The sequence below is a fragment of the Chitinivibrionia bacterium genome (assembly GCA_009779925.1).
GTDB lineage: Bacteria > Fibrobacterota > Chitinivibrionia > Chitinivibrionales > Chitinivibrionaceae > WRFX01.
In genome coordinates this window covers 57,672-115,342 of the sequence record WRAZ01000001.1, presented here as the reverse complement: position 1 = coordinate 115,342, position 57,671 = coordinate 57,672, and the positions used below count along the sequence as shown (strand labels likewise).

Sequence of the window (57,671 nt, the reverse complement as noted above, 5' to 3'; positions counted from 1 at the left end):
TCACGACAAATCGCGCAGAAAATCGTGATTTTTTGCGCGAACGTCTTCGGCAAAATTTATTTTTATGCAAATAAATTTTGATTTTTTGTGTTTTACAGAAAAGAAAGTGTTGTTATAAATGATAAAAAAATTACTGTTCAGTTCTACCGCGACCCAAAAAAGGGTTGCTATTCTTGAAGACGGAAAAGTCGCCGAATATATTGTAGAACAGCCCGACGAATGCCGCATCCTCGGTAATATTTACAGAGGTCGCGTCAGCAGGGTTGTTCCAAGTATTCAGTCGGCTTTTATTGATATAGGACTGGAAAAAAACGCGTTTTTGAACGTCAGCGACATCGAAATGGCGCTTATTCCCGACCTCGAAAAAGAACAAAGCGAAGATGACGACGACGATTACGACTACGACGAACAATTAGCCGCAGAAAGAGCAGACTCCGTAAACAATGACGAAACCGAAAGCGAGACGGACAAAAAGAAAGGCGGAAAATATCTGCCGATAGAAGACCTGCTCGAAGACGGACAAGAAATTATTGTTCAGGTTTGCAAAGAGCCCATCGGCGACAAAAGCCCGAAAGTTATGACAAAAATCTCGCTCGCAGGACGTTTCACCGTTCTTGTTCCCGACAACGAAAACATAGGCATTTCAAAGAAAAGCGCAGGCAAAAAACAACGCAAACGCCTAAGAAAAGTGCTTCGCGAAATGCTTCCCGACGGAATGGGTTGCATAGTTCGCACCATAGGTTTGGAAGTTGACGAAGAGTTAATTTACAACGAACTCAAACAGCTTGTCGCCGAATGGGACGAAGTTCAGAGAAAATCACTTGAAGGCGAAGAGCCGTGCCTGCTTTACAAAGAGCAAAACATAATAACATCGTCAATAAAAAACTTTTTTTCAAACGAAGTAGATGAAGTTCTCGTGGATAACACCGAAGATTACAACGAAATAGTGGTATATCTGAACAATGTCGCCCCCGAAATGCTGAGCAGAGTTTCGCTTTACAAACAAAGTACTCCGCTTTTTGACGCATACGGAATAGAAAAAGATTTGGACAAGTCGCACAGACGAAAAATCTGGCTGAAAAGCGGCGGATATTTGTATTTCGACAAAACGGAAGCGTTGCTCGCAATCGACGTAAATTCGGGGCGAAACAACTCCGAAGACACGCTCGAAGATACAGTTTTCGCAGTAAATATGGAAGCGGCGAAAGAAATAACGCGCCAACTCAGACTTCGCGACGTCGGCGGCATAATTGTTGTGGATTTTATCGATATGAAAAAGGGCGAAAATCGTCATACTTTGGAGCAAACAATGCGCGAATACCTCAAAAACGACTCCACAAATACCGCCTGCACAGACCTTTCGCGCTTCGGACTTATGGAAATGACCCGAAAACGAGTACGCCCCGGCATAAACGAAATGATGACGGACGTCTGCCCATCCTGCAACGGCTTGGGAAGAATTTTCTCCACCAAAACAATCGCCTCAAAATTAGACAGATGGCTTCACAGAGCGGCGGCAGAAGAGGGCGGGCAAATTTCGCGCATAAAAATTCTCACTTCCAAAACTCTTTTTGACTACATCGAAAGAAACAACTTACAGGCGCAATTAGAGAGCAACCACAAGATAAAGTTGTTTTTTGAGATTTCATCGCGCTTAGAACAGGACGAGTTTGAGGTATATACAAAAGAAGACGGCGAAGATATTACAGAAAAACACTTATAGGTCTTGCGTACGCGCTTAACAATATACTATTTTAGTAGGCACTTTTCGGAAAATAAAAAAATTTAATAGATTTGAGGAGAAACTTAAAGATGGTTTCAGTTGTAAAACAAGGCGGTTTTCAGTATAAGGTGAGCGAAGGCGAAACGCTCGAAATTCCGCTTGTAGATGGCGAAGTCGGGCAAGAAATTACTCTTGAATCCGTTCTTCTTTTGAGCGACGGAACAAAAACGACTGTCGGCACACCCGAAATTGCAGGCGCAGTTGTTAAAGCGGAAATTGTGGAACACGGGCGTTCAAAAAAGGTTTTGGTAGTCAAAAAACTCAGAAGAAAAGACTATCAGAGAAGAAACGGTCATCGTCAAGATTTCACAAAAATTAAAATTACTTCGATTAAAGCGGCGTAAGGAAAAGGAGATTTAGATATGGCACACAAGAAAGGTCAAGGCTCGACAAAAAACGGTCGCGACAGCAACGCCAAACGTTTGGGAGTTAAAGAATACGCAGGCGAATTGATTAGCGCGGGAAGCATTATTATCCGTCAGCGCGGCACAAAAATTCACGCGGGTGAAAACGTCGGTATGGGTAAAGACCATACGCTTTTTGCAAAAACCGAAGGCAAAGTAGATTTCTACAAAAAAGCGGGCGACAGAAAATTTGCGAGAATTATCCCCGTTGTAGCATAAGTTTTCTTTAATTTGCAAATCGGCAATGAAAAAGATTAAAATTAAAGCGCAAGAGATTTTATTTCTTGCGCTTTTTTGTTTTGTTGCGACGGCGTTCGCTCTTCCCTCTTTACCTCTGTCGTTTTTTGAGAACGAGAGCGTTTTTGCTTCGGCAGAAGAAAATGCAAACATAGCCGAACTTTCGTTTGAAACGTCTTTTTGGGACAAAGGCGATACGGTCATTGTCGCGATAATTATAGGCATTCCCGAGAACTACCATCTTTATTCCAACCCCAAAGGTCCGGGAGTAGGCAGAGAACTGCGCATAAATTTTGACGACAACGCAGGCGTTCTTTTTGCCAAACAAACCACTCCACAAAAATATTTGCCGCCAAATGAGCCGCCCGAACTTTGGCTTTGGGCGTGGCAAAACGAGGCAATTATTTTTATTGCATTTTCGAGCAAATATTTTTCGCCGCCCGTATATATAGAAATAGAGGGTGGTTATTGCCGAATTTCGTGCATTCCGTTTTCGCGGCGCCTCAAAATTGAACCGAACGGCAATGTTTTTGACAAGGATTTGAAATACATTTTTGAAAAAGCAAAGAAATTTCCTTTGGCTGACGATGATTTGATTGTATTTAACATACATATTTCACCGCAAAACTTCTCATTACTTTCGGCTATATTTATTGCGTTTTTGGCAGGAATAATTCTGAATTTTATGCCTTGCGTTTTGCCTGTTTTGGGAATTAAAATCTTATCGTTCTCACAAAACACAAGCAAAAAAACGGCGTTTCTTAAAAGTTTGGCGTTTTCGGCAGGAATTATTTTTGTTTTTTTGCTTTTGGCAATCGTCGCAATTCAGGCAAAAATCTGGTGGGGACAACAATTCCAAAATCCGATTTTTATCACAGCTCTCGCATTATTTATGGTAGTCGGAGCGTTAGTTTTATTTGACATTTTAACTCTTTCGCCAAATTCAAAAGTCGCCGATTTAGAAAGAAAGCAAGACAAAAGCACATTTTTCGGGAATTTCGTCCGCGGAATTTGCGCCACAATTTTGGCGACCCCCTGTTCGGGACCGCTTTTGGGTGCAATTTTTGCTTGGGTTTTGATAGACAACACACCAAATGCCGTCTTGGCAGTTTTCTTGGCGGTTGGTGCGGGAATGAGCGCGCCGTATATGGTTTTGAGCGTATTCGGCGGCGCAAAAATTTCGCAGAAAATCGGAAAACACTCACATTCGCTCAAAAAAATACTGGGCGTAATTCTGCTTTTATTTGCAGTCTATTTACTTTTCTCCGCGCACTCACACAGAATTCTACCGAACAGTGTTCTGAACACTGTTTCAAACAGTGTTTGGATAGAATTTTCGCAAGAATTATTCGAAGAAGCGCAAAGAAACAGACAGAGCGTAATTGTTCAATTCACTGCAAGATGGTGTTTAAACTGTCAATACAACAAAATTACAGTTTACGAAACGCCTGAAATTCGCCGAATTTTGACAGAAAGAAACATTTTGGCATTAAGCGCCGATTTAACAAACGAAAACATTGAAGCGCAGAATTTAAAGCAAATGTTAAATTCCCGAAGCATACCCTTTATGGCAATTTTCGACGGAAACGATTTTTCAAATCCCATAATTTTTAGAGACATAGTAAGCCGAGGCGCAGTTTTGCAGGCGTTGGAAAGAGTAAGATAAGAGCAGGTTTCGTGTAATTAAACCTGCCCTTGGTGTTTGAATGTTATCTATTCACCCCAATTCTCGCGGAATACGAAAATCTTCTGCCGCTGATACCTGTTGCTTCCACCACAATCAAATACGTGCCGTTGGCGACGTATCTGCCTGCGGCATTGGTCAAATTCCAGATGATGGTGGGTTCGACAGGCTCACCCACCGATAAGCCGAGCGCAAAACTGGTCGCTGAGCCTGTCGAAGCGAACACGACATTGCCCAAATTATCGAATATCGTCAAATTCACCGTTGCGGGCTCAGGAGTTATCACCGAAATTCTTGCCATATCTGAGACGATGGCATTTTCAAGGAATATGCCGTATCGGCTGTCTGCGTTTTGTTTGTTGCGAATTAAAGATGGTGCGCAACCATCTAATTCTGTTAATTGCGGTATTTCTCGTGTTTCGCTGTCTGTTTCGGTGCAAGCGTTGCAAGTTCTTGTTCTTTCTCTGCTTCCATCTGCCGTGCAACTTGCTTCAACTGCAACGTTCCAAATACTCCAACTATTCCAAAGATGACCTAATGCAGGTACAGGCAGTATTTCCCTTCCTACTTCATAGCACAAACTACAGCTTCTAGTTCTCGTTCTGTCGCCTGCTTCCGTGCAAGTTGCAGTAGTATCTCCCCAAGTGCTCCAAGTTCCCCAATTATGTATCAGCGCAGGTATTATGTTGCTTTCACTATGGTCGCAACCACGTCTTGTACAAATTCTTTCTTCTTCTCCAGCTCTTCCGCAAATTGCAGGTAATATCATTTCCCAGTCGCTCCAATCGTGGTCTAATGCCACTATTTCACGATTTTCGCTATGCTCACAATTCCCCCTTGTGCAAGTTCCTGTTTCTTCGCCTGTCGCTTCGCAAGTTGCCGCTGTTGTTTCCTGCCAATCAAGCAAGTGTCCCAATGCTGTTGTTATTTCTTGTTTAGTGTGCGTTGCATCATTTAGGCAGGTGTACTCTCTGATACCGTTTGTCAAACAAGTCAGTTCTTGTATTACCATTCCCTCATCCCAATCGTGCGCAGTTGGGTCAATCGGTATTTCCCTTGTTATTTCGTGAGTGCAATCTGAACGCATACATCTTCTGAATTCTAATCCTGTTTCTATGCAGGTCGCCGCAGTTCTTACAGTAAAAGCAGTCGGTAAATTATGACCGAGCGCCGCCACAAGAACTTTGTCGCAAATTGTGCAAATTTGCGGCGTTGTGCAAGTCGCCGCTACGTCTGTGGAATGTCCACCCACCAAAACAACCCGCCTGTTCTGTTCTCTACCTGCTTGTGTAGCATTATCTGCGATGGGATAACCTTCTCCATAGCCAACGGCACGAAGCTGACTAGCTGGAACGCCTTGTTGTATGAGATAATCCATAACCGAATTTGCTCTATCTTGCGAAAATCTCAAATTGTTCTCTACTCTTCGCTCGGAAAAAACCCCCTCAGCAGAAGTGTGTCCTTGTATTTCAAATGAGACATTAGGATAACTGAGAATGAAATTAGCAATATTGTCAAGTACCCAATGTGATTCGAGAAGCAATTCTGCACTTCCAATCCGAAAATTAACCCCTTGTAATATTTGGCTTCCGCATTGCCCCCACACCACACTCGTAGCAACCATCACCGCCGTCAACACCTTAAAAAACCTGCCCATAAAAGCAACCTCCTGTAAAAAAGTTAAAGCAAGAACAAGCAAAGGCTGTTCCGCCAAAATTCATAATTTTGCGAAAACTTTGAATAAATCCATATATTGATAATAACAGACCACGCAGGCAGAACAACCTAATAAAGGTTGGCTTACGTAGCTCTGTTAAAAACAGAAATAAATATATGAAAAGTCAGAACAAAATTCCAACAATTCAAAGTTTTCGCACCAATAAAATACTATTTGTTTGGGGCGAGGTGGCAGTTTGATGTTTTTTTTGTGAGAAATTACAAAAAAATACAAATTTTCATTTTACTCTTGACTTTTCGGGGAATTATTTGGTATATTCTTATCAGAAGCAAAAAACTCTTGTAGTTTTTTGTCTGTAAAAGGCGACCTGCTTGCTTCCGCCCGTCCATTTACGGGGTCGAGTTGTAAGAGGTCGCTATTTTTATATACCTGCACGTCACTAACCGTTGTAGCGTGTAATTCGTTTCTTTCTACATTGCCTTTTTTTACATTGTTTTCGGAAACGGTAAACCTAATAAAAAAAACATTTTTTCCGTCGGTAAACTTGTTTATATAATGATGAAACGCCTTTATGTTAGGGTGTGCTTTATGCCCCGGATATACAATTTCAGGCTCTATTAAAAATCTAAAAGATGTTCTGTAAAGTTCAGGAATGTCTTTTATAATTTTAATAGCGTTTTTGTTTTTAGAACTTATTATTTTGGTTGCCGTTGCAACAGGGACAAGCACCGTTTGTCCTCCGTTATCATTTGCAATTGCTTGGGGAAATTTTCTTACAATTTCTTTGGCTTCTGTTTGACTTATTAGTTCGCCCATCGTTATTTTTTTAATAGGCAAATTTTCGATTTGTTTCCTGTTCACAGTCATTACACTCAGATTGTCGCTCATATTTTTTCCTAAATTTTTTAATATTCGCCTTTGAGAAAATAATTTTTTCATTTTTTTGCCAAAGAACGGGGAGAAAATACTATTTATTTCGGAGCACTGCGGCGGTTTGATAGTTTTTTTACCCATTTCTATTGTATCTTATTCTGTTTCAGAAAAAATAATGGATAATATATTAGTTAACCACTGATTAAATCGCTGATTAAAACAGTGTTTAGTTTTTTACGAAAACGCTACATATAAGACGAAAGTCGGAGATTGGGCGGTTTTTTGTGGGAACTTAGCATTTCCGCTAACTTTTGTTTTTTGGCAAATAGTATTTTACTCCAAAAAAGGAGAAAAAATGATACACGAACTAAAAAAAGTCGAAGAACTCGTGTCGGGTATTAACGAAGTGCATAAAAAATTCTCCGACTACTATTTTGATTGCGACGAAAAAAAAATAAATTTGGCGAAAACTATTCGCCATATTCCGTTCGACCACATTCGCCTGTATCGACTTAATTTGCACGAAAGCATAAACGATTATATTTGGGAATTAATTCAAAAAGATTTAAGGTTTCTTTATCGAGTAAAAACTATGGAAAGTTTAACGGATAAAATCGAACGTTTTAGCCAAAAAGAAAATCAATATCCCGTCAGCAATTGGCTAAACGACATATTCGGAGCAAGAATAATCGTGAAAACCGAACTTTACAACGAAATAAGAGAAAACCTGTCTCCGTGGGAAGAAAAACTCGGCTTAAAAAACTGGTACGAAAAAGGCGAAAATGCAGAGGACGGCTACAAAGCGCTTCACGTTTATTTCAAAAACAAACTGAATTATTTTTTCCCTTGGGAATTACAAATTTGGGACGAAAAAAACATTGAAACCAATATTCAACACCACAGAATGTATAAAAGAGGCTTTGTAAAATAAATGACCAAACACGACATTCTCAAAGAATACTTCGGATATTCTGAATTCAGAAAAGGACAGGCGGAAATAATCGACGCTATTCTGGAGAAACGCGACTGTTTGGCTGTAATGCCGACGGGTGCGGGAAAGTCCGTTTGTTTTCAGGTGCCCGCTATGCTTTTGGACGGGATTACCATTGTCATTTCTCCGTTGATTTCCTTAATGCGCGACCAAGTTTTGGGACTTGTGGAAGACGGAATTCCTGCGGCTTTTATCAACACCGAATTAACTTGGGAGCAAACAAAAAAAGTCTTCGATAACGCTCGTCGCGGTCAATATAAACTGATTTATGTCGCCCCCGAACGCCTCGACGCGCCGCATTTTGCCGAATTTGCCAAGAAGTTAAATATTTCTATGATAACCATAGATGAAGCGCACTGCATTTCGCATTGGGGCAACGATTTTCGTCCGAGCTATCTTAAAATTTGCTCGTTTATCGAAAACCTGCCCGAACGCCCTGTGATTTCCGCATTTACCGCAACCGCCACACAAGACGTAAAAGAGGATATTGCCAAAATTTTGGATTTGCGCGACCCATTTATTATGACTACGGGATTTAATCGGGAAAACTTGTATTTCGACGTTAAAAATCCAAAAAACAAATACGAAGAATTAGTGAAATATCTAAAAGAAAACGAAGAAAAAAACGGTGTAATTTATTGCTCCACGCGAAAAATTGTTGAAGAAATCACCGAAAAACTGCAAAACGACAACTTTGACGCAACCCGCTATCACGCAGGGCTCGAAAACAATGAGCGCAAAATTAACCAAGACGATTTTATTTATGACCGCAAAAAAATTATCGTCGCAACAAACGCTTTCGGAATGGGAATTGACAAAAGCAACGTATCGTTTGTAATCCACTACAATATGCCAAAAAACATTGAGGGATATTACCAAGAAGCAGGACGCGCAGGAAGAGACGGGACGCCCGCGCAATGCCTTCTGTTTTTCTCGGACAGAGACATAATTACGATTAAAGGTTTCATAGAAAAAGTCGGCGAAAACAATCCCGAACTGTCGCCGGAAGAGGTCGAACTCATTCAAAAACGCGACAAAGAACGCTTGACGAAAATGGTAAATTATTGCAGAAGCGCAACTTGTTTCAGAGAATATATATTGGAATATTTCAGCGACAGCGAAGACGTAAAATGCGGAAATTGCGGCAACTGCGACAACAAAAATCCGATAGAAGAAAGAGACATTACCGTTGACGCGCAAAAGATTTTGTCCTGCGTATCAAGAATGAACCAAAGGTTTGGAATTACGCGGGTCATAGAAGTTTTACGAGGAAGCGCAAACGATAAAATGGCAGAATTAGGCTTAAATAAACTAAGCACTTACGGAATTATGAGAGAGCAAACCGAGCGAGAAATCCGAAGTATCTGCGACTATTTAATTAACGAAGATTTTTTGCAACAAACAGCGGACGATAAATATCCGATAATAAAATTAACCTCGAAATCGGGCGAAATTCTGCGCGAAAGAAAGCAAATAATAATGTCTTTCAGAAAAGATATGGTAAGCGTAAAAACCAAATCCGCGAAAGAAAAAAGACGTTCGCCCGCCGCCGATATTCAAACCGCAAACAACGATTTGTTGGCGACGCTCAAAAATTTACGTCGAGAATTGGCAAACAAAGCAAAAGTTCCCGCTTACATAGTTTTCCCCGACTCCTCGCTCATTGATATGGCAAACAAAATGCCCGCAAACGAAAGCGAATTTTTGCAAGTTTCAGGCGTCGGAAAAAGCAAAATGGAGAAATACGGCGAAAAATTTCTGGAATGTATCAGGGAGTTTAAGGAAAAATAGTATTTTCCCACAAAAAACATCGGAGAGATAAAAAATTATGCGCACACTTGAAGAAGAAATAGACCTGTTTTACTCGCAAGAGAAGCGGTGGGGACTGTCCCCGATAAGCGCGCCCGCCGCAAAAATGATAGAGCTTTTGGACGAAAAAACTTACGATTTGGAAACTTTGGCTAACGAGGCAAAGCGGCTCACCCGCCAACATTTCGGCAATACCATAAAACTTTTTACGCCGCTTTATATATCTAATTACTGCGAAAACGGCTGTATTTATTGCGCGTTTTACAGAGACAACAAAATCGGGCGAAAACAACTTGACGAAAAGGAAATTCACGAGCAATGCCAAAAAATCGCCGAAACGGGACTGCGCCAAATCCTTGTTTTGACGGGCGAAGCGCCTAATATTTGCAATTTTGAGTATGTCAAAAACGCGCTTAAAATAATCAGGCAATATTTTTCGGCGATAAGCATAGAAGTTTATCCGATGACCGCCGAACAATACAAGATATTGATTGACGAAACTAATATTGACTCCATAACAATGTATCAGGAAACTTACGACCGAGAACTTTACGAAAAATATCATTTATACGGTCCCAAAAAGGATTATTCGTGGCGACTTAACGGGCTTGTGCGAGCGTGTGAAGCAGGAATGCGGGGCGTACAACTCGGCGCGCTTCTGGGTTTGGGCGACCCCAAAAACGAACTTGCGGCAATGGCGATACACACCGATTGGCTGCAAAGAAATTTCCCCGAAACCGAAGTAAGCGTTTCATTTCCGCGAATTCGCCCAATAGAAAACGGCGGCGACATTAAGTATTTTGAAATAAGCGATAAATTTTACGCAAGAATTATTGCGGCGTTCAGAATTGCGTTTCCGAGTGTGCCGATAACGCTTTCCACCCGCGAAACAGAGAAAATGCGCAACGGACTTTTGAATTTCGGCATAACAAAAATTTCGGCGGGCGTTTCAACATCGGTAGGCGAAAACGGCGAAAGCGGCGAACAGTTTGAAATCGCCGACGAAAGAAATATCACCGAAATTAGCGAACATCTTACAAAAAACGGACTTCAGGCGGTGTTCCACGATTGGAATTTTGAGTTGGTGAGGTAGAAAACCTTTGGTTTGGGAAAAATTTTGTTGTTGTTTCGTATGTAAAAAAATTACTCTATCGCCTTGTTTTACCATACTTCCTCGCCGACAGGTTTTCCCCAATCCACTTCTTTAATTTCTTCTCTTATTTTGGCAGGGTCGTAATCTGCGCCGTAAAAATCAATAAGTCGTTGCTTAAACGTTTTATTCTTTTTTATCGGCGTGCGTGTTTTTGCAATTGATTGTTGATTTGGATATGACACAAAAACAATTTTAATCTTGGCTTTACCGACAGGTACACCTTGCGGAACAGGCAAATCTAAGCGGACGTGTCTGTCTCTTGTTATATCTACAGTTCTCTGCAATGTCATATATTATCTCCTTTGAGAATTTTAATTTATGTAAAAATACGTTATGCCCAAAACAAAAACGAGCGGATTTTTTGCGCCCGCTCGTTTTTATTGAAAAGTTAGTGTTTTTATACCACCGAAACACCTGTAAAAACGGAAGTCCATCGTTTCTATTCGTCTTAATTCCCCAAATATCACCGAAATTAGCGAACATCTTACAAAAAACGGATTGCAGGCAGTGTTCCACGATTGGAATTTTGAGTTGGTGAGGTAATTTTTTATAATTTTTTCGCATAGTTTTACGAATTTTCGTTATTTTCCTTTCAAAAATAGTATTTTTCTCTCAAAAATTATCTTAATAAGGAGAAAATATGGCACAGAAAACTAATATTGAAAAATGGGGATTTGAAACAAAACAGCTTCACATAGGACAAGAAGAGGCTGACCCGACAACAGGCTCGCGAGCGGTACCTGTTTATCAGACGACATCTTATGTTTTTAATAACGCGGAGCACGCGGCGGCGCGCTTTGGACTAAAAGACGCGGGAGGCATATACACCCGTCTGGGAAACCCCACGCAGGACGTTTTTGAGAAAAGAATAGCGGCATTAGAAGGCGGAGTAGCGGCATTGGCAACAGCAAGCGGCGCGGCGGCAATCACCTACACTTTTTTGAACCTTGCGCACGCAGGCGACCACATAGTTTCGGCAAGAACAATTTATGGCGGAACTTACAATTTGCTCGCTCACACGTTGTCGAATTACGGAATAACAACCACTTTTGCAGAGCCGAATGTCGCCGACTTGGAAAAAGCAATTCAGCCGAACACCAAGGCGATTTTCATTGAAACGCTCGGAAATCCCAATTCAAATATTATTGATGTTGCGGCGCTCGCCGAAGTCGCCCACAAAAACAAAATTCCGCTTATTGCCGATAACACTTTTGCAACGCCCTATCTGTTTCGCCCGATAGAACACGGCGCGGATATAGTCGTGCATTCGGCGACAAAATTTATCGGCGGACACGGCACAACTTTGGGCGGCGTAATCATCGACAGCGGCAATTTCGACTGGAAAGCAAGCGGAAAATTCGCCTCCATAACCGAGCCGAACGCAAGTTATCACGGACTTTCTTTTGCCGAAGCGGTCGGAAAAGCGGCGTTTGTCGTTCAGATTCGTGCAACTTTGCTTCGCGATACGGGAGCGGCGATTTCACCGTTTTCGGCGTTTATGCTTTTGCAGGGCTTGGAAACTTTGTCGTTGCGCGTTGAAAGACACGTCGAAAACACCAAAAAAGTATTGGAATTTTTGCAAAAACACCCGAATGTCGAAAAAATAAATCACCCGTCGTTAAACAATTCGGATTTGCCGCTCTATAACAAATATTTCCCCAACGGCGCAGGCTCCATATTCAGCATAGAAATAAAAGGCGGACAAGACGAGGCTTGGAAATTTATCGACAATTTGCAAATTTTCTCGCTTTTGGCAAACGTCGCCGATGCGAAATCATTGGTAATTCACCCCGCAACCACAACGCATTCGCAGTCGTCGCCCGAAGAATTGCGCGAGCAGGGAATAAAGCCGAACACAATTCGTCTGTCAATCGGAATTGAAAGCGCAAAAGACATCATTGCCGATTTGCAACAAGCGCTCGAAATTTAGGAGAAATTTATGGCTGTGTTAAATTCGATAATCGACGGCGTTGGTAAAACGCCGCTCGTAAAACTAAACAAACTTACAGGCGACCTTTCTGCGCAAATTTGGGTTAAAGCAGAGTTTTTCAACCCGCTTTCGAGCGTAAAAGACCGCTTGGGAAAAGCGCTCATAGCCGACGCCGAAGAAAAGGGACTTATAAAAAATGATACCCTGATAATTGAGCCGACAAGCGGAAATACGGGCGTTGCTTTGGCGTATATTTGCGCGGCAAAAGGCTACAAACTAATCCTTACAATGCCCGAAAGTATGAGCATTGAACGACGAAAATTGCTGTCGGCACTGGGTGCAGAATTGGTGCTGACCCCCGCAAATTTGGGAATGAAAGGCGCAATTGATGAAGCCGAAAAACTGAAAAACGAGCGAAACGGCATAATTTTAGGACAATTCACCAATCCCGCAAACCCTGCAATTCACCAAAAAACGACAGGTCCCGAAATCTGGAATGATTTGGACGGGAAAGTCGATATTTTCGTCGCGGGAGTAGGCACGGGCGGCACAATTACAGGCGCGGGAAGATTTTTGAAAAGCCAAAAAAGCGACGTAAAAATAGTTGCCGTCGAGCCTAAAAATTCGCCCGTTTTAAGCGGCGGACAAGCGGGAGCGCATAAAATCCAAGGAATAGGCGCAGGATTTATTCCCAAAATTGCAGATACCGCGCTTTTTGACGAAATTATCCAAGCTCCCGAAGAAGAAGCAGGCGAATGGGCAAGGCGCGCCGCGAAAGAAGAAGGCTTACTTATCGGAATTTCGAGCGGAGCAAACATTTTTGCGGCAGTTGAACTTGCAAAACGTCCCGAAAATGCAGGAAAAAACATTATTACCGTCGCAAACGACAGCGGTGAAAGGTATCTTTCTACTTGGCTTTTTGAAAAATAATTAAAGTTTTTACGCTTTTTTGCCGATATAAGAAGCAAGGGATTGTTTTTATTTTCAAGGAGGAAAATTATGGATATTTCAGCGGCAAGCATTTCAGCAATGAAACAAGGCGAAACAAGAGCTGCGGTTAATCTCTCAATGCTGAAAAAAACTCAAGATTTTGTGGCAACGCAAGTGATGGATTTACTTCAGGCGATACCACAGTCGCCGAATTTTGGAGCAGTCGGCGGCAACATTGATGTAAGAGGCTGAAAACAGCAAACGAAAATTTCTGTAGATTTTTTATAAATAAAAGGCAGACCTGCAATGGTTTGGCTTTTATTTTGCTTTTCTGAAAAATATAACGGCTTTCTCTTGTGCGAGACAGTCGGAATATATTATATTAGAATTAAGTCAAAGGCTTTTATAGCGGTTTCTTAGAGCGCGTTCAATACGCCTACAATAAGGTAAACTGTTTATAACCGAGCAATTTTGATTTAACTGAACCAAACCGAATTAATTTGCTTTAATTCAAGAAAGGATACATTTATGGCGTCTCTTAAAGGAACAAAAACCGAACAAAATCTCCTCAAAGCATTTGCGGGAGAGTCTCAAGCGAAAAATCGCTACACATTTTTTGCAAGCGCCGCAAAAAAAGAAGGCTACGAACAAATAGCCGCCGCTTTTGCCGAATCAGCGCAAAACGAAGAAGAACACGCAAAAAAATTCTTCAAATATCTTGAAGGCGGTTGCGTCGAAATCACTGCCGCTTTTCCTGCGGGAGTTATCGGCACAACGCTCGAAAACTTGGAAGCCGCGGCAGGCGGAGAGCACGAAGAATGGTCTGACTTATATCCCGAATTTGCAAGAATAGCTCAAGAAGAGGGATTTTCGGACGTTGCTACAACATTCAAAATGATTGCTGTCGCCGAAATGGCGCACGAAGCGCGTTATCGCAAGCTTCACAAAAATTTGAGCGAAGGCAAAGTCTTCAAAAAAGACGAAAATATCACTTGGAAATGCCGAAACTGCGGATTTTTACACAAAAATTCGGAAAGCGCGCCCGATTTGTGCCCCGCTTGCAAACACCCGCAAGCATATTTTGAAGTTTGGGTAGAAAATTATTAATTTTGTGTATGTGCGACCGCCCTCGGTCGCCCGCTAATTTATCACAATATATTTCGTAGGGTCAGGGATTTTTGCTTGCAGAAATCCCTTTTTTCTATGTATGCAACTGTCGCAAGCGCCGCAAGCGCGCCCATCCGCCGACGGCGAATAACAACTGTGCGTAAGCGCGTAATTCATTTGGAGCTTATGCCCTGTTGCAATGATTTCGGCTTTGCTCAAATTTATCAACGGCGTGTGAATAATTATAGGATTTCCCTCAACTGCGGCTTTTGTCGCCAAATTCGCCATTTTTTGATACGCTTCAATGTAATCAGGGCGACAATCGGGATAGCCCGAATAATCGACCGCCGTTATTCCGATAAATATATCGCTCGCGCCGATACTTTCGGCAAAGGCAAGCGCATAAGACAAAAAAAGCGTGTTTCGCGCAGGGACATAAGTATTGGGAATTTCGTTTTCGATTTCTTCTCGGTTTTTAGGTATTTCGGTTATAGAATTTGCCGTCAACGAGGAATTTCTGAAAATATCGGTGTCAATATTTATAATTTTGTGCTCTTTTATCTGTAAAAATTTCGCAACTTTTTTTGCGCATTCAATTTCAATATCGTGCCGCTGACCGTAAGAAAAACTTATCGCGTGAATTTCAAATTCCTCGCTTTTTGCAATAGCGGCACAAGTAGAAGAATCCAAACCGCCCGAGAGTAAAACTACTGCTTTTTTCATACCCCTCGCTTATTTCCCCACAAGATTTTATGCAACTGCATTCCAAAGCGCACATTTAATTTGTCGCGGATAATCATTTCTGCAAGAGTTTTTGGCTCGATTTTGTCGGTGCACGGTGAAAAAATAATCTTGCACGGAATTTTGTGGGTTTCTATAAAATTTTTTGCCCAATTGTAGCCGTCTTCGCTGTCGATTACGAATTTTAGTTCGTCTTGCGCGCTTAAATGTTGTAAATTTTCGTAGCAAAAATGCTCTTTTTCACCGTTTTTTGAGACCCACGGAAGTTTTACATCGACGATTTTTATCGCTTCTTTCGGCAAATTTTCGATGTTTTTGCTACCGTTTGTTTCTATTAAAACCGTAAATCCGCTTTCAATAAGCTTTTTGGCGAATTGGGGTGTTTCGAGTTGCTCGAGCGGCTCACCGCCTGTTATTTGGACTAATTTCACATCTAAAAGTTTTGCTTTCAGCAACAATTCATATACCGAAAACTCCTGATATTCGCCTTCGTTTGCGTATTTTGTATCGCAGAAATTACAGCCGAAACTACAACCCCACAGACGAAAGAACGCGCACAATTCGCCTGTGCGCGTTCCTTCTCCTTGTATCGAAACAAAAATTTCGCTTATTTTCAACAAATTAAATCGCTTTTTTCAACTCTTCGACTTTGTTAAGCTTTTCCCAAGTAAATTGCGGAAGTTCGCGACCGAAGTGTCCGTTTCTTGCTGTTTCGCGGTAAATCGGACGTTTTAAGTCGAGGGCTTTGCCAATTCCTGCGGGGGTCAAATCGAAAACTTTTGCGATTGCTTCTTCGATTTTGCGGTCGGTTGTGTTGATTGCTGTGCCGTAAGTGTTTACGTTAACAGAAACGGGTTTTGCTACGCCGATTGCATACGCCAACTGAACCAAAACTTTTTCCGCCAAACCAGCCGCTACAACGTTTTTTGCCACCCAACGACCTGCATAAGCCGCCGAACGGTCAACTTTTGACGGGTCTTTTCCGCTGAACGCGCCGCCACCGTGCGCGCCGTGTCCGCCGTAAGTGTCCACGATAATTTTTCTTCCAGTAAGTCCGCAGTCGCCGTGAGGTCCGCCGACAACAAATCTACCCGTCGGATTGATGTGGTATTTTGTGTTTGCATCCAAATATTTTGCGGGAATTACCGCTTTAACCGCTCTTTCGATAATTTCTTTTTCGATGGTCGCGTGCTCTACGTCTTCGGTGTGCTGGGTCGAAATAACAACCGCTTCCACTCTTTTGATTGTGTGCATGTCGTCTTCGTATTCTACGGTTACCTGAGATTTTGAGTCGGGACGAAGCCAAGGAAGCGTGCCGTTTTCGCGAAGTTCGGTCACTTTTTCCATAAGACGGTGCGACAAATGCAAAGAAAGCGGCATAAATTCGGCAGTTTCGTTTGTCGCGTATCCGAACATAATACCTTGGTCGCCTGCGCCTTGCTCTTTGTGAAGCCCTTCGCCTTCGGTTACACCCTGTGAAATATCGGGCGATTGCGTTCCGATTTGGTTCATAACCGCGCTGTTTTTGTAGTCAAAACCGATGTTTGGATCTGTATATCCGATTTCTTTAATTGTTTTGCGAACAATTGCAGGAACGTCTATTACCGCTTTTGAAGTAATTTCTCCGCTTACAACCGTAATTCCTGTGGTCACCAATGTTTCGCAAGCAACTCTTGCGTTGGGATCTTGCGCCAAATGTGCGTCAAGAATCGCGTCTGAAATCTGGTCTGCTACTTTGTCGGGGTGTCCTTGAGATACACTCTCCGAAGTAAAAAATATTGCCATCGTTTCCTCCTGTGGCTATTTAATTTTGTTTGTTTAACTAAAAAATCTATAAAAAAACATAAAAACCGACATTCTTACAAGCCGAGCATTTTAAGATACTCACTCTTTGGGAAAACCCCTGTTTTGCTGACTTTATCCGCTCCGTTTTCGAAAACAATTGTTGTCGGGATTGCGCTGATTGCGTATTTTGCGGCTGTTTGCGGGCATTCGTCAACGTTTACTTTTACAATTTTTGCTTTATCGCCCACTAAACCCGTAAGTTCATCCATAATTGGACTGAGCATTCTGCAGGGTCCGCACCATTCCGCCCAAAAATCCGCCAAAACGGGAACATTACTATTGAGAACTTCCGCCTCAAAATTTTCGTCATTAACTGCTTGCGCCATAATTTCTCCTTATTAAAACCGCAATAAAATACTATATGCCACGGCAATATTTTCATTTTTTTCGACAAAAACATTATTTTGCTCTTGGAAATATACTATATTGTATGTATTATATATAATGAAGATGTGAAAATATAAAAAAAGGCGGTTTATATGAGAAAAAACGGATTTACACTTGTCGAACTGATGGTGGTGATTGCAATCATCGGAATTTTGGCGGCAGTATCATTGCCAAGATTTGGCGAAGCCGCCGACAGAGCGCGAGCCGCCGAAGCCCCGCAAATCTTATCGGCTATAGCGGCAGGACAGGAAGCGTTTCGGATAGTTCACGGCGAATACCTGCCTTTGCCTGAGTCAAATCTTCAAACTACAATCGATGAGTGTAATGTTGTTAATCCCATTTGTAATTGGAGAAGAATATTACCACAAGTTCCTCAAAGCACCGTTTTTGCCTACGAGGTACGACAAGCCGATATTGTCGCAATGACGATAATGCCGAACGGCGACATCATTGCGCCACAATTTACAGCAAGAGCGATACTTCTGACAAATATGACAAGAGCGCAGGCGGATGCGGCACTAACAATAAATCAGGTAGGTGCCAGAGATGCAACAAGCGCCGATCTTCGTCGATTGGTACCGACATTCTTTCCATAGGCTTCTTGCGAAATCTAAAAAACGCGAATGATTTCCCGTAGGGGCGTATTGCATACGCCCGATTTCTGTCGGCGATTTGGGCGTATGCAATACGCCCCTACGATAAAATTCCGCAAATTTTCTTGACGGCTTCTTCCAAATTGTCGTTTACAACAAAATGGTCGTAATTTCCCTCGTTTTTGGCGAAAGCTAACTCTTTTTTGGCATTTTCGAGGCGCAATTTTATAGTTTCCTCGCTGTCGGTCGCCCTTTTTCGCAGACGGTTTTCTAATTCTTCAAACGACGGCGTCTCTATGAAAATTCCCAAAGTGTCGTTTGGATATTGTTTTTGCATAAGAACTTTGCCTTGAACGTCTATATCCATAACAATCATTTTGCCGTCGGCGAGGTTTTTTTCGATAAAATCGCGAGGCGTTCCGTAATAGTTTCCGTGAACTTCCGCCCATTCGACAAATCCGTCTTTGTCTTTTTTTGCGATAAAATCCTCTTTGCTCATAAAGAAATAATCAACTCCGTCGCACTCCTGACCGCGCGGATTTCGTGTTGTCGCCGAAATAGAGTATATGAGTTCGGGCATTTTTTTACTCAACTCGCTCAAAATTGTACTTTTACCCGCGCCGCTTGCCGCCGAAAAAACAACGATTTTACCTTTTTTACCCATTTTTTGCCTCGCTTTCTTTTTTAAAAAGAGTGTTTGTTATCGATTGGTTATTTTTCAAAATTTTGTTTCCGCGCGTTATTTTGCACAAGCTCATTTGCAAATCGGAGGCGATTTTTCGGTGGGTTTCGCCTTTTTTTAGCCTAAGCATTAACTCCCATCGGGCATAAATGCTTTTTTTCTCGGCTTCCGTTAAAATTTCGTCCAAAAAAGCGGACATTTTTTCTTCGCCGTTTATTTGACATAATGCTTGTACTATGTTTTGCGGTATCATTCTATTTTTCTCCCAATTTTTCAAATAAATTTAATCTTTTCGCCGTTTCAAAGCCCAAAACTGCCGCCGCCGAAACGACGTTCATAGAATTTTTAAGCCCGAACACGGGTATTTCGACAATTCCGTCGCAAATTTGCAAGACCTCTTGCGACACTCCCAGCGCCTCGTTTCCGAAAACAAAGGCAACAGACTTGTCGCTTAGCGGTAATTTGTCGTATCGCACAGCCGAATATGCGGTTTCTGCCGCCCAAACTTCTACATTCTGCGCTTTTAACTCGTTTATTGCGGCGCTTGTTTCTTCAAAATGCTTCCAATTCACAAAATCTATTGTTCCGAGCGAGGTTTTTTCTAATTTTATATGCGGAGGATAGGCAGTATATCCGCACAAATAAATTCCGCTCACTCTCAAAATATCGCCGAGCCTAAAAAACGCCCCTACGTTAAACGCGCTCCGCAAGTTATCCAAAACAAAGTAAATCGGCGCTTTCGGCAGTTTAGCGTATTCCTCGCGAGAAATATCCGCGTCTTGCGTTTTAACGCCGAAACCTGTTTCTATGTCGCCGATTTTTTTTGCCAATTTGTCTTTTTCTCCGTTTTTGGTTTTTTTGAATAGAATATACTATTTGGCGAAAACAAAAATCATATAATTTTCTTGAAAATCCCTTTCCCACATTCTCCAAAAAGTATTTTTGTAAAGTTTTAGGATTTTCGAGTGGAGTTTATTCCTAAAACATTGCTAACTTACAGAGTTTTAGGAATTTCAACCATGCGGTATTCCTAAAACTATAAAAAAAGAAGAAAATCCCGTAAAAAACCCTGAAACATTAGCCCGCGAACTTGCGCCGTTTGATAAAATTAACGACCATAACGAAAAAATATTGATAACCGCCGACTATGAAAACGGCTCGCGCAACGGCGTTAAACAGATAAACATCGTCGATTGGTTGCTTAGCAAAAACAATTAACGCTCAATCGTGAAATAAAAAAACACAAATTTTCAAAAAACGCCCCACTTAACCGCTACAATAAATTATTTTTCTCCTGCCAAAAACTATGAATTGTAGGGATTTATCCCTGCTTTTCATCCACATCCGTCTTTGTTGCAGATACGGGCAAAACAATCTTTAAGTAGGTTGTTCTGCCTATCTGCCCTATCTGTATTCTTGATGTGGTTATTCATAGTTTTTGGCGAAATGTTGAATTTCGGCAGAACAACTCTCTTAGTTTTCTGTCGGAAAAATTGTTTAACTATTTTAAATTGCCGAGAGCGGCGGAAAGAGTGGGCTTATTATGAGAGAATTGCTAAAGAAGCAATGGGTTTTTAACGTGTTGGCGGCGGCTGTAGTGCTACCCTTAATGATTGGTTGCGGAAAGCAACAACAAACTGCGCCCACAGGCGGGAGCGCAACAGGAAGAATAGAAGTCGTTTCTATTCAAGATGAATTGGTTATGTTGTGTAATAACGATTTTGCGGAACTGAATTTTTGCGGAATTGGTTCGGGAACTTCAAATTCGGAAAGTATGGCTCGTCAAATCGCCGCACAAGAAGCGCGAGGAAATCTTGCTTTGGAGGTTCAGGCAGACGTTAACGGTCGAGTTGGTATTTGGGCGGCAAACGACCCAAGCGGCAATGCTTTGGAAACAGCCGCACAGCACAGTATATCTAACATAGATGCGCAATTAAGAAATATTCGCACAAGAAGCACTCGTACCGAGTTTGACCCTACAACAAGAAGATTTACTGCACACGTGCTTTTAACAACCAGCCGAGACGAAGCATTAGAAACAGCAAGGCAAGCGATGCTTGCAAACGAAGAATTGCAACGCTTGGCACGTTCCCTTAATGTTGCCTTAAACGTAGAATATATGCTTGGCATAAGCAGAGAGCCAAGACAGGCGCAGTAAAGGAGTATCTAATGAAAAGAATTAGCGTTCTTGTGTTTTTATCACTTTGTTTTTTATCGTTTTCGGCATTTGCCAGAAGCGACAGGAATATTCAAACATTTGAGTTGCCTCACAGATACGTTGCGAGCAATGACGACAGCCGAAACGACGCCAGAAACAGAGCAATAGAGGAAGCGCAAGTGAGATTATTGCAAGAATTGGGTGTATTGGTTGAGGCGCGGCAAAGATTAAGGTCTGCGGATATTGGCGGTATTTCTCAGCAGGAATTTTTGGCGGAAGTAAATACATACACTCTGGGAAGAGTGCAGACGACAGTTGTTTATGGGACGGAAATTTGGAGAGACAACGTTTTTTCGGCAACTTTCAGAATGACGGTGGATACAGCCGACCTGTCCAGACACTTGAACGCTATTTTAACGCAACGTCAACGCGCCAGAGCCGACAGTATTGCGTTAGTTGAACGAGCAAGAGCGGATTCTGTCGCAAGGGTGCAAAGAATTGCTACACTTGAAAACGCCGCTCAAACTGCAAGGCGAATATTTATGCAAGAAAGCGAAAGAGCGCGTCCCTTACAACAAGAAAGAGACAGAAGCGCAAGAGAGTTAGAAGAAGCGCGGGCAAACAGAGATAATGCACAACGAGCGTTTGCAAATGTGGCAACCGCCTCAGACGCTCATACGGCAATAGGAGTAAGAAGGATTGAAAATGAGCGGGCGTTGTTGCAAGAGACGACAAATAGGTATAATCAGGTATCGGCACAGTACAATGCTGCTGAAGAAAACCTCAGAGCCGCTTCAGCAAGATTGCAAACCGCACAGAACAATTTGCGTATAGCCGAAAATAATCTCGCACAAGAAATAGGAACACCTCTTGCGCCCGAAAGCAATTTTGTGCAAGAAACAAGACCGTCAATACCTGCAAGAAATGATAGAGCACCTGTTCAAACACAGCCAAGTTCTCAAGCACAAGCAAGCGCTAGTCCGAGAAGAACTTTCGTGTTTACGCTTGCAACGCCCGGGTTTGCTTCGACCGCAGGGCTTGGCGGCGCTCCCGGAGCAATGGTCGAATTCGGATGGATAAATCGAAAAAATATTTACCAGTCGGTCAATGCTCTTGGCGGATTCCCTTATTGGGGAACAGGATATAGCATAGGCGGAACTGTTAATAGAGACGGAAAAGCAACAGCAATTTTCGGCGGCACTTCTGGTTTTTACAGCGCGTTTAGCTATTATGATTATGGCGACAGCCACGGAGATACGTTTGTTTTTTCTTGGTTAGGCTACTTCGCAAAAATGATGATTGGACGAAGAAATAACTTCGATATAACTTTAAGAGGGTTATTCGGAATGTATGATAGCTATTATTCTTATAGTAGCACCTCTTGGCATAGTAATGGTTGGAATAGTTGGAGTAATACCAATTGGAGCAACGGTTATCATGCGGGTTTTCAGAAAACATTCATTTTTAGCTTAGGTTGGGCGTGGGTGCGTAGATAAGTAGTAGCAAAAATATTACCCATAACGGAAATCGAGACGATAAAAAATCTCGGTTTCCGTTTTTTAGAACCTTGCCTATTACCGTGAAAAACACGTGTTTTTTAACAAAATTCACGGTTAGTTGCGCTTTTTTATTTTGCAAAATAGTATTTTTGCAAAAAATGAAAGGCAAAGAATTTGATAAACCAAACAACAAAAGATAAAATTGAAAAATATCAATCGTTTTATGAAAAAATATCGATAAACCAAAAAGATGTTTTGCGCGATATTGCGTTGATTGAAATTCCTGAAATGGTTTACAATTCCAACGCTATCGAAAATTCCACGCTAACTCTTGAAGACACGGAAATAATTTTATCCAACGGCGAAATAAAAAAGCAAGTTAATATGCGAGAGGTTTTTGAGGCAAAAAATCTTGCAAAAATTACAGAAATGCTTTTAGAAAACGCAAATCAGGAATTGTCTGTAGAAATGATTCTTAATTACCATAAAATGCTTCTTTGTAATATAAACGACGATTGGGCGGGAAGGTTTCGAGCGGGGCGCGAATGGATAAGAATAGGCAACAATCTTGGAGCAAATCCTAGTTTTGTGCCGTCTTTGATAAATGATTTGGTAAAAAGCTATAATTGTAATTCCAAAGAACTTTATTTCTTGGACAGCATTGCGCATTTTCACGCTGAATTTGAAATTATTCACCCTTTTTGCGACGGCAACGGACGAATTGGACGAGTTCTGATAAATCAACAGTTGATGAAAATAGGTTTGCCGCCAATAATTGTGCCGAACAAAAGCAAACACTTTGACTATTATCCGCTGTTTGTAAAATATTCGACAACAACAAAATTTGACGGCTTTACGGAGGTTTTTGCAAACCTGTTGTTTGAATCATTCCATAAACGGATAACATACCTTACTGCAAAAAAAATTATTCCTCTTTCTGTTTGGGCAAAACAAAACGGAGTTAAGTCAAATGTCGCGGCAAACAAAGCAAAGCGGCAAACAATTCCCGCTTTCAGATTGCGCCAAAAATGGATGATTTCCGAAACTTACCGTGAAAACACGGAGCTTTTGGGTGATTTTCACGCTTAGTTGCGGTTTTCGCAATTTTACAACTTATACCGCCCCTTCAACACCAAAATCAAAACAAGGGCGGGGATATTGCAAAGCATTAAAGCAAACACTGCCCACTGAAACGCGGGCGGCGGCATAAAATAAACGGCTAACAGAAGCAAAAGCGCGAAAAGTCGTCCAAGATACATAAAAATTTCAGAAAGTAGGTTGCGTTCGGGGGCAAATTGCGGCAAATCTATTTTGTGCATGGTGTTTGTTAGGGTTGCGGAGGATTCCATTTTTCCAACAATAAGCATTGTTCCATAACCTGCCGAGATAAGCAAAAACGCGAGAATGCCGATTTGCGCAAGTATGGACAGCGATAAAATCACTGGCAAAACAGAAGTTGTAATAAGAATAATATTGCGAGTGTTTTTGTTTTTTATGCGCTTGTAAATCGCCAAAAGAAGAATTGCGCCCGCCGCAAAAACCGACGATGAAATGCCAAGTAAAAAATTCGCGTTCGGATTATTTTCCAGAGTAATCATAGCAATAACAGGAATTACTACGCTGATAACGCCTATAAATCCCCAAAAAAAGTCCGAAAAAGTTCCCAAAAGCACAGGAGCGCGCTTATTTTCTTGTTTAATTCTTTTGTAAAATTTTAATAACGAAAACGGCTCGCGCTTGTACGGCGCGTTAATTAAAAGCGTAAAACCAAACAAAACAAGCGCGATTATGACCACCACCCCCGAAGCGAAAAGGAAACTTAAAAAGTCGATAGCCGCTCCGATTGTGAACGGGAACATTATTTTTGAAAACGAAATAATTATGTAGTACCAAAGCATAAATGCAGCCATATTTTTGCCGTCGCCGCCGTTTATTTCACACTCCAGAGTTCGCATAGCCGCCCAAAACATTCCGATAGCGACGCCGCCGACTGCCGCCAATATAACGAAAACTGCGGAAATTTGGTTTTCCAAAAGCATAATTAAAATAGAAAATACGAGCAAAAGAACAGTGGAAGCGCGTAAAAAAAAGACGCGCGAAAACCTTTTAACAAGATATGAGCAAACCCAAAAAGACGAAGCCCAAGCCGTAAATAAAGAAATATTAAGCGTTGCGACCGAAAAAATATTGCCGTCCGTTTCCGTAAAAACCTTTGCTATAAGAAAAGTGCCGACGAAAACCCAAAGCGACGAAAAGCAAACGTGAACGCCCAAAAGCCCAATGTTGTTTTGTGTAAAATTTCTCTGTTTCATAGCGCAAAAATACGTTAAGGAATAAAGTTTTATTCAAAAAAACCGCCAAATAGCGCCTTTTTCTCTTTTGTCTGTGAGAATATATTATTTTTATGCCCAAAAAGCGCTTGAAAAATAAATGGGCAAAGGGCACAAGCAAAACAATGAGTATCAGAAGACGTATTTTTATTTCTATGATTTCGCTGACGATTGTATGTTGCGCGGCGGTTTTTATTTCGTCGATATTTCTTTACAGCAGGGAAATGCGCGCGTCTATGTTTGACAAAAACATAATTGCCCAAATGGTGGTTATGAACGAAATAGGAAATCTGAAAGCAAACGCGCGTGTTGCGGCGATAGGAGTTGCAAATGATCCTGACCTTATAGAAGCGCTTATGGATAACGACCGCAAAAAAATTCAGAGTATTATAACCACAATAAGTACGATGTTAAGGATTGATATTGCCAGCATATCTGACAGCAACGGCTTTATTTTGGCAAGAGCTCACGATCCAGAAAGATACGGCGATTATTCCGGAAATATGCCTCACGTAAAAAGAGTGATGGAGGACAGGGAAATCGGGGTTTATGTTCTGGAAGGCATTGTTGTGCCTCTTGCCGCAAGCGCCGCCGCGCCGATATACGATAACGACGGAAATATCTTAGCCATAGTCGCCTTGGGTTTCAGATTGAACAATCAGGAATGGCTACAAAATTTAAGCCTCATAACAGGTAGCGAATTAGCGATTTTTCTGAAAGACCGCCGCATTATTGCTTCGACCGTAATGTGTGAAGAGGGAACAATCTTAGGAAAAAAAGTGGACGAATATATAAGCCTAAAGGTGCTTGCAGGAAATTTACATTTCGGATTTATAGACCTTTTCGGCAAGAGAATTCTCGCTAAATATTCTCCGATATACGGCGCAGACAACGAAGTTGTCGGTATGCTGTTTGTAGGATTTTGCACGGAAGAATATACAAATAAAATAGTGTTTTTCGTTTTGATTACGACTCTGATAACGTTGGCAGTGCTTATATTTTGTATTATCCTTGCAAAAATTATTTCTGCCGCCATTGACAAAAAAATGGGAAAAATGATATTTGAACTGAACAAAGCGCGCGAAACAGCAGAAGACGCCACCAAAATAAAATCTATCTTTTTGGCAAATATGAGCCACGAAATAAGAACGCCGATGAACAGCATTATAGGATTTTCGGAACTTGCGCAATGTGGCGATATTCCCGAAAAAACCAGAGAATATCTCTGCAACATACAAGAAAGCGCAGAATGGTTGCTCGAAATAATCAACGATATTCTGGATATTTCCAAAATCGAATCGGGCAAAGTTGTTTTGGAACACATTCCGTTCGACCTTTCTCAGATATTTGCGCATTGCCAGCAGTTAATTATCCCGAAAATCAAGAAAAAAGACATAACTTTATATTGTCATTCCGAGCCGTTTGTCGGAAAAAAGCTACTCGGCGACCCTGTTCGCTTGGCTCAGGCGCTCACTAATTTGCTTTCAAACGCCGCTAAATTCACAAATGTCGGCACAATTAAACTTTTGGCGACCATAGAAGCTTCCGACGAAAAAAGCGTAAGAATAAAATTTGAAGTAAAAGACAGCGGCATAGGTATGGATGAAAAGCAGATTGCTAAAGTCTTTGACCCGTTTATACAAGCGGACGACAGCATTACGCGAAAATTCGGCGGCACGGGTCTGGGACTCACCATAACAAAAAACATAATAGAAGTTATGGGCGGTACCCTCTCTGTGGAAAGCGGTTTGGGAGTTGGCAGTAATTTCTATTTTACATTAAAATTCGATTTAACAAAAGACACTTCCGAAAAAAGTGAAAACGTCCCGGTTGACGAATTGGAAAAGCCAAATTTTAACGGCGAAGTTCTTATTTGCGAAGATAACTACCTTAACCAGTGGGTTATTTGCGACCATCTCGCGCGCGTCGGCTTAAAAACCGCTATAGCGCATAACGGCAAAGAAGGCGTCGATATTGTCGAAAGTCGTATAAAAAACAGAGAAAAGCCGTTCGACTTAATTTTTATGGATATACACATGCCCGTTATGGACGGATTGGAAACGGCGTCAAAAATCACCCGACTTGGGTCAAAAACGCCTATCGTGGCAATTACGGCAAACATTATGTCCAGCGACCTTGAACTTTACAAAAAAGTCGGAATGGCAGACTGCATAGGCAAGCCGTTTACGTCGCAAGAATTGTGGAGATGTCTGATAAAATTCCTTCCCGTAGAAAGTTTTGCTTCCGTAGAAAAAAGTGAAATGTCTGCGGAAGAGATAAAATTGCAGAAATTGCTGAAGGTAAATTTCGTTAAAAGCAATCAAAACACCTACGAAGAATTCAAAAAAGCGTTAGAAGAAGAAAACATAAAACTTGCGCACAGAATTGCGCATACGCTCAGAAGCAATGCCGCACAAATCGGCGAAAAACGCTTGCGAGCCGCCGCCGAAAAAGCGGAGGGTATGCTGACAAACGGCAAAAATCTGCTCAACGAAAGAGAAAAAAATGCTCTCGAAACCGAATTAAAGACGGTTTTGGACGAATTGGCGCCGCTGATGGACAAAACAGAAGACGAACACAAAGTAGAGAAAATCACAGATACAAATATAATACGCGAATTACTCGAAAAACTACAGCCTCTGCTCGAAAACCGCGACACGGAATGCCTGAACCTTTTGGACAAAATTCGCGCCGTACCGAATTCGGAAGAACTTGTAAAGCAAATAGAAAACTACAATTTTAAAGTTGCGCTTACAATTCTTGAAACCTTGAAAAAGGAGCAGACCAAATAATGTATCAGAAAATAGAGAAACACGAAAGAAACAGAGTTCTGATTATAGACGACGAGAAGTCAAATATACTCGCGCTTACAAATATTCTGAGCAGAGAATATAAAGTATATGTGGTAATAGACTCTCGGGAAGCAGTCGAAACAGCGGAAAGAGATTTGCCCGACGTAATTCTGCTCGACATTATTATGCCCGAAATGGACGGATACGGCGTTATTGCCGCGCTGAGAAAATCAGAAAAAACGCGAGATATTCCCGTAATTTTCATAACAGGACTTTGCGACGCCGAATCCGAAGAAAAAGGCTTGATTTTAGGAGCGGCTGACTACATATCAAAACCGTTCAGTCCTGCTATTGTCAGGCTGAGAGTGGCAAACCAAATGCAACTTGCAAATCAATTCAAAATCATAAAAGCGCTGAGCGCAACCGACGAATTGACAGGTATATTTAATAGGCGCGGATTTGATTCTCGACTAAGTCTGGAATGGAACCGCGCAAAAAGAGACAAAACATCGTTAAGCATACTGATTTTGGACATAGACAATTTCAAAAAATACAATGACACCTATGGTCATCTGCAAGGCGACGCGGCGCTTATAACCGTTGCAAAAATTTTATCGCAGACATTAAAACGCGCTATAGATTTTTCTGCGCGTTGGGGCGGAGAAGAATTTGCGGTTTTGCTACCCGACACCGACGCAGACGGCGCTTTGAACGTCGCCGAAAAAATCCGCAAAAAAATAGAAGAAGTACAAATTTTATGCAAAAACGGCGACATTACGAATATAACAGTAAGCATAGGCATAAATATCTATACCTCGCCTGAAAATATGTCGATACAAGAATTTATCGACGGAGCGGACAAAGCTCTGTATTCGGTAAAAAGAACAACCAAAAATATGTCGCACATATACAACAGCAATAATGTTTAGTTTTACATCCTTTCAGGTATATCAATCCCCAAAACAGCAAGTACGGTTTCTATGGTTTTAAGCGTTTTTTCGGCGATTGCCAAGCGCGATTTTTGCAGGATTTCGTCTTTCTCGTGCAAAATCGGCGAGGAGTTGTAAAAACGGTTAAATTCCTGCGAAAGTCCGTAAATGTAGTCGCAAAGATAATTGGGGGAACAATCAACGCCCGCGCTTTCTAAAACGTCGCCCAAACGTCCGATTTCCAAAAGCAAATCGCGGTCGTTGTCGGTGATTTTTATTTCGCCCGACGTAATTTTTGCCTCCGCGCATTTGCGGATTATCGATTTTATTCGGACTGCCGTATATAATAAATAAGGTCCTGTTTTACCCTCGAACGCGCAGAATTTATCCAAATCAAAAACGTAATCCGAAAGACGGTAATTCGACAAATCTGCAAATTTCAGCGCGGAAATTCCAACCATTTTGGCGATTTTCGCTTTTTCTTCTTCGGTTTCATTCGCCGCCAAATTTGCTTCTTCAATTCGCTCTTTTGCCTTGTTTATTACCAAGTTTATTAGGTCGGCGAGCTTCATAACGCCGCCTTCGCGCGTTTTGTAGGGCTTTCCGTCCTGCCCGTTTACCGTGCCGAAACCGATATGCTCCAAAAGCAAATCCTGCCCCGCAATTTTCGATTTTTTGACTGCGCGAAAAACCTGCTCAAAGTGCAACGACTGACGTTTATCGACAACATAGCAAACACGGTTGGGCGAAAATTCTTTTACGCGGTAATCGATGGTCGCAATATCGCTTGTGGCATACAAAAATCCGCCGCCGCTTTTTACGAGCAATACGGGCGGATATTCTTTGGTATCGGTCGGCTCGGCGACTTCAATAACGAGCGCGCCCTGAGACTCTGTCGCGTAATTTTCTTTTTTGAGGTATTTGACGACCTCTTTCATTCTGTCCATATAAAAACTTTCGCCGAGCCAATAATCGAACTCTACGCCGAGTTGTTCAAAGTCGTTTTTGAGCGTTGCCACCGATAAATTCACAAAATGTTTCCAAAGCGCGACATATCCCGCTCTTCCTTGCTGTAATTCGTCTGTCGCTTTTACCGCCGCCGCCATTTTGTCGGCGTTTTCCTTGCATTCTTTGCTTGCCTGCGGATATAAAAGTTCCAGTTCGGCAATATCAAACGGCGGATTTTGCGGATATTCACCCGAAAATTTTTCGTCAAAATACGGCAAATCGGGATATTTTTCTTGCGTTTTGCAGATAAGCATTCCCATCTGCGTTCCCCAGTCGCCCAAGTGGTTGTCGGCGATTACTTTGTAGCCCAAATGTTTGAAAAGTCGTCGCAAACAGTCGCCGATTATTGCGCTTCGCAAATGTCCGACGTGCATAGGTTTTGCAACATTCGGTCCGCCGAAGTCAAGAACTATCGTTTGCGCGGAATTATTGTTTTGCAACGTCTCGCCCGACAATATTTTTTCGATAACTTCGTCTTTAAGCGTAATATTTATAAATCCCGCGCCTGCGATTTCTATCTTTGCAAAATCCGCATTTTTGCTTAAAATATCGGCGACTTTTTGCCCGATTTCGCGAGGGTTTTTACCTAAAGTTTTTGCCGCCGCAAGCGCGCCGTTGCATTGAAACTGACATAAATCGGGACGTTGTGATTTTACGACTTTTGCAAATTTTTTGTCGATTTGCGCTTCGTCAAATGCGATTTCCGTTAGATTTTCGACATACTCTCTGATACTTTTCATATTTTTTGCTCCTTTTTTGTAGAGGAAAATACTAAATGCGCGCAGACGACACGGTAAAAAGAAATATAAAAGGGCTAAAAGTCTCTGTGCATCTTGTTTTTTTGTTTTTTTTAATTGCGCAAATAGTATATTATTCAGTAAAATCTAAGTTTTTGTCTTACATAAAGGATAAATGGGAGAAAAAGTAATGCCTGAAACAAGACGAATTTTACAAAAAACTGCGCTTGTTGTGCGCGCAGAGTACACATTATGAGTGTTCGCAAAAGAATTCTTGTCCCTATGGTGGCGTTGACGATTGTTTCTTGCGGGGCGGTTCTTATTTCTTCGATTTTGCTTTATACCAATCAACTGACAGAATCGAATTTCGTTCTGGTAATTTCGCTGATAACGGCAACAGTGCTTGCGATTTGTATTATACTGGCAAGATTTATTACGGCTTTTATTGAGAGCCGATTGAAAGATATGGTAAATCAGGTCGAAAAAGCAAACGAGCATATACAAGTAATGCTTGACGCAATGCCTTTGTCCTGCACGCTTTGGGGGACGAACTTAAAAGTGCTCAGTTGCAATAACGCTATGACAAAACTTTTTGGTTTGAACAGCAAACAGGAATGTATAGAGCGTTTTGCGGAGTTTTTGCCGGAATTTCAGCCTAACGGGCGGCTTACGATTGATGTAATGAAAGAAAGTGTTGATAAAGCCATTAAAACAGGGAAAGATGTTTTGGAGTTTACGCACCGTTTGCCAAGCGGAGAACCCATTCCGATTGAAGTCACGGTTGTTGGGATAAACGACGGAAGCGGCTTGCTTTTTGCGACTTACGCTCGCGACCTGCGCGAGTATAAACAGATGATGCAAGAAATAGAAGAAGCGCAAGCAGCCACAACTTTGCAACTTTTAACATTAAACCTTGTGGTAAAAGCGACAAAAATCGCCGTGTGGGATATGGAAGTCGTTATGGGCGACCCAGTAAATCCTCATAACAAATTTGTGTGGTCGGACGAATTCAGAAGTCTGCTCGGATTTACGGACGAAAATGATTTCCCCAACGTTCTCGAAAGTTGGATAGAAAGATTGCACCCCGAAGACAGAGAAAACGTCGTTAACGCTTTTGCAAAACATATTCTCGATAAAACAGGAAAAACGTCTTATGACGCAGAATACAGAATAAAGAAGAAAAACGGCGAGTATGCCTATCACCGCGCCACGGGGGAAACAATTCGCGACGAATACGGCAGTGCCGTCCGCGTAGCGGGAGCGCAGATAGACATAACGGAATCCAAGAAACATCTGCTCGAAATAAGCACTATTCGCGACCTTATGAAAAAAATGCTCGAATCAATGGACACTATGATTAAAATTACCGAGATTGAATCCGACAATGTTATTTATCTGAACGAAAAATTTAAGAAAGAATTTAATTTCTCGAGTGATATTGCAGGTCAGAAATGTTGGAAACTTCTTGTTGAAAATGCCGTGAAAAGATGTAGCTTTTGCCCTAAAAACAACACTATGTTAAACTTCGACAGAGCCGTTTCTTGGGAGTTTTTCAATCCGAAGACAAAAAGGCGCTACAAAGTTATGGGTAAATTTATAGATTGGTCATACGGCTCCAAGGTTTTTATGGAGCAGTACGTTGACATAACTGAAGCGAAAGAATTAGAAAAGACGATTACCGAAGCAAACGAGCGACTTACGCTTATGCTTAATACCTCTCCCCTCTCCGCTATGATATGGGACAAAAGTCTTGAAGTCGTAGATTGCAACGACGCGGCTGTAAAACTCTACGGATTTAAGAATAAAGAAGAATTTATGAAAAGGTCGTCGAAGTGGTGTTCTCCCGAATTCCAGCCGGACGGACAGCGTTCCGACGAAAAAGCGATGCAATTGGTTGTTCAGGCGTTCGACCAAGGTTATTGCGCGTTTGAATGGATGCACAGAATTCCCGCCGACGGCTCGCTTATGCCTTCGGAAACCATTCTTGTTAGGACAAAATATCACGACGAAGACGTTGTGGTAGAATATACCAGAGATTTAAGAGAACAGAAAGAATTTCTTGCCGAGATAGAAAAAACACAGGAAAGCCTGCGTATTACGCGCGACGCCGCAGAAGCCGCCAACAGAACAAAATCCATATTTTTGGCAAATATGAGCCACGAAATAAGAACGCCGATGAACAGCATTATAGGATTTTCGGAACTTGCGCAATGCGGCGATATTCCCGCAAAGACCAGAGAATACTTGACGAACATACACGAAAGTGCGGAATGGCTTCTGAAAATCATCAATGATATTCTTGATATTTCCAAGATTGAGTCGGGCAAAATTGTGCTTGAGCAAATTCCGTTCGATTTACCCGTCATTTTTGCGCACTGTCAGTCGGTAATTATACCTAAGGCGGAAGAAAAAGGAATTATGATTTATTGCTACGCGGAGCCATCGGTCGGCAAAAAACTGCTCGGCGACCCGATTAGAGTGCGTCAGGTGCTTATCAATCTTCTTTCAAACGCCATTAAATTTACAAATGTCGGCACGGTTAAACTTCTGGCGTCCGTAAAACAGGTTGTTGACGACAGAATAACAATAAGTTTTGAAATAAAAGACAGCGGAATAGGTATGACTTCCGAGCAAATTGCAAAGATATTTGAGCCTTTTACACAAGCAGACGACAGTGTTACGCGCAGATTTGGCGGCACGGGTTTGGGGCTTACGATAGTGAAAAACTTCATAGAACTTATGGGCGGCGTTCTGAGTGTAGAAAGTGTGATAGGGGTCGGAAGCAAGTTCAGTTTTGAGCTCACTTTCGATTTAATTGACGATGTTGCAGGCGTGCCGTCCGAAAAAATCGTTATTAATGAATTTCAACGACCTGTTTTTAAAGGGCACGTTCTTATTTGCGAAGACAATGCGCTGAACCGTCAGGTGATTTGCGACCACCTCGAAAGGGTCGGATTAAAACATACCGTGGCGCATAACGGCAAAGAAGGTATCGACATTATAAAAGAGCGCATAGGAAAAAAAGAAGAGCCTTTCGATTTAATTTTTATGGATATTCACATGCCTGTAATGGACGGTTTGGATGCGGCTTCAAGTATTAAAAAATTAGGAATAAAAACACCTATCGTAGCTCTTACCGCAAACGTAATGTCAAACGATTTGGAACTTTACAGATCGAGCGGAATGTCGGATTGTTTGGGCAAACCGTTTCTTTCTCAGGATTTGTGGAAATGCCTTATAAAATACATTCCCGTAGAGCATTTTGCCGACACAAGCAAAACCGAATTGTCGGAAGATGAAGAAAAAATCCTGAATAAACTGAAACTCAATTTTGTAAAAGAGAACCAGACAACTTTTAACGACATTGTCAATGCTCTCGATACAAGCGATATAAAAACGGCGCACCGAATTGCGCACAGCCTTAAAAGCAACGCAGGGCAAATAGGCAAAAAACATCTGCAAGCGGCGGCAACCGCAGTGGAAGCTATACTTTCCGAAGGAAAAAATAACCTTAAAGAAAAACACATAAACAACCTTGAAGCCGAAATGAAAACGGTTCTTGAAGAATTGGCTCCGCTTATGCTTGAGGACGCCTCCAAGCAGGTAGAAAAAATCACAGACGCGGCAAAAGTGCTGGAAATTCTCAGAAAATTAGAGCCGATGCTAAAAGACAGAAATCCCGAATGCGAAGATTTAATAGACGAAATTCGGGCGATACCGAACGCAGAAGAACTTGTGTTGCAAACAGAGAGGTTTAATTTCAAAAAAGCGATTGAAGAGTTTGATAAAGTCAAAAAGAAGTGGGAAACAAGCAATTAAAGAAGTGCGGGGAGGTGAACGATGAGTGAAAAAAAGAACAACATATTGATTGTGGATGACGAAAGTTCCAACATCAGAGTTCTGAAAGACATACTGAGTTCGGACTACAGAATTTACGCATCAACAAACGGGCAGGACGCAATTGAAACTGCGCTGGAATTTTTACCCGACGTAATTCTGCTCGACATTATTATGCCCGATATGGACGGATACGAAGTAATAGCCGCGCTGAAAAACAGTGAAAAAACGCGAGATATTCCGATTATATTGATTACAGGGCTCGACAGCATAGAAGCCGAAGAAAAGGGCTTAACTCTGGGCGCCGCAGACTACATAATGAAACCGTTTCATCCTCTTATCGTCAAGTTGAGGGTCAGCAATCAGATAAAACTTCTCAAACAACTTCGCCAGCAGGCAATGGAGCAACAGTTTTCCATTGTTGAAAATATGCCTAATCTTATTTTGTCCATAACTAAAAATGCAGTGGTAGAATATGCCAATCCCGCCGTATCCGCTATTACGGGTTTTACAAAATATGACCTTATGAAAGACGGGCTCGGCGTAATTTTTGAAAAAGAAATGCTTGCGAACATAAAAGAAAAGCATATTCCCGACGCTATACAAGGCAAAATAGTTCATTTTGAAGTCGATATAATCCGCAAAGACGGCATAAAGCGCATATTGACGGTTTCTATTTTCCGTACAGGAGAAAACAATCTCGGAGTTGTTTTTGTAGATTTAACCAAGATGCGCGAACTCGAAATAGAGAACGAAAAAGTCTTTTTGGACGGGCTTACCAACATATACAACAGACGATTTTTCGACGAATCCATAGCCCGCATTTTCAAGTCATCGTCTCGCGCCAACAGTCCGTTAAGTTTGATGATGATAGACATAGATTTCTTCAAAAATTACAACGACGCTTACGGACACAGCGCAGGCGACGATTGCCTTAAAGCTGTTGCCGACATTCTTAAAAAAGGTATTCCGAGAGCATGCGATTTCCTTGCCCGATACGGCGGAGAAGAATTTGTAGTAGTTCTTCCAAACACCGACAAAAATGGCGCCATTAACGTTGCCGAACGTTTCCTTGCCGCCGTGCAAACACTCGATATTCCACACAAAACAAGCGAAACGGCAAAACACATAACATTTTCAATAGGAATAACGACGGGCAACATCAATCATACACATACCGCCGAGGATTTCATAAAACGCGCGGACGAAATGCTGTATAAAGCCAAATTGACAGGAAAAAACAGGCATTGCTTCGCGGCGATTTGAGGAGGTTATTACTTCCTCTTACACAAAACCCCGTCTTTGCTGTCTAAAACGTCTATTCCTTTGGCAATTACGATATTTCTTATCTCGTCGGATTTTGCGAAATCTTTTGCTTTTTTCGCCTCTATACGCTGATTAAGCAAATCGGCGATTTCTTGTAATTTGGTATCGCTTGCGCCGTCAAAACCATCGAATTTTATGCCGTCGATTATTTTTTCGTTTGTTTGTACTTCGCGGAATAAATCTAAAGCGAGAATTTCGTCCGCTTTTTCTGCGGCGGCTTTTTTTACGTTGTCGGCGATTTGCGCGTTTCTCAGTATTCCCCAGATTTCAGCGAGGGCTACGGGCATATTCATATCGTCCGAAACCGCTTTGTAGAAATTTTCCAAAACGCTTTCCGTTTCGGTTTTTGAGACAGTTTTTTCGTCTGCGTTAAGCGTTTTTCTTGCCAATGCGCGTAAATTGTTCAGCCCTGTTTGCGCGCTCAAAACGTTGTCTATTGAGAACGATAATTGTTTGCGATAATGGCTCGAATAGCAAAAATAACGGTATGCGAGCGGGTCTATGTTTTTGGCTTTCAGAGTATCCACTGTAATAAAATTCTCGCCGGATTTCGACATTTTCGCGGCTTCCATAAGCAAAAATTCGCCGTGTATCCAAAAGCGGCAGTATTCTTTGCCTGTCGCTCCTTCAACTTGCGCTATTTCGTTGGTGTGATGGATTGGAATGTGGTCAACTCCGCCGCAGTGAATGTCGAGCGGTTGCGGCAAATATTTAAGCGACATCGCCGAGCATTCTATGTGCCAGCCGGGAAACCCCACTCCCCACGGCGAGTTCCATTCCATTGCGCGTTTTGCGCCGTCGTCGGGCGAAAATTTCCAGAGTGCAAAATCGGTTTTGTTTTTCTTTTCGCCGACTTCAATTCGGTGTCCTTCCTGCAGGTTTTCTACGTCTAATCGCGCGAATTTTGCGTAAGTCGGAAATTTTGCGGTGTCAAAATATATGCCGTCGCTTGTTTTGTAGGTAAAACCGTTTTCTTCCAGTTTTTGCACCATATCTATCATTTCGGGAATATGGTCGGTCGCTTTCGGGATAATTGTCGGACGAAGAATTTTAAGGTCGTCGCAGTTGCGCATAAAAGCGTCGGTGTAAAATTGAGCTATATCCCAAACCGTTTTGCCCTCGCGCGCCGCGCCCTTTTCCATTTTGTCGTCGCCGCTGTCGCTGTCGCTTGTAAGGTGTCCCACGTCAGTTATATTCATAACGTGCTCGACTTTGTAGCCGCAATGCTCCAACGCGCGCCGCAGAACGTCTTCAAAAATGTATGTGCGCATATTTCCGATGTGAGCGTAATTATACACGGTCGGACCGCAAGCATACATTCCGACTTTGCTGTTTGTTGTCGAAAATTCTTCTTTTTTTCGCGAAGTTGTGTTGTAAAGTTGTATTTTTTTCATAAATGGTTTTCCTTTGTTTTGTTATTCCGCCAAATGAACTATCGGCAAAAATCCCGCTTTTTTGAATGGGATTTCTATTTGTATTCCGAGCGCTTTTTCTATTCTTTTTAGGTCTTTTTCGTAAGCGACTACCAATTGATAATCCCAAACGCAGTTAAGCGCAACAAAATTTATCGTCTTTTTTACGTCTTCTCTATTAACTTTTACCGCGCCGTCCGCGTTCAAAAGGTCGTCGGTGTTTTCTACGGCGACGGCGAGCGTTTTTATCGCAAAAAGTATCGGCATTACGCAAAAAATTCGCATTCTCGGCTCTTGTTTCGGGATTAAAATTGAGTAAAGAAGCGCGCGGTTAAGCGATTTTACCGCTTTTATTATCAGGACGTTCATAACTTCCTGCGCTTGTTTGCGGTTTTCGGGCAGATAAAGTTTTTCCAAATTAACGCCGTACTGTTGCGCCAAATCGCGGGGGATAAAACTTACGCCGCGTTTCAGGTCGCCCATTGCGTCCTTAATTATATTGGTAAGCTGCAATGCCTCGGCGAAAGCGGTTTTATGCTCGCTCATTTGCTCGTAAAGTTTCTCGTTTATCCACGGCGAAAACCCGTAAAACAAATCGGTTAGCATATTTCCGACCGTTCCTGCGACAAAATAGCAGTATTCTTCCAATTCTTCGAGCGATTTTGTGCCGATTTCGGTCGCCTCGTTTTGACGAACTACGGTCTTTTTCATTCCCTCTACCATTTCGCAAACAGTGTTTATCATCGCCTTTTTGGCGTTTGCGGGAAATGCGCGGTATCGCTCAAAAACGGTATCGGGATAAAGCGCGATAAATTCTTCATCGTCGTCGCTTGTAAAGGCAGTGCAAATTTCTCGAATGTTTTTTAGATATTGCTCGTCTTTTCCTTCGCTTAAAAAGAACAGGCGAAAGTTTTCGAGCGCGGCAGTCTTTTCTTCGGCGGATAATTTTTCGCTGTCCTCAAAAGTATCGGCAATTCGGCACAGCAAATATCCAACCAGAACAGGCTCTCTGAACGGTTCTCCGAGAGCCCTTATAGTCAGCGCGAAAGTGCGCGAAACTTTTTTGAGCATAAGCCGATTAAAAAGTTTCGCGTCCGTCTTTTCACCCTTAAGTATCTCTACTTTTAATTTTTCGAGAACGTCGCTCATAATTCGTCGTAAATCTCTTTTTTTAAGAATTAAAACGGCAAATTGTCGTCAACCGCGGGGGCTTCGCTAAATCCACCGCCGCCGTTGTATTCGGGCGCGGGAGCGTCGTTGTACGGCTTGTGATATTGCGGCTGTTCTCCTGCAAAACTGCCGCCCGCGCCGCCTTCGCTTGCTACGCGACCAGCCAAAATAGTGACGTTATCCGCCAAAATTTCGGTCATTGTTCTTTCGTTGCCGTCTTTATCGGTAAATTTTCTGTATCTTAATTTTCCTTCAACGTAAAGCGTGCTGCCTTTGCGCGAACTTCTTGCGACGTATTCCGCCTTTTGATTCCACATAACTATCCTGTGCCAATCCGTCTGCTCTTGCTGATTTCCGCTTTTGTCGCTAAATCTTTCGGTTGTCGCAATGCTGACTTCCAAAACTTTTGCGCCCGACGGCGTTGATTTCAATTCGGGGTCGCGCCCTAAATTCCCCACAAGTACTACTTTGTTAAGCGATGCCATAATTTCTCCTGAATTTTTCAATAAAACCTAATTTTACCGCGGATAAAATAATTTTTGCGCGGCGAATAAAGTAATTTTTCACATAATTTCGCTCTTTTTTGTGAGAAGGGCGTATTTCTCTACGCCCTTTTGTTGATATTTTTACCTATTTACTCTAAGTCTCGCCGAATAAGCAATTTTTTTGCCACAGGCGTTGACTGCCTCGGCGCTACATAACCCTCATCGGCGCCCTGCCGGATTGTCGGTGAAAATTTATGTCGTTAAAAAATCTTTTGACTTCGTTTCGCGCATTCTTTTTCCGAACAAAGCGCGTTAAACCTATGCCGTCAAAAGTTCCGCTACTGCCTCCTCTGACCCAGTTGTTATTAGCGACAAAAAACGACAATCTTTCGTTAACATAAAATTCCATAACATCAACCGAATAATTAGTTCCCTCAACGCGTTCCATATAGCGAACTAAAACATTGTCGAAATCAGCAGACCTTCTTTCTGCGATACCGATTAAAAACGAACGCCCGTCGTCGATGTGCGACATCATTGCTCTCATTGCAACACGGTCGATGTTGGCAAAAACGGAAATTGTAAACAGCAAAATAAATACAAATGATTTTTTCATTTTTTACTTCCTTTCTTATATACGAGACCTAAACATTGTCCAACCTAAACTCAGCACTGTTGTTTGTTGAAAACCAGTGATTGTCTGCAACATCTCTGTTTGTTGCCACTGTCCCCACCTATAATTCCACCAGTTGTATCTATTCCATTCTTCATAGTATCCAAATAAACTTCTAACTGTCAAGTCAAAATTGTGCTTGCGCCCAATCATCATTTTCCAAAAAACACCACCAAAAGAGTGTTGCCAAGAATGATAGCCAAACCATTGAAATCCGACACTTCCGCCAAAAATATGCGTTCCTCTTCCGTGCCGATTAACTACCCCGCCTACATTAAATAAATAGCCGAAAATATGAGGAATTCCAAGGTTTATGTTGTGTGATAAATAAACATCTGTCGGAGTAATCAAACCAAACTCTATTGACATTCCCAAACCAAGTTGTCCTGTTGTTGAAATATGCGTGTTTTCCGCTATAGTCAATGTTCGTTCTCTTCTGAATTGAAATTCTTGAATTTCAGCATCTCTACGCAATACAACAAAAACATTGTCGCTACGAGGTAATTCTTGTCTCTCGACGTAAATAGAGGTAGGTGATAACGGTATCATTTGCGGTGTTGCAATCGTATTTACCGCAGCTCCACAATTACCACAAAAATTTATTCCCTCAAGTAGTTGCACTCCACAATTAGTGCAAAAATTGTTTGCCAAAACAAACACAACAGATAACAGCACGACTACCGCCGCAACTTTGATTTTTCTCATAAAATACCCTTTTAAATTAAATTTGAACATTTGGAGATATTCGAATACAGAGAAAACGAAAAATTCATTTTTTTTGTATCAAAGAACAGAGAGAAAATAATTTTTGCGCGGCGAATAAAGTAATTTTTCACATAATTTCGCTCTTTTTTGTGGAAAGAACGTATTTTTGAAGCGAAAACCCGAACACGAAGAGGAATTATGCAAGGTTCAATCATAAGAAGAAAAACAAGAACGGCGATTGTCGGAAGCGTAAAAATCGGCTCGGAGCACCCCGTTTCCATTCAGTCGATGACCAACACAAAAACCGCCGATGTCGAAGCAACGGTCGCGCAAATCCGCAGGTTTGAAGAAGCGGGCTGTGAAATTATCCGCATAACCGTAAACGACGACAGCGCCGCCGAAGCCTTTGCAAAAATCGTGAAAGCGAGCAAAATTCCCGTGGTTGCGGATATTCATTTCGACTACAAAATGGCGCTTGCGGCAATAAAAGCGGGCGCGGCAGGAATAAGAATAAACCCGGGGAACATCGGCGCATTCGAGCGAACAAAAGAGGTCGTCGATGCCTCAAAAGCCGCGGGAAACGCCATTCGAGTAGGCGTAAATTCGGGAAGTTTGCAAAAAGATTTGCTTAAAAAACACGGTCGCCCTACCCCCGAAGCCCTTGTGGAGAGCGCCGTTCGTTATGTCGAAATGATGGACGACCTGAATTTCACAAACTTGGTGCTTTCAATAAAATCCAGCGACGTAATCTCTACAATTTCCGCCTGCGAAATGCTGTCGGCGAAAACCGACGTTCCGCAACATATCGGCATTACGGAGTCGGGAACGATAAAAACAGGAACGATAAAATCAGCGGTCGGTATCGGCGCGCTTTTGGCGCGGGGCGTCGGCGACACAATCCGCGTTTCGCTTGCAGGCGACCCCGTCGAAGAAATAGACGTAGCGCGGCAAATCCTGAAATCGCTCGGACTCAGAGGCGGTCCCGTTTTAATCGCCTGCCCAACCTGCGGAAGAACACAAATCGAACTCGCCGCCCTTGCCGAAACGGTAGAAAAACGCCTTAATTTATACGAACAAAATATAAGCGTCGCAGTTATGGGTTGCGTTGTAAACGGACCGGGCGAAGCGCGCGAAGCAGACGTCGGCGTTGCAGGCGGAATTGGAGAAGGATTATTGTTTGTAAAAGGCGAAGCCGTGAAAAAAGTCAGCGAAGACAAAATTATCGACGAGTTGTTTTTGTTGATTGACGAGGTTGCAAACAAAAAATAAATGTAGAGACGCGATGCTCGCGTCTCTACATAATTATAATCCTATCTGCTGACACCCATCCTTGCAGAATAAGTAAATCTTCTTCCGCTGATGCTTGTCGCTTCAACCACAATCAGATACGTGGCATTTGCTACAAAACGCCCTGCGTGGTTGGTCAAATTCCAAACAAACGTATCCGTACTTCTTCCGCTTGTCTCAAACACAACATTGCCCAAGTTGTCGGATATTCTGATTTTTATTTGCGTGGGCTCAGGTGTTTTTACGCTGATGTTTGCTATGTCCGAAGCAATTGCAGGATCAAGCAAAATACCGTAGGAACTTAGCGCCTCAAGTCTTCCGCGAATAAATGACGACCCGCATTCCTCTTCGCCTAATTGCGGGATTGCTCTCGTATCAACAGCGCCTTCGGCATCGCAAACACTGCAAAGGCGTGTTCTGCTTCTGCTACCGTCCTCAAAGCACGTTGCAACTTCCGTTGTGTCCCAAGCAGTCCAAACGCTAAAGTTATGGTCTGTTCTTATTAGTGTGCCGCCGGACGCTATTCCCGCGTTAAATCCTGCGTTTTGGGCAGTTCTTGCAAAGAAGAAATAGTTTTCGCAAGAAGTTAAGCTCAAAAACTCTCTTGAAGCCTGCCAGCCTGTCGTGGGAGCGGTATTTGTTGTACTGCGAGCATATTCTATCGCTTGCCCGTTGGTCGCATTCGCAATTTGGTTCAGTGTTATGCTGTTGTGAGTTCTGCTTGCCATTGTCGGAGCAGGCACTGTTGCACCAGCCGCTCTGTTTACCGTAAGCGTTGCAGAGCTCGAATTTACACTGCCTGCGCTATTTCTGACAATTACACGATAACGATTACCGCTCATTTCAGCTGTAGTTGCAACTGTTGTGAAAGACGCAGTTGTTCCGCCCGTACCGTGGGTGGCAGACACATCAGTCCAAGTAGTACTGCCGCTCGGGCGCACTTGCCATTGGAAAGTAAGCGGAGCTGTCCCCGAAGCAACAACCGAGAATTGCGCAGTTTGACCGACCTGCACCGTTCTGCTTGCAGGTTGCGTGCTTATCGAAGGTATTATTACGGGATTATTAGCCGTCAATGTAGCAACGCTTGATGTTACAACGCCCGCACTGTTGCTGACTGTAATGCGATAACTGTTTCCGCTCATTGCCGCGGTTGCCGCAACTGTTGTGAATGACGCAGTTGTTCCGCCCGTGCCGTGAGTGGCACTAACATTAGTCCAAGTAGTACTGCCGTTCGGTCGCACTTGCCATTGGAAAGTAAGCGGAGCTGTTCCCGAAGCAACAACCGAGAATTGCGCGGTTTGACCTACATTAACCGTTCTGTTTGCAGGTTGCGTAGTTATTTGTGGCGCTACTGCCTGCGAAGTGCCGCCCATAAAATTGAACGAAACGCTTCTTGTTGTCGTGTTATGTGTAATATTAGTTATAGGTCTGTTTGTGTTGGCGCCTGCCCACGACCTTGAGTTAGGAACTGATGTGTCGGTAAAAGAATTTCTGAGTACTCCGCCAACGGTTTGGGGCCACGGGTCGGTTGCGCGGTTTGTAGATGTACTGCCCACATCGCCGCCCGCTTGTTTTATGTAAACTCCGCGCCGCGCGGCATTGGCAACAACCCTGTTTCCCGTCCAACTTACACCCGCTCTGTCCACGTGATAAATCAACAGACCGCTTGCGGGAATGCCATTGTCCCAAGCAACATGTCCTGCCGCCGCATTTCGCTGACGGTTTTCAAGTAAAAAATATTCGTTGGTTGTTGTTGTTCGTATTCTGTACACAACCCCGTTGGACATTGTGCTGGGGCAAGGTATGGTAATTGCTTGCGCGGTAGTAAGTTCGACTACATCCGCCCAACCTACCATCATTCGGAGTTCTGCGGAAAGATTTGTCGGTCTGTCGCCGTTGCCTGCCCAGTTTCCGCTCGCCATAAGACACCATCTGCCCAAGTCCACCGCTCTGCCGTCGGTATCGCCGTTTGTGTCGTATGTATCGGGTAGTCTAAGGACAGAATGCCCCAATTCGTGAGCAACAATACCTATTCCCGACATATTCGTGCCGCTGTTGCTACGAAATTCGGGAGAGCAAGAATATCTGTTAACTCTTCTGCCGTTGAGAGTTAAGGCAGAAAAAGACGACGCGTGCGACCATATCGATTGTCCCACAGGCGCTCGCGCTTCCTGACCATGTCCTGCAAAAATAATATGCACGGCTATTGCGTCGCCGCCTGTACCTGTATTGCCGGGCGCAGGATAATTTGCAAAATTCAGTCCGTGGTCGCGCGCCGCTCCCTCAACCGCCAAGCGAGCCATTCTTCCGCCTGCTCCGCTACGTTGCGGGTTTTCTGTGTTATTGTGGTCGTAATGCCATATTGTTTGCGGCATTCTTACAGGTCCGTAAACACCAACCCGTAAATCAAGCGCGCCGTAAGACATAGCTAAAAAGTAGTCCCGCAAACTTCCCGGTCTGCTCGCCTCATTATAGCCCACCTGATTAAACATATTGTAAAAAGCTTGCCTTGTCACTCTAAACGGTCTGTCGGGAAAATCCACAAGGATAATCGGAACTCGAACTGTTCCGGAAGTCGGAGCCGCCCAAATTTCAAATTCTTCTTCAAGCGCGTCGTATATACCGCGTGCCTGACGCAATAAATCTCGCTGACCGTCGCTGAACCTTAAGTTTCTCGGTGTTCTGCGCAATAAGTCTCTTTCTTGGTCTGTCCTCTCGCGGACATTGCGAGCACGAATTCCCGAAGGTTGCAAATCACCGTATTCGTCCTGAACTGCATACTCCAAAAAACCGTCGTTGTTAAAAATCAGCGTAAATTCGTCCTCGGTTGTTCGCCAGTTGTGCCACGGACTTCCGTGCATCTGAATGGTAATCACCGAGCCGTCGGGATTTATAAAATCGCCCGGATACGGATACGCAGATACCGCATACGCGTTAAACTGTAATCCGATTACAGCGACAAATATTGGTATTGCTACCCACAATTTAATGAACTTTTTCATCAATTCCCCCTATGAAACATAAATATATTAAAACAAAAACACTCCCCCTTACGAGCGTCTTGTTGAAATTTTCATTTGCGTTTTGTTGCGGTCTGAATTATTTTATGTCATATTTGCTTGCTGTTTTTTGTGCTTTGCTTATTGCTTTGTTTCTGAAGGTAAGTATAATAACAAATTTTTGTTTTCGCACAAAAATTTTTAATTGAAGAAAAATTTCTTATTAGTTTAATGACTGAATTTACGAATTACCCTCAAATATTCTTCTTTTTCGTCAAGACCAAGCATCGTGTGAACCAAATTGCCGTTCATTGCAAAAAACACCATAGGAATGCTTCTTACTCCGAACGCCGCCGCAATGTCTCTGTGTCTGTCTATATTTATGCGATAAAGTTGTACGTTCTCTTCTTCGGCTTCTTCTAATGCTTGCGCAAGAATTGGTTTAAGCATACGGCAAGCGCGACACCAATCGGCGTACATTTCCAAAATCAAAAGTTTGTTTTCTTGCTTTAGTATGGTTTGGAGTTCTTCGACCGAGCCGATTTCCACAGGCGCAGAAAACACCTTGAACACAAATGCAATTATAATTCCCAGCAATACTGCTTTTTTAAACACACAAATATTTTTACTTCGTTTCATAATTAAATCTCCTTTTCCTCTAAAATTACATCTTTTCGCAGGTCGCCGCCGCAAAATTCTTTCAAAAACACATTTTTTTCGTTAATTTCGACGTATGTCTGCCTTTCTGACCAAATGCCGCAATTAGCGTAAATTTTCTTGCCACTCTCTGCCAAATCGCAGATATGTGAATGCCCCGCAACCAAAACAGAGGAATGTTTTTTATCGATAAAACGGAATGCCGCTCTTCTGTATTTTTCTTTCCGCGACGGCGTATTTACGTTGCCGACATTCTTCTTTCGGCTCAATTCACTCATCATTTTCATAAATCGAATTGCAAAAAACGGCGGCAAAAGTTTATATAAAAATTGAAAAAACGTATTTCGCAAAGCAGAACTCAGCAAAAATCGCAAAATGCCGCTCTTAATATCATCGCCGTGGGTGCAGAAAACCTTTTTTTTGTTTTGCTTAAAGCTAAAATGCCTGTCGAAAACCTCTATTCCCAAGGTTTTCAAAAAATTGCCTTTGAAAAAATCGTGATTTCCCCGAACAAAGTTAATTTTGACTCCGCGCTTTCGGGCATCCAACAAAATCGAGTAAATATTTGTAAATTCTGCGGGGACAACCGAAGAATATTCTATCCAGTAATCAAAAAAGTCCCCTAAAATACAGAGTTCGCCGTCGCTCGGCAGAGCGTTGCAAAAGTTTTCAAAAACAGATTCAGCGCTTTTTTCGCCTTTGCCCCCCGCGCCAAAATGGAGGTCGGAAATAAAAAATTTTATTCCCATTCGTCTGTAGCAGTAAAATCTTCAGCCATTTCTCTGAAATTGGCGTCGCTGTCGAATTTGGAGTCGAACGTTAATTCGCGAATTTCCATCTCTTCCTCCGCGTCCTCAATAAGCGGAATGGAGTCTTTGTCTCGCAAAAATTCGTCGGTATCTACTTCATCTTCAAAAAGTTGCATAAAACCCTTCTTTATAGAAAATCTTATTTATTTTCGGCGAAAATATTTGTTGGTATGCTCTCCTGTCAAGGGGTAAGTCAATTTATTTCAACAATTACTCTTTTTCCTAAATATTCGCGGCTGACATCATACTGTTTTTTGTCCGCAAATTGCTCGCAATCGTCCAAAATTGCGCTCTTGTAAAGGTATATTTTTGCGCCGTTTTTCATTGTTTTTCTCATCGGCGGCACAAATTCGGGCAATATTTTTAGCGCGCGGCTGGTTATTATATCAAAATGTTTTTCAAAATAAAGGGGCGCTTCCTCTATTCTTGTGTGAATTGTTTTGCAGTTTGAAAGTCCGAGCTCAGCGCAGATATTCTCGATTGCCGAAAGTTTCTTTTTTTTGCTGTCGAGCATAAAAATCTGCGATTGCGGGTAAATTATTGCAAGCGGTATTGCAGGAAGCCCGCCGCCCGTACCTATATCGCAAATGATTTTTTTGTCCAAATCGGCAGGCGTATCTAAAATTAAAAGCGAATCCAAAAAATGCAATGTCCATAAATCATCAATGTTTGTTTGTCGCGAAAAAAGGTTAATCTGAGAATTTATTTTAACTAATTGTTCAAAAAACAAGTCGAATTTTACTAAAACTTCGTCCGCTCTGCTGTCTAATTTGCTTTTAAGAAAATCGTAAAAAATATTCCTGTTGCTCACAGTTCTCTCTTTTTATTTGAATTTAGCGCAACATTGCCGAAGCGTCAATCATATAGTTTCTCGGACACAAAGGTCTGCCGCCGCGTCTTACTTCAAAATGCAAATGCGGTCCTGTGCTTATGCCCGTATTTCCCATATAGCCGATAATATCGCCCCGCCTTACGATGTCGCCGACATTTACGGCAGACTGCGAAAGGTGTGCGTATCGAGTAAGGTAGCCGCTGTTTCGGTGAGTTATATCGACTTTAATTCCGTATCCGCCGCGAACTCCCGAAAAAGAGACTATTCCGTCTGCCGCCGCTATTATCGGCGTCCAAGGCACATTGGCTATGTCAATTCCTTCGTGAATGCTTGCTCTGTTAAGAACGGGGTGGTTTCGCGCGCCGAACTCCGATGTTACCCGACCTTGCGCAGGAGTTATGGATGGTTTTTCCGCGAAGAATATTCGTTGCCTTTCAGCGGTCTCGTTTATTGTAATCAAACGTTGTTCCAAAAAGCCTAACCGGCGTCTGTTGCCTGCGATTTCTTCATCCATTTCAGAAATTTGCACTTCAATGGGAGAGCCCAAAAGTTGTCTTACTTTCTCCGGAAACAAAACCCGTCCGCCTACGCTTTGTCTTTTTATATCATCCGGCACGGGCGCAATACCTCTCGCAATAGACAACTCGGTTTCAAAATCAGAAAATCTCGAGACAAATTCCGTTTCTTGCGCCACAAGCAAATTAAGCGAGTCGAGCGTATATACCAAATGTTGATGTCTTTCTTTTTCTTCATTATAAACGTTTTGTGCGTCTGTAATGGAAACCGTATAATATACTCCGACCACCGCTGTTGCGAATACGACAAAAAACAGCACTGCCGTTAAATACATAATAACCGCATTTAATTTCAGTACTATGGGAGCTTTCGCATTTCGATTATTTCCAAAAACGACTTTAATCATTGCGATACCTCCTCTCGACTAATAGCCTGCTTGTCCAATTTATTGCACATCTTATAAATGTAATAAATAATTCTTCGTTTCGCTCATATTTCTTCATTTTTCCCTCATTTTCTGAAAAAAGCGTCCAAAATTGCCGCTGTCGGATAGTAAAATTTCTTATTTCCTCCGTAATCACATTCAACCGTGTCGCAATTAAAAAGCAATTTGGATTTTATTATTTCTTCTATAGGTTGTGCGGGGTTTAAGGCAACATTTTTTTCGCCGCGAACGCCTGTTGTCTGCACATTTATGCAAATTTCCTGCAATGAAAGCGTTTTGTTCTTAAACTTATTTACCAAAATAGATACCCCTATCGGCAAAAGTCGTCGCCTAACACCCTCCGCCGCAACATCGTGGAGTTTGTAATCTTGTTCCAAAGTTTCGCCGTTTTTGCTGAATTTTGAAGAAATAAGTTTAAAAATCGACGAAATCGGAAGGAAAAGAATATATATCGGGTAGATAAAATATGATAATTTATACGTTAGCTCAAAGGAATAAATTCTGAAAAGGGATTTTGGAAAAAGCTCGCAGGTAATAAACACAAACGCCGTCAGAATTATTGTTTGCAATAAAGCGTTAATTTCTTGAAATATGCCGAATATTATTTTTCCGAACGCGAAAGTCAGAAGAACAAGCGTTATCGTGTTTCCGATAAGCAGGGTTGTCAGGACTTTTTCCTTGTTTTTGAGAAGCGTAGTCATAATTTTTGCAGATTTATTGCCTTTTTGCGCAAGGGCGTTTATCTTAAATTCACTTACCGAAAGAAAACCTGCCTCATATCCCGAACAAAAGAAAGATACGACCCACGCAAATATAAAAAGCAAAAAATATGCGACCATATTACTCTTGTCCTCCGCAGTTTTCCAGTATTATTTGCGCCGCACAAATTTCTTTTTCGTGGCTTACCGAGCAATGAATTTTTGAGATTTTACCGACTTTAAGCGCAACTGCAAGTTTTTCGTCCAAAACACGAACGGACGGTTTTTTTTCGCCGTTATTTATATATTCGATTGATTTCCACGACGATATTTGCTGTAAATTGTCGGGCAACGCCTTGTAAAACGCTTCTTTTACCGCCCAACGAACAGCAAAATGAGGCGCAGAATTTTTCATTTTCAGGCAATATTCGATTTCACCGTCCGAGAAAACCTTTTTCTGAAAGTTTTTCCAATGCGGTTTTTCCGCTATTTTTGCTATACGATTTACATCACAAATATCCACACCTACTCCGATTATCACGCAATTCGCTCCGCTTTTAAGGCGCGCGTCATTAAGTCCACCATTGCGTTTTGAGGACTTTTTCCATTATATAACGAGTTGTAAATTTCAGTTGTTATGGGCATTTCCACTCCCAGTTTTTGCGCAAGCGAATATAACGACTTGCAAGTTGTAACACCTTCTGCGACCATTGCCATTTTCTCTTGAGCTTCCTGCAAACTTAAACCTTTTGCCAACATTTCGCCAAAATTTCTGTTTCGCGAATGTTTGGAACAGCAGGTCGTAATAAGGTCGCCAAATCCCGCAAGTCCGCTGAAAGTGTGTTCGTCCGCGCCCATTTTTTTGCCCAAGCGTATCATTTCCACCATTCCTCGCGTAAGAAGCGCGCCTTTTGTGTTGTCGCCGAAACCCAAACCATCGCAAGCGCCTGCCGCAAGAGCGATAACGTTTTTTACGCTTCCCGCAATTTCCACGCCGACAATATCGGTCGAGGTGTAAACCCTGAAAACACTGTTTGAAAAAATCTGCTGAACTTCTTTTGCAAGGTCTTCGTTTGTTGAGGCGGCAACGACTGCCGTGGGAACTTTTCGTCCGACCTCTTCGGCGTGCGACGGTCCCGACAAAACCGCAAGTTTATCCATTGTTATTTTCGGGATTTCCTGCGTTATAACTTGGCTCAGAATAGCGTCGCTTCCTATTTCTATGCCTTTGGAAACAACAACCCACCCACGAACATTTACTATTTTTTCAATATCGATTTCCTGAACCAGCGTTTTCATAGTCGCCCTAACAAATTGCGTGGGAACTGCAATAACAATATAATCGCAATTCTCAAACAAGTCGGCGACAGATGTTGTGATTTCGATGTCGTCAGGGATTATTATACCGGGAAGTTTGATTGGATGTTCGCGCTTTTTTTGCAGGAGTTCCGCTTCTTTTTTGTTAAACTCCCACATTTTAACGCTGTGCCCATTGCTGTCAAGCAAAACCGACAACGCAATAGCCCATCCGCCCGCTCCCAAAATACCAATCATCATAATTTTTATGTCTCCATAATATGTTCTTAAAAGTTATGAGGAGGCAAAATACTATTTGCCACCCTGCAAAAACACTTTTTAGTCCAATTTCGGCAAATTGTGCTTAAGATACAACTCTCTCATTTGCAATTGGCTGACTTCAGCGGGCGCTCCCATCATCAAATCTTGCGCCTTCTGGTTCATCGGAAACGCTATAACTTCACGGATATTGCTTTCGTTTGTTAAAAGCATAACCATTCTGTCCACCCCGGGAGCAATTCCGCCGTGCGGAGGCGCGCCGAGTTTAAACGCGTTAATCATTCCGCCGAATTTTTCTTCAACAACTTCTTTACCGTAGCCTGCGATTTCAAACGCCTTATACATAATTTCAGGACGGTGATTTCGGATTGCGCCCGAAGAAAGTTCCACGCCGTTCACAACAATATCGTATTGATACGCCAGAATGTCGAGCGGATTTTTGTTAAGAAGCGCGTCCATTTCGCCCTGCGGCATTGAGAACGGGTTGTGCGAAAATTCGATTTTGTTGGTTTCGCGGTTCAATTCAAACATCGGATAGTCGACTATCCAGCAAAATTTATAAACGCCTTTTTCGATAATATCCAAATCCTGTCCGAGTTTTACGCGCAATTTGCCTGCAATGTCGCTTGCAATATGCTCTTCGTCGCACATAAAAAACACAACGTCGCCGTCGCCCGCTTTTGTGCGTTCAACAATTTTTGCTACTGTCGCGTCATCCAAAAATTTAAGTATGGGACCTTTTACTTCGCCGTCTTTCCAAGTAAGATACGCAAGTCCTTTTGCGCCTATTGATTGAGCGTAGGCAACCATTTTATCAAAAAACGAACGCGGCTGATTTGCGCAGTTTTTCACGGGAATAGCGCGAATTACACTGCCGTTTTTCACTGCTTTTGCAAATGCTTCAAAACCGCTTTGGGCAAAAATATCGCCCGTTTCGCACATTTCAATCGGTATGCGTAAGTCGGGTTTGTCGCTTCCGTATTTAAGCATTGACTCGCGATAAGGAATACGCACGAATGCCTTACTGTCCGTCCCCGAAACAACCTTGTGCGTTCCGAATTTGTTGAAAGTATCGGAGAGTACGTCTTCCAAAATCGCAAAAACATCGTTTTGCTCTACAAACGACATTTCGATATCCAGCTGATAAAATTCGCCGGGACTTCTGTCGGCGCGAGCGTCTTCGTCGCGAAAACACGGTGCTATCTGAAAATATTTATCGAAGCCCGAAACCATCAAAAGCTGCTTAAATTGTTGCGGCGCTTGGGGAAGAGCGTAAAATTTTCCCGGGTGAACACGGCTCGGCACCAAATAATCGCGCGCGCCTTCGGGCGACGACGAGGTCAAAATAGGAGTTTGAAACTCCATAAATCCGTGTTCTATCATTTTTGTCCGCAAATGCGCTATAACCTTGCTTCGCATAATAATATTGTTGTGCAATTTTTCTTTTCTCAGGTCAATGTAGCGATGCGTAAGGCGCGTATCTTCGGGTGCTTCTGTTTCCGGGAAAACAGGGAACGGAAGTGTGCCGCACTCGCCCAAAACTTCGCAGTCGCTCGCCGTAATTTCGATTTCACCTGTTTTCATATTGGGGTTAATATTTTCGTCTAAGCGAGCAATAACAACTCCCGAAAATTTGACAACAGTTTCTTTCGGCAAGTGTCCGATTGCGTATTGATTGGGATTGTCGGGGTAAATCACAACCTGTGTAATGCCGTAGTGGTCGCGCAAATCAATAAAAAGCACTCCGCCGTGGTCGCGTCTGTTGTGTATCCAACCGCTGACTTTTACTTCTGCTCCGATATTCTGTTTAGAGAGTTCCCCGCAAGTGTGCGTGCGATACAAATTCGCCATAAATTTTCCTTTCGTGTAATTTTCGAGGGTAAAAATAATATTTGTTTTGGAGAGGAGTGGTGAATTGGCGGTTTTTTTACGGATTTCTATTACATCTTATTCTGTTTCAGAAAAAATAATGGATAACATATTAGTTAAACAGTGCTTTAAACAGTGTTTAGTTTTTTACGCAAACGCCACATATAAGACGAAAGTTGGAGATTGGACGGTTTTTTGTGGAAAATAGCAAAAAAATGATGTTAACTGATTTTTTGCAAATACAGATTGTTTTTTCTTTGCGCAAATAGTATTTTCAAAAGAAAAAGGGGGTGTATTTATGGTAAACACGGCAACATTAAACATAAAGACCGATAACGAAACAAAAAAAATGATAAAAACCGCGGCAACTAAACTTGGCTTGTCGATGAATGCGTTTGTTGTAGCGGTAGTCAGACAAGCGGCTAAATCTAAAAATCTTGAAGATTTTTATTTAAACAAAATACACGAAGCGGAAATTTACAACTACCGTCATAGACACGAAGTAAAATCTTGGAGCGCGCTGAAAAATGAATATGGTGTATAAAGTTGTCCCCAGTCCAAAATTTGAAAAAGATTTAAAAAAAATTGGCAAATCGAATGCGACAGAAATTATTAAATGGATAGAAAAAAATTTAGAAAACACCCAAAATCCGCGCGAAAAAGGAAAGCAACTTAAGTATGATTTTCAAGAATATTGGCGTTATCGCATCGGTGATTTCAGATTACTTGTAGAAATAATTGACAACAAACTAATATTAAGTTTAATAACAGTTGCTCACAGACGAGAAATTTATGGATAAACGGCTAAGTTCTGCGATATTCAAGCAAATAAAATGAAAAAACTATTTTTTACAGTCTTATTTCTTTACACCTGCACCGCTTTCTCTTTCTGTGATGTTATTCCAAAATCAATAGAAGAAGCGCGGGAATTGCTGTTTGACGAAATTATTGACTCTCTCTGTTTTAACGCCGCAGAGGCATTGCTTTTAAACCCGATTGACCCGATACGCGAGGGGTGGCACCGTCTCGAGAGTGTGGGGTTTGATTTAGCGCCCGAAGAAATTCCCACGACTCAAGAAATTATTGCGAGCGGCGGCGATTTTTCGCGATTGTTCAGGCGCTATCCGCTGATTTCACAATTCGAGCCGTTTATCCGTGTTTCTCGCAGGTCTCTGCAACAAGCGCCCGTGCGTTCAACGCTCACAGTTTTTGCACGACGAACAGACGGCGACGATGAACAATATTTCAGCATATCTTCCGCTACAAGAATTCAGGATAACCTGCTCGTTTCCGTGCAAGTTCGGGAGAGGCAGGACGAGCAATATTTGGAAAATCGCTCAATTTTGTATAGTTTTGGCGGTGATAATATTTCGGGATTTTTTAACGCGGGAAATCTTACGTCTCCCTCTAACGAGTTGCTTTTCGGGCGATACGCAACATTTTCGCAAGCACAAGGGGCGGACAATTTGTATTACGCCAGCAGAGGCGGCTACAACGGCATAATAACGCAAATCGGCACGCAACATTTGGGGGCTACGGGGTATTTTCACATACGCGAAAACGAACATTTGGCGGGCGGCGGCGTTTTTGTTCAGCCGCAATATTTTCGCTTGGAACTCAAAGCGATTTACGCAGAAAAAGGCGAAAACGAGGAAGTTTTACTTCAAGTCAGAGGGAATTTCACGAATTTGGGAATTTCTGTTTCAAACGCGATTTCTCTTTCCTCCGCCAAAAATGCGACTTTGGTTCAATACCAAAAATCTGCGCGAAATCTGCGGATAATCTCGCAAACTTATCTTTTGCAGGAAGGCTATAATTCGCCGTTTTCGTCGCTAATTCCGCGAAACGATACCTTGCAAAATCAAAAATTCGGCACAAATCTTTCGCTTTCGGGACGAGCTAAAACGCAAAGATATTCGCTTTCGACGCGTTATCTTCTGAATGGCGATTTCGGCACGGCGAGTATTGTCGGAGCTTACCATCTTCCCGAAATTACGGGTTTGGGCGTTCGTTCTAATTTTTCTCTGAGGACGGACACCACTCAGTTAAGGCAAACGCACACGGTTTTTAATCGTAAGCGGATAGGGCAAAATTTCAGAACAAATGCGAGCGTTGCAAATTCTTTTAATAAAGACGGCTGGCGACATAGTATTTTTAATCTCGGATTGGATAGTTTTCTGCCGAATGCGCAAATTGTTAACCTCGGATATTCGCATAGAATTCGCCTTGAGCAATCGCCGCAGGAAACGATATTTTTGTCGTATTCGGCAAGAAGCCCGAGCAGAAGCACTAAGTCTTTGGCTATGGATATTCCGCTCCAAGAAACATCGAAAGGAATGAGAATTTATGGTGAAATGCGTTTTGCTTTTCCTGTTTTTGATACTCGGCGCCTGTAGTTTGGATGACAAAAACCCGCCCCAAAATTTGCGTTGGACACAGGTTGGCGAAAAGTCGTTTGTTGAGTGGAACGGACAAGTTTTGAGATTAGATACGCTTACAAATAACCGAAATTTTGACGAAAATTGCAGATTTTTGCGTTTAAACAACGATTTATGGATTTTTGAAACGGGCAACGTTGCCGTTTGGCGAATAGACGGCGATATTCCCGACGAAAATATGTATTACAGTGAAAATTCCATCGCAATTTTGGGTAAAAATGCAGTAATTCCAAAGGTTTTGGCGCTTAAATTTTCGGCAATTATTGCGCTTCCGAACTTTGAAACTTCAAAATTGCTCTTAATTATGGAACATTACAACGAAAAAGTAATGCTCGCAAACGACAACAGCGAAATTACTTTCAAAACCGACGGGGTTTCGTGGTATTTTCAGTAAAAGTGCAATTTTTTTCCTTTTGAATTGCGGAAAATAGTATTTTAATAACGAAAACTCCTTGCTATCTTAAATAATTTAAGGAAGGGTAAAATTTATGACAAAGAAAAAAATAGAAGTAAAAATCGAGCACACGGAAGATTTTCTGGAAAAAATTACAGAAGCAATATTTCTTTTGTCCGAAAGAGACGGGCAAGTTTATACCAAAACAGATATTTATTATACAATGATTGATATGTTTTTCGAGAAAATGAAAAACAATCCGGACGAAATCGTAATCAAAAAACTCAAATAGAAAGTCTATCCAAAGGAGACAAGATGTCTAAGGAATTTGAAACGAAAATTTTGTGTATCGGCGCGGGATACGTCGGCGGTCCGACTATGGCGGTTATCGCTCAGAAATGTCCTAATGTAAAGGTGACGGTTGTCGATATAAACAAAGCAAGAATTGATGCTTGGAACAGTGAAAACCTGCCGATTTACGAGCCGGGACTTTATGAAGTCGTAAAAGAAGCGCGCGGCAGAAATTTGTTTTTCTCGACAGAATCGGAAAAAGAAATCGCGGACGCCGACATCATTTTTGTATCTGTAAATACGCCCACAAAACAATACGGAATAGGCGCGGGCAAAGCAAGCGATTTGCAATTTTTGGAAAAAACAGCGCGAACAATCCTTGCCGCCGCAAACACAAACAAAATTATCGTTGAAAAAAGCACTCTGCCTGTACGCACCGCCGAAGCAATGGAGCGCATTCTCAATTCAAACGAAAAAGGGCTTCATTTTGAAGTTTTGTCAAACCCCGAATTTTTGGCGGAAGGAACGGCAATCACCGATTTGCACAATCCCGACAGAGTTCTTATCGGCTCAATGGAAACCGAAAGCGGAATAGCGGCTCGAAATAAAGTTGTTGACATTTATGCAAATTGGGTTCCTCGCGAAAAAATTATCACAAGCAACGTTTGGAGTTCGGAATTGTCGAAATTGGTGGCAAACGCGTTTTTGGCGCAAAGAGTTTCGTCTATTAACGCGATTTCGGAGTTGTGCGAAAAAACACACGCCGACGTTCAGGAAATCTCAAAAGCAATCGGAACGGACACAAGAATTGGCTCCAAATTTTTGAATGCAAGCGTAGGTTTTGGCGGAAGTTGCTTCAAAAAAGACGTTTTGAACTTGGTTTACATTGCCGAAAGCAACGGACTTCCCGAAGTCGCCGAATACTGGGAATGGGTTATTAAAATGAACGACCACCAAACAAATCGTTTTGTACAGAATATTATCCGCTCCTCGTTTAACACGGTTGCAGGCAAAAGAATAGCGATGTTGGGTTTTGCATTTAAAAAAGATACGGGCGATACTCGTGAAACGCCTGCTTTCTATGTTGCCAAACAACTTCGCGACGAGCAGGCGCAAGTCGTGATTTCAGACCCGCAAGCGCTTGACAACGCAAAAATCGACCTCAAAGCCACTGATGGAATTGCATACGAAACAGACCCGTATAAAGCCGCAGAGGGCGCGCACGCAATTGCGATTTTGACCGAATGGGACTTGTATAAAACGCTTGATTACGAAAAAATTTACAAGACTATGGTAAAACCCGCAATGATTTTCGACGGCAGAAATATTTTAGACCACCAAAAACTCTACGACATCGGGTTTAACGTGTACAGAATTGGAAAAACACCGCTTCTCCACAAGGAAACAGCGTTAATTTAATCAGTTTTTGATTTTGGATATTTGTAGGGGCGTATTGCATACGCCCTTTTTTTTGTTTAATAATTCCAAATAATTAGTGTGTTCGTTTTAGGGCGTATGCAATACGCCCCTACAAAATGTTCTGAATTCTTAAAAATCAACCAATTCTACTTCAAAAATAAGCCAAGCGTTGGGTGGTATTACGCCGCCTGCTCCGCGAGAACCGTAAGCCAAATCGGGTGGTAGAACTATGGTACGCTTTTCGCCTCTTCTCATCGACAAAAATGCTAAATCCCAACCTTCAATAACCTCGCCTGCGCCGACTGTAAATCTAAATACTTGGTTTCTTCTGACAGAACTGTCAAAAACCGTGCCGTCCAAAAGTTTGCCTGTGTAATGCGTAGAAATCCTTGTGCCTCTCGGAGGAGTATCGCCTTCGCCTTCTCTTTCGAGTATATAGAAAAACCCGCCTTTAGCCTCAACCAAGTTGGGAAAGCGGCTTCTGACTTCTTCCACAACTCTTCTGTTTGCTTCGCCCTGCGCTCTTCTTTGATTTTCGCCGTGAGCGTTAAGAAGCGAGTCGAACTGTTCTTGGTCGGCGACAAATGCTTTTGCTTTTTTGCCTACGCGTTTAATTGTTATCGAGTCAATTCTGTCGCCTTGTCTTATAGCGTTTACTACACTTTGCCCATCAACAACGTGTCCGAAAACCGTGTGTCTGCCGTCCAAATGCGGCGTAGCTGTGTGTGTAATGAAAAACTGGCTTCCGTTAGTGCCGGGTCCTGCGTTTGCCATAGACAAAATCCCCGCTCCCGAATGTCTCAATTCAGGGTGAATTTCGTCGGGAAAATTATATCCGGGTCCGCCGCGCCCTGTTCCTGTCGGGTCGCCGCCTTGTATCATAAAGTTTTCTATAACTCTATGAAAAACGCCGCCGTTATAAAACGGCTCGCCTAATTCTTTGGCAGTGTTTCTGATTTTTCCTTCCGCAAGACCGACGAAATTTGTTGTCGTAAGCGGCGTTTTTTCAAATTCCAACGACAGTTTTATGTCGCCTTTTGTTGTGTGAATAATAGCAAACAATCCGTTTTTGCCTCTCATTGAGTCTTCCTTTCCGTCATCGTTGTCTCTGTCGGCAAATACAAACCAGCAAAAGAGCGATAACGCAGCAATAATTGTTAAAGTAATTTTTGTTTTCATTGTGTTTCTCCCAAAATATCGTTTTTAGTTTTCTTCTTCGTCGTCATTTATTTCTTCTTCATCCATATCAGGCGGAAGTTGGGCGGCTTCGGCTATGCCCAAAAATTCCCTTACCGTCATATCCAAGGTATCGCCGACTGCAATTCTGTATCGAACCCGCGCCATCGTTAAAAAGAAAAACGCCTGTCTGCTACGTTCCATTGCCTGCGCCATTCCTTGCATATATTCGTCAAAAAAGCGTGCCGTGCCGAGCGACACATAGCGGTTAAGCCAAGTTATCGCCTCATTGCGCATTTCGTAAGATTGCCCCAAAAAAGCCGTAGCCGTTCTCAGAAGTATGCGTATGGTATCTTCGACAAAATCGGGAGTCGGTTT

54 protein-coding genes and 2 pseudogenes (1 of these 56 only partly in view) are annotated in these 57,671 nt (G+C 42.4%); 26 read left to right on the top strand and 30 right to left on the bottom strand.

The window, feature by feature from the left end:
* The first annotated feature begins 118 nt into the window (after positions 1-118).
* The 4 genes from FWE23_00545 (at position 119) to FWE23_00530 (ending at position 4,090) form a co-directional block, all read left to right on the top strand.
* Positions 119-1,723 carry an Rne/Rng family ribonuclease gene (locus FWE23_00545; GenBank protein MCL2843934.1) on the top strand — a complete coding sequence of 535 codons (1,605 nt, stop codon included), beginning with the start codon at positions 119-121 and terminating at the stop codon, positions 1,721-1,723.
* A gap of 89 nt (positions 1,724-1,812) precedes the next feature.
* A complete protein-coding gene (gene rplU / locus FWE23_00540) occupies positions 1,813-2,127 on the top strand; it encodes a 50S ribosomal protein L21 (GenBank protein MCL2843933.1) in 315 nt (104 codons plus the stop codon).
* A gap of 18 nt (positions 2,128-2,145) precedes the next feature.
* Positions 2,146-2,406 carry a 50S ribosomal protein L27 gene (gene rpmA / locus FWE23_00535; protein ID MCL2843932.1) on the top strand — a complete coding sequence of 87 codons (261 nt, stop codon included), beginning with the start codon at positions 2,146-2,148 and terminating at the stop codon, positions 2,404-2,406.
* A 25-nt stretch (positions 2,407-2,431) separates the two neighbouring features.
* Entirely contained in the window at positions 2,432-4,090 is a 1,659-nt protein-coding gene (locus tag FWE23_00530) for a thioredoxin family protein (protein MCL2843931.1), read from the top strand.
* A gap of 43 nt (positions 4,091-4,133) precedes the next feature.
* Here the strand turns inward: FWE23_00530 and FWE23_00525 are convergent, their stop codons facing one another.
* Both FWE23_00525 and FWE23_00520 read right to left on the bottom strand, forming a co-directional pair.
* Positions 4,134-5,765 carry an OmpA family protein gene (locus FWE23_00525; protein ID MCL2843930.1) on the bottom strand — a complete coding sequence of 544 codons (1,632 nt, stop codon included), beginning with the start codon at positions 5,763-5,765 and terminating at the stop codon, positions 4,134-4,136.
* Between the two features lie 303 nt (positions 5,766-6,068).
* Positions 6,069-6,674: a hypothetical protein gene (locus FWE23_00520; GenBank protein ID MCL2843929.1), complete on the bottom strand. Its 606-nt coding sequence runs from the start codon at positions 6,672-6,674 to the stop codon at positions 6,069-6,071.
* Between the two features lie 340 nt (positions 6,675-7,014).
* On the opposite strand from FWE23_00520, the gene FWE23_00515 reads away from it, so the two are divergent.
* From FWE23_00515 to thiH, 3 genes are read left to right on the top strand one after another with little or no spacing between them, the layout of a single operon-like run.
* Positions 7,015-7,590 (top strand): GTP pyrophosphokinase, encoded by a 576-nt coding sequence (locus tag FWE23_00515; protein ID MCL2843928.1) that lies wholly within the window; start codon positions 7,015-7,017, stop codon positions 7,588-7,590.
* The gene (recQ, locus tag FWE23_00510) at positions 7,591-9,441 is read left to right on the top strand and encodes a DNA helicase RecQ (protein MCL2843927.1); all 1,851 of its coding nucleotides are present in this window, start codon (positions 7,591-7,593) and stop codon (positions 9,439-9,441) included.
* 37 nt (positions 9,442-9,478) lie between these two features.
* Entirely contained in the window at positions 9,479-10,552 is a 1,074-nt protein-coding gene (gene thiH, locus FWE23_00505; GenBank protein ID MCL2843926.1) for a 2-iminoacetate synthase ThiH, read from the top strand.
* Positions 10,553-10,620: 68 nt separating this feature from the next.
* On the opposite strand, the gene FWE23_00500 is transcribed toward thiH, so the two are convergent.
* The gene (locus FWE23_00500; protein MCL2843925.1) at positions 10,621-10,902 is read right to left on the bottom strand and encodes a hypothetical protein; all 282 of its coding nucleotides are present in this window, start codon (positions 10,900-10,902) and stop codon (positions 10,621-10,623) included.
* Between the two features lie 350 nt (positions 10,903-11,252).
* Here FWE23_00500 and FWE23_00495 point away from each other — a divergent pair, with 350 nt between their 5' ends.
* The 4 genes from FWE23_00495 to FWE23_00480 all read left to right on the top strand — a co-directional run bounded on the left by FWE23_00495 (position 11,253) and on the right by FWE23_00480 (position 14,579).
* Complete coding sequence (locus tag FWE23_00495) at positions 11,253-12,542, top strand: O-acetylhomoserine aminocarboxypropyltransferase/cysteine synthase (protein MCL2843924.1); 1,290 nt, start codon at positions 11,253-11,255, stop codon at positions 12,540-12,542.
* Positions 12,543-12,551: 9 nt separating this feature from the next.
* A complete protein-coding gene (gene cysK, locus FWE23_00490; protein ID MCL2843923.1) occupies positions 12,552-13,472 on the top strand; it encodes a cysteine synthase A in 921 nt (306 codons plus the stop codon).
* A 69-nt stretch (positions 13,473-13,541) separates the two neighbouring features.
* The gene (locus FWE23_00485; GenBank protein ID MCL2843922.1) at positions 13,542-13,724 is read left to right on the top strand and encodes a YjfB family protein; all 183 of its coding nucleotides are present in this window, start codon (positions 13,542-13,544) and stop codon (positions 13,722-13,724) included.
* Between the two features lie 276 nt (positions 13,725-14,000).
* Complete coding sequence (locus FWE23_00480) at positions 14,001-14,579, top strand: rubrerythrin family protein (protein MCL2843921.1); 579 nt, start codon at positions 14,001-14,003, stop codon at positions 14,577-14,579.
* Between the two features lie 33 nt (positions 14,580-14,612).
* Here FWE23_00480 and queC read toward each other — a convergent pair whose 3' ends face one another.
* The 4 genes from queC to trxA form a co-directional block, all read right to left on the bottom strand.
* Positions 14,613-15,302: a 7-cyano-7-deazaguanine synthase QueC gene (gene queC, locus FWE23_00475; GenBank protein MCL2843920.1), complete on the bottom strand. Its 690-nt coding sequence runs from the start codon at positions 15,300-15,302 to the stop codon at positions 14,613-14,615.
* Complete coding sequence (locus FWE23_00470) at positions 15,299-15,940, bottom strand: 7-carboxy-7-deazaguanine synthase QueE (GenBank protein ID MCL2843919.1); 642 nt, start codon at positions 15,938-15,940, stop codon at positions 15,299-15,301. The genes queC and FWE23_00470 overlap by 4 nt, the downstream gene beginning before the upstream one ends.
* A gap of 1 nt (position 15,941) precedes the next feature.
* Positions 15,942-17,105: a methionine adenosyltransferase gene (gene metK / locus FWE23_00465; GenBank protein MCL2843918.1), complete on the bottom strand. Its 1,164-nt coding sequence runs from the start codon at positions 17,103-17,105 to the stop codon at positions 15,942-15,944.
* Between the two features lie 74 nt (positions 17,106-17,179).
* Complete coding sequence (gene trxA, locus FWE23_00460; protein MCL2843917.1) at positions 17,180-17,491, bottom strand: thioredoxin; 312 nt, start codon at positions 17,489-17,491, stop codon at positions 17,180-17,182.
* A gap of 153 nt (positions 17,492-17,644) precedes the next feature.
* Between trxA and FWE23_00455 the strand changes: the two genes are divergently transcribed.
* Positions 17,645-18,148 (top strand): type II secretion system GspH family protein, encoded by a 504-nt coding sequence (locus tag FWE23_00455; GenBank protein MCL2843916.1) that lies wholly within the window; start codon positions 17,645-17,647, stop codon positions 18,146-18,148.
* Positions 18,149-18,245: 97 nt separating this feature from the next.
* On the opposite strand, the gene gmk is transcribed toward FWE23_00455, so the two are convergent.
* The 3 genes from gmk to FWE23_00440 are packed head-to-tail and all read right to left on the bottom strand — an operon-like array spanning position 18,246 to position 19,657.
* Positions 18,246-18,809, bottom strand: a complete 564-nt coding sequence (gene gmk / locus FWE23_00450; GenBank protein ID MCL2843915.1) for a guanylate kinase — start codon at positions 18,807-18,809, stop codon at positions 18,246-18,248.
* Entirely contained in the window at positions 18,802-19,080 is a 279-nt protein-coding gene (locus FWE23_00445; GenBank protein MCL2843914.1) for a trp operon repressor, read from the bottom strand. Before FWE23_00445 ends, gmk begins: the two co-directional genes overlap by 8 nt.
* 1 nt (position 19,081) lies before the next feature.
* A complete protein-coding gene (locus FWE23_00440) occupies positions 19,082-19,657 on the bottom strand; it encodes an RNA methyltransferase (GenBank protein ID MCL2843913.1) in 576 nt (191 codons plus the stop codon).
* Positions 19,658-20,370: 713 nt separating this feature from the next.
* On the opposite strand from FWE23_00440, the gene FWE23_00435 reads away from it, so the two are divergent.
* The 3 genes from FWE23_00435 to FWE23_00425 all read left to right on the top strand — a co-directional run bounded on the left by FWE23_00435 (position 20,371) and on the right by FWE23_00425 (position 23,573).
* The gene (locus tag FWE23_00435; protein MCL2843912.1) at positions 20,371-20,985 is read left to right on the top strand and encodes a hypothetical protein; all 615 of its coding nucleotides are present in this window, start codon (positions 20,371-20,373) and stop codon (positions 20,983-20,985) included.
* Between the two features lie 11 nt (positions 20,986-20,996).
* Positions 20,997-22,481 carry a hypothetical protein gene (locus FWE23_00430; protein MCL2843911.1) on the top strand — a complete coding sequence of 495 codons (1,485 nt, stop codon included), beginning with the start codon at positions 20,997-20,999 and terminating at the stop codon, positions 22,479-22,481.
* Between the two features lie 177 nt (positions 22,482-22,658).
* Positions 22,659-23,573: a Fic family protein gene (locus FWE23_00425; protein ID MCL2843910.1), complete on the top strand. Its 915-nt coding sequence runs from the start codon at positions 22,659-22,661 to the stop codon at positions 23,571-23,573.
* A 17-nt stretch (positions 23,574-23,590) separates the two neighbouring features.
* On the opposite strand, the gene FWE23_00420 is transcribed toward FWE23_00425, so the two are convergent.
* The gene (locus FWE23_00420) at positions 23,591-24,796 is read right to left on the bottom strand and encodes an MFS transporter (protein MCL2843909.1); all 1,206 of its coding nucleotides are present in this window, start codon (positions 24,794-24,796) and stop codon (positions 23,591-23,593) included.
* A gap of 143 nt (positions 24,797-24,939) precedes the next feature.
* Between FWE23_00420 and FWE23_00415 the strand changes: the two genes are divergently transcribed.
* Together FWE23_00415 and FWE23_00410 are read left to right on the top strand one after the other, a co-directional pair.
* Positions 24,940-27,606 carry an ATP-binding protein gene (locus FWE23_00415; GenBank protein ID MCL2843908.1) on the top strand — a complete coding sequence of 889 codons (2,667 nt, stop codon included), beginning with the start codon at positions 24,940-24,942 and terminating at the stop codon, positions 27,604-27,606.
* Complete coding sequence (locus tag FWE23_00410; protein MCL2843907.1) at positions 27,606-28,535, top strand: diguanylate cyclase; 930 nt, start codon at positions 27,606-27,608, stop codon at positions 28,533-28,535. The genes FWE23_00415 and FWE23_00410 overlap by 1 nt, the downstream gene beginning before the upstream one ends.
* A gap of 2 nt (positions 28,536-28,537) precedes the next feature.
* Here FWE23_00410 and argS read toward each other — a convergent pair whose 3' ends face one another.
* Entirely contained in the window at positions 28,538-30,283 is a 1,746-nt protein-coding gene (gene argS, locus FWE23_00405) for an arginine--tRNA ligase (protein ID MCL2843906.1), read from the bottom strand.
* A 249-nt stretch (positions 30,284-30,532) separates the two neighbouring features.
* Here argS and FWE23_00400 point away from each other — a divergent pair, with 249 nt between their 5' ends.
* On the top strand, positions 30,533-34,099 hold the full coding sequence (locus FWE23_00400; GenBank protein MCL2843905.1) for an ATP-binding protein: 3,567 nt from the start codon (positions 30,533-30,535) through the stop codon (positions 34,097-34,099).
* A 21-nt stretch (positions 34,100-34,120) separates the two neighbouring features.
* The gene (locus FWE23_00395) at positions 34,121-35,383 is read left to right on the top strand and encodes a diguanylate cyclase (GenBank protein ID MCL2843904.1); all 1,263 of its coding nucleotides are present in this window, start codon (positions 34,121-34,123) and stop codon (positions 35,381-35,383) included.
* Between the two features lie 8 nt (positions 35,384-35,391).
* Here FWE23_00395 and cysS read toward each other — a convergent pair whose 3' ends face one another.
* The 5 genes from cysS to FWE23_00370 all read right to left on the bottom strand — a co-directional run bounded on the left by cysS (position 35,392) and on the right by FWE23_00370 (position 39,888).
* Positions 35,392-36,837 (bottom strand): cysteine--tRNA ligase, encoded by a 1,446-nt coding sequence (cysS, locus tag FWE23_00390; protein ID MCL2843903.1) that lies wholly within the window; start codon positions 36,835-36,837, stop codon positions 35,392-35,394.
* A gap of 21 nt (positions 36,838-36,858) precedes the next feature.
* Positions 36,859-38,004, bottom strand: a complete 1,146-nt coding sequence (locus FWE23_00385; GenBank protein ID MCL2843902.1) for a squalene/phytoene synthase family protein — start codon at positions 38,002-38,004, stop codon at positions 36,859-36,861.
* Positions 38,005-38,033: 29 nt separating this feature from the next.
* Positions 38,034-38,510 carry a single-stranded DNA-binding protein gene (locus tag FWE23_00380; protein ID MCL2843901.1) on the bottom strand — a complete coding sequence of 159 codons (477 nt, stop codon included), beginning with the start codon at positions 38,508-38,510 and terminating at the stop codon, positions 38,034-38,036.
* A 208-nt stretch (positions 38,511-38,718) separates the two neighbouring features.
* Positions 38,719-39,126, bottom strand: coding sequence for a hypothetical protein (locus tag FWE23_00375; protein MCL2843900.1), 408 nt, complete (start codon positions 39,124-39,126; stop codon positions 38,719-38,721).
* A 15-nt stretch (positions 39,127-39,141) separates the two neighbouring features.
* Positions 39,142-39,888, bottom strand: a complete 747-nt coding sequence (locus FWE23_00370) for a zinc ribbon domain-containing protein (GenBank protein MCL2843899.1) — start codon at positions 39,886-39,888, stop codon at positions 39,142-39,144.
* Positions 39,889-40,086: 198 nt separating this feature from the next.
* Here FWE23_00370 and ispG point away from each other — a divergent pair, with 198 nt between their 5' ends.
* On the top strand, positions 40,087-41,157 hold the full coding sequence (gene ispG, locus FWE23_00365) for a flavodoxin-dependent (E)-4-hydroxy-3-methylbut-2-enyl-diphosphate synthase (protein MCL2843898.1): 1,071 nt from the start codon (positions 40,087-40,089) through the stop codon (positions 41,155-41,157).
* A 41-nt stretch (positions 41,158-41,198) separates the two neighbouring features.
* Here ispG and FWE23_00360 read toward each other — a convergent pair whose 3' ends face one another.
* From FWE23_00360 to aspS, 10 genes and pseudogenes are all read right to left on the bottom strand, one after another.
* Positions 41,199-44,177 carry a M6 family metalloprotease domain-containing protein gene (locus FWE23_00360; protein ID MCL2843897.1) on the bottom strand — a complete coding sequence of 993 codons (2,979 nt, stop codon included), beginning with the start codon at positions 44,175-44,177 and terminating at the stop codon, positions 41,199-41,201.
* 225 nt (positions 44,178-44,402) lie between these two features.
* A complete protein-coding gene (locus tag FWE23_00355; GenBank protein ID MCL2843896.1) occupies positions 44,403-44,813 on the bottom strand; it encodes a thioredoxin domain-containing protein in 411 nt (136 codons plus the stop codon).
* Between the two features lie 2 nt (positions 44,814-44,815).
* A complete protein-coding gene (locus FWE23_00350) occupies positions 44,816-45,580 on the bottom strand; it encodes a UDP-2,3-diacylglucosamine diphosphatase (GenBank protein ID MCL2843895.1) in 765 nt (254 codons plus the stop codon).
* The gene (locus FWE23_00345; protein ID MCL2843894.1) at positions 45,571-45,756 is read right to left on the bottom strand and encodes a hypothetical protein; all 186 of its coding nucleotides are present in this window, start codon (positions 45,754-45,756) and stop codon (positions 45,571-45,573) included. Before FWE23_00345 ends, FWE23_00350 begins: the two co-directional genes overlap by 10 nt.
* Before the next feature lie 77 nt (positions 45,757-45,833).
* Entirely contained in the window at positions 45,834-46,451 is a 618-nt protein-coding gene (gene rsmG, locus FWE23_00340) for a 16S rRNA (guanine(527)-N(7))-methyltransferase RsmG (GenBank protein MCL2843893.1), read from the bottom strand.
* 91 nt (positions 46,452-46,542) lie between these two features.
* Positions 46,543-46,986: pseudogene (locus tag FWE23_00335) on the bottom strand (M23 family metallopeptidase).
* A gap of 512 nt (positions 46,987-47,498) precedes the next feature.
* Positions 47,499-48,272: a DUF21 domain-containing protein gene (locus tag FWE23_00330; GenBank protein MCL2843892.1), complete on the bottom strand. Its 774-nt coding sequence runs from the start codon at positions 48,270-48,272 to the stop codon at positions 47,499-47,501.
* 1 nt (position 48,273) lies between these two features.
* Entirely contained in the window at positions 48,274-48,672 is a 399-nt protein-coding gene (gene acpS / locus FWE23_00325; GenBank protein MCL2843891.1) for a holo-ACP synthase, read from the bottom strand.
* Entirely contained in the window at positions 48,669-49,688 is a 1,020-nt protein-coding gene (locus tag FWE23_00320) for an NAD(P)-dependent glycerol-3-phosphate dehydrogenase (GenBank protein ID MCL2843890.1), read from the bottom strand. Before FWE23_00320 ends, acpS begins: the two co-directional genes overlap by 4 nt.
* A 78-nt stretch (positions 49,689-49,766) precedes the next feature.
* Entirely contained in the window at positions 49,767-51,557 is a 1,791-nt protein-coding gene (gene aspS, locus FWE23_00315) for an aspartate--tRNA ligase (protein MCL2843889.1), read from the bottom strand.
* Positions 51,558-51,873: 316 nt separating this feature from the next.
* On the opposite strand from aspS, the gene FWE23_00310 reads away from it, so the two are divergent.
* From FWE23_00310 to FWE23_00285, 6 genes are all read left to right on the top strand, one after another.
* Positions 51,874-52,119 (top strand): DUF1778 domain-containing protein, encoded by a 246-nt coding sequence (locus tag FWE23_00310; GenBank protein ID MCL2843888.1) that lies wholly within the window; start codon positions 51,874-51,876, stop codon positions 52,117-52,119.
* Positions 52,103-52,375, top strand: coding sequence for a type II toxin-antitoxin system RelE/ParE family toxin (locus FWE23_00305; protein MCL2843887.1), 273 nt, complete (start codon positions 52,103-52,105; stop codon positions 52,373-52,375). The genes FWE23_00310 and FWE23_00305 overlap by 17 nt, the downstream gene beginning before the upstream one ends.
* A 33-nt stretch (positions 52,376-52,408) precedes the next feature.
* On the top strand, positions 52,409-53,971 hold the full coding sequence (locus tag FWE23_00300; GenBank protein ID MCL2843886.1) for a hypothetical protein: 1,563 nt from the start codon (positions 52,409-52,411) through the stop codon (positions 53,969-53,971).
* A 1-nt stretch (position 53,972) separates the two neighbouring features.
* Positions 53,973-54,407, top strand: coding sequence for a hypothetical protein (locus FWE23_00295; protein MCL2843885.1), 435 nt, complete (start codon positions 53,973-53,975; stop codon positions 54,405-54,407).
* 94 nt (positions 54,408-54,501) lie between these two features.
* Complete coding sequence (locus FWE23_00290) at positions 54,502-54,699, top strand: hypothetical protein (GenBank protein ID MCL2843884.1); 198 nt, start codon at positions 54,502-54,504, stop codon at positions 54,697-54,699.
* A gap of 23 nt (positions 54,700-54,722) precedes the next feature.
* The gene (locus FWE23_00285; protein MCL2843883.1) at positions 54,723-56,117 is read left to right on the top strand and encodes a UDP-glucose 6-dehydrogenase; all 1,395 of its coding nucleotides are present in this window, start codon (positions 54,723-54,725) and stop codon (positions 56,115-56,117) included.
* Positions 56,118-56,246: 129 nt separating this feature from the next.
* On the opposite strand, the gene FWE23_00280 is transcribed toward FWE23_00285, so the two are convergent.
* The 3 genes and pseudogenes from FWE23_00280 to FWE23_00270 all read right to left on the bottom strand — a co-directional run.
* Positions 56,247-56,612: an FKBP-type peptidyl-prolyl cis-trans isomerase gene (locus FWE23_00280; GenBank protein ID MCL2843882.1), complete on the bottom strand. Its 366-nt coding sequence runs from the start codon at positions 56,610-56,612 to the stop codon at positions 56,247-56,249.
* A gap of 144 nt (positions 56,613-56,756) precedes the next feature.
* Positions 56,757-57,197, bottom strand: a pseudogene (locus tag FWE23_00275) (peptidylprolyl isomerase).
* A 123-nt stretch (positions 57,198-57,320) separates the two neighbouring features.
* A protein-coding gene (locus FWE23_00270) for a hypothetical protein (protein MCL2843881.1) crosses the window boundary here: on the bottom strand, positions 57,321-57,671 show its 3' portion. Its footprint extends 303 nt past the window's final position; 351 of the gene's 654 nt are visible here — the last part of the coding sequence; its start codon lies beyond the right edge, outside the window; it ends in the stop codon at positions 57,321-57,323.

Excerpts from the sequence above, each read along its gene's own strand:
- gmk (MCL2843915.1), bottom strand. The coding sequence starts at position 18,809 with ATGGGTAAAAAAGGTAAAATCGTTGTTTTTTCGGCGGCAAGCGGCGCG.
- cysK (MCL2843923.1), top strand. The coding sequence starts at position 12,552 with ATGGCTGTGTTAAATTCGATAATCGACGGCGTTGGTAAAACGCCGCTC.
- FWE23_00380 (MCL2843901.1), bottom strand. The coding sequence starts at position 38,510 with ATGGCATCGCTTAACAAAGTAGTACTTGTGGGGAATTTAGGGCGCGAC.
- FWE23_00415 (MCL2843908.1), top strand. The coding sequence starts at position 24,940 with ATGAGTATCAGAAGACGTATTTTTATTTCTATGATTTCGCTGACGATT.
- FWE23_00400 (MCL2843905.1), top strand. The coding sequence starts at position 30,533 with ATGAGTGTTCGCAAAAGAATTCTTGTCCCTATGGTGGCGTTGACGATT.
- FWE23_00515 (MCL2843928.1), top strand. The coding sequence starts at position 7,015 with ATGATACACGAACTAAAAAAAGTCGAAGAACTCGTGTCGGGTATTAAC.
- FWE23_00305 (MCL2843887.1), top strand. The coding sequence starts at position 52,103 with ATGAATATGGTGTATAAAGTTGTCCCCAGTCCAAAATTTGAAAAAGAT.
- trxA (MCL2843917.1), bottom strand. The coding sequence starts at position 17,491 with ATGGCGCAAGCAGTTAATGACGAAAATTTTGAGGCGGAAGTTCTCAAT.
- FWE23_00430 (MCL2843911.1), top strand. The coding sequence starts at position 20,997 with ATGAAAAGAATTAGCGTTCTTGTGTTTTTATCACTTTGTTTTTTATCG.
- FWE23_00285 (MCL2843883.1), top strand. The coding sequence starts at position 54,723 with ATGTCTAAGGAATTTGAAACGAAAATTTTGTGTATCGGCGCGGGATAC.
- FWE23_00320 (MCL2843890.1), bottom strand. The coding sequence starts at position 49,688 with ATGATGATTGGTATTTTGGGAGCGGGCGGATGGGCTATTGCGTTGTCG.
- aspS (MCL2843889.1), bottom strand. The coding sequence starts at position 51,557 with ATGGCGAATTTGTATCGCACGCACACTTGCGGGGAACTCTCTAAACAG.
- FWE23_00495 (MCL2843924.1), top strand. The coding sequence starts at position 11,253 with ATGGCACAGAAAACTAATATTGAAAAATGGGGATTTGAAACAAAACAG.
- FWE23_00420 (MCL2843909.1), bottom strand. The coding sequence starts at position 24,796 with ATGAAACAGAGAAATTTTACACAAAACAACATTGGGCTTTTGGGCGTT.
- queC (MCL2843920.1), bottom strand. The coding sequence starts at position 15,302 with ATGAAAAAAGCAGTAGTTTTACTCTCGGGCGGTTTGGATTCTTCTACT.
- FWE23_00350 (MCL2843895.1), bottom strand. The coding sequence starts at position 45,580 with ATGGGAATAAAATTTTTTATTTCCGACCTCCATTTTGGCGCGGGGGGC.
- FWE23_00520 (MCL2843929.1), bottom strand. The coding sequence starts at position 6,674 with ATGAGCGACAATCTGAGTGTAATGACTGTGAACAGGAAACAAATCGAA.
- FWE23_00485 (MCL2843922.1), top strand. The coding sequence starts at position 13,542 with ATGGATATTTCAGCGGCAAGCATTTCAGCAATGAAACAAGGCGAAACA.
- FWE23_00410 (MCL2843907.1), top strand. The coding sequence starts at position 27,606 with ATGTATCAGAAAATAGAGAAACACGAAAGAAACAGAGTTCTGATTATA.
- FWE23_00345 (MCL2843894.1), bottom strand. The coding sequence starts at position 45,756 with ATGCAACTTTTTGAAGATGAAGTAGATACCGACGAATTTTTGCGAGAC.
- FWE23_00375 (MCL2843900.1), bottom strand. The coding sequence starts at position 39,126 with ATGAAAAAATCATTTGTATTTATTTTGCTGTTTACAATTTCCGTTTTT.
- FWE23_00525 (MCL2843930.1), bottom strand. The coding sequence starts at position 5,765 with ATGGGCAGGTTTTTTAAGGTGTTGACGGCGGTGATGGTTGCTACGAGT.
- FWE23_00530 (MCL2843931.1), top strand. The coding sequence starts at position 2,432 with ATGAAAAAGATTAAAATTAAAGCGCAAGAGATTTTATTTCTTGCGCTT.
- cysS (MCL2843903.1), bottom strand. The coding sequence starts at position 36,837 with ATGAAAAAAATACAACTTTACAACACAACTTCGCGAAAAAAAGAAGAA.
- rplU (MCL2843933.1), top strand. The coding sequence starts at position 1,813 with ATGGTTTCAGTTGTAAAACAAGGCGGTTTTCAGTATAAGGTGAGCGAA.
- FWE23_00290 (MCL2843884.1), top strand. The coding sequence starts at position 54,502 with ATGACAAAGAAAAAAATAGAAGTAAAAATCGAGCACACGGAAGATTTT.
- FWE23_00395 (MCL2843904.1), top strand. The coding sequence starts at position 34,121 with ATGAGTGAAAAAAAGAACAACATATTGATTGTGGATGACGAAAGTTCC.
- FWE23_00355 (MCL2843896.1), bottom strand. The coding sequence starts at position 44,813 with ATGAAACGAAGTAAAAATATTTGTGTGTTTAAAAAAGCAGTATTGCTG.
- recQ (MCL2843927.1), top strand. The coding sequence starts at position 7,591 with ATGACCAAACACGACATTCTCAAAGAATACTTCGGATATTCTGAATTC.
- FWE23_00360 (MCL2843897.1), bottom strand. The coding sequence starts at position 44,177 with ATGAAAAAGTTCATTAAATTGTGGGTAGCAATACCAATATTTGTCGCT.
- FWE23_00435 (MCL2843912.1), top strand. The coding sequence starts at position 20,371 with ATGAGAGAATTGCTAAAGAAGCAATGGGTTTTTAACGTGTTGGCGGCG.
- FWE23_00445 (MCL2843914.1), bottom strand. The coding sequence starts at position 19,080 with ATGATACCGCAAAACATAGTACAAGCATTATGTCAAATAAACGGCGAA.
- FWE23_00480 (MCL2843921.1), top strand. The coding sequence starts at position 14,001 with ATGGCGTCTCTTAAAGGAACAAAAACCGAACAAAATCTCCTCAAAGCA.
- FWE23_00455 (MCL2843916.1), top strand. The coding sequence starts at position 17,645 with ATGAGAAAAAACGGATTTACACTTGTCGAACTGATGGTGGTGATTGCA.
- rpmA (MCL2843932.1), top strand. The coding sequence starts at position 2,146 with ATGGCACACAAGAAAGGTCAAGGCTCGACAAAAAACGGTCGCGACAGC.
- argS (MCL2843906.1), bottom strand. The coding sequence starts at position 30,283 with ATGAAAAGTATCAGAGAGTATGTCGAAAATCTAACGGAAATCGCATTT.
- FWE23_00300 (MCL2843886.1), top strand. The coding sequence starts at position 52,409 with ATGAAAAAACTATTTTTTACAGTCTTATTTCTTTACACCTGCACCGCT.
- FWE23_00500 (MCL2843925.1), bottom strand. The coding sequence starts at position 10,902 with ATGACATTGCAGAGAACTGTAGATATAACAAGAGACAGACACGTCCGC.
- metK (MCL2843918.1), bottom strand. The coding sequence starts at position 17,105 with ATGGCAATATTTTTTACTTCGGAGAGTGTATCTCAAGGACACCCCGAC.
- thiH (MCL2843926.1), top strand. The coding sequence starts at position 9,479 with ATGCGCACACTTGAAGAAGAAATAGACCTGTTTTACTCGCAAGAGAAG.
- FWE23_00330 (MCL2843892.1), bottom strand. The coding sequence starts at position 48,272 with ATGGTCGCATATTTTTTGCTTTTTATATTTGCGTGGGTCGTATCTTTC.
- FWE23_00545 (MCL2843934.1), top strand. The coding sequence starts at position 119 with ATGATAAAAAAATTACTGTTCAGTTCTACCGCGACCCAAAAAAGGGTT.
- FWE23_00370 (MCL2843899.1), bottom strand. The coding sequence starts at position 39,888 with ATGAGAAAAATCAAAGTTGCGGCGGTAGTCGTGCTGTTATCTGTTGTG.
- FWE23_00310 (MCL2843888.1), top strand. The coding sequence starts at position 51,874 with ATGGTAAACACGGCAACATTAAACATAAAGACCGATAACGAAACAAAA.
- ispG (MCL2843898.1), top strand. The coding sequence starts at position 40,087 with ATGCAAGGTTCAATCATAAGAAGAAAAACAAGAACGGCGATTGTCGGA.
- FWE23_00385 (MCL2843902.1), bottom strand. The coding sequence starts at position 38,004 with ATGAGCGACGTTCTCGAAAAATTAAAAGTAGAGATACTTAAGGGTGAA.